This window comes from Mycobacterium sp. (assembly GCF_029961025.1).
Classification (GTDB): Bacteria; Actinomycetota; Actinomycetes; order Mycobacteriales; family Mycobacteriaceae; genus Mycobacterium.
The window spans coordinates 172165-228991 of record NZ_JASBVP010000005.1 but is presented as its reverse complement, the minus strand read 5'-3'; the positions used below and the strand labels follow the sequence as shown (position 1 = coordinate 228991).

Genomic DNA, 56827 nt, shown 5'->3' with positions numbered 1-56827 from the left:
AGCAGCCGGCCCACCAGCGGCGCGTGGCCGCGCCGCGGCAACACCACCGTCACCTTGGTGTCCGGATTGTCATTGCGCGCCCGCACCACCAGCTCTTGTGCGGCCCGGCTCAGGTTGCGATCCGCGCAATCCACCAGCCGTAGCGGGGTGTCGGGATCAAAGCGTTGCCAGCGCTGCTGCAGCCGCGCGGCATGATCCGCGTCCACCACCAAGTGCACCGCGGTCAGCTCATCGCCGCGCAATTCCTTGGCGTAGCGCAGCGCCTGCCGCTCAGCAAGATCAATCGAATCCACCAATACCAACACCCGATGCCACGCGAAACCGAGCGACTCGGTACGCTCGCGCACCTCGCGCGACATCTTGAGAACCGCTGCCTCCGCCCGATACTGGCGGTTGAGTCGCATCAACGTGAACACCAGCGCGGGAAAGATGACGACGATCAGCCAGGCGCCTTCGGTGAACTTCGCCACCGCGAAGATCCCCACCACCAGTGTCGACAAAATCCCCGCCGACAAGTTGATCACCAGTTTGTGCCGCCAGCCTGGCTGCCGGTGCCTCAGATGGTGTTTGGTCATGCCGTAGCCGGCCATCGCGAATGCGCTGAACACACCCATCGCAAACAGCGGGATCAAGGCGTTGACCGAGCCGTGCGTCACCAGCAGCAGTGCCACCGCCAGCACGGTCAACGTGATGATGGCCGTCGAGAACACCAGCCGGTGACCGCGTTTCATCAACGGACGTGGTAGAAAACGGTCCTCGGCAACGAAATTGGCCAGCGCCGGAAAGCCATTGAAACTGGTATTCGCCCCGTTGTACAGGATCGCCGCACTTGAGGCCTGCAGCGAGAAATACAGGATGTTCCCGATGACCCCACCGCCGAAAACCGCCCGGCCGATCTCCGAGAGCATCGACGGGTATCCGGCGACAAACGGGGTGGCCCGGGTAACATAGGCCAGCCAGGCAACCCCCGCCAACAATAGACCGAGGATCCAGGCCATGACAGTGAGCACGCGGCGGGCATTGGGTCCTTGCGGATCACGAAAGACATTGACCGTGTTAGAGATTGCCTCAACACCGGTCAGCGACGAGCCGCCGTTGGCGAACGCCCGCAGTATCACCAGGATGGTCGCACCCATCACCAGTCCGCTGCCCTGATGGACCGGAACCGCCCCGTCAAGGTGCTGCGGATCATATTTCGGTAAACTCCAAAAAATTTCGCGCATCAGACCGATCACGGTCATTAGCGTGAGCATCCCGACGAACCAATAGGTCGGCACCGCAAAAGTCCGGCCCGCCTCCCGCAATCCACGCAGATTGGCATAACAAAACAGCAGCACCGCACCCACGGTGATTTCCAGGCTGTAGGGGCCCAGTGGCGGTATCGCCGAGGCGACCGCCACCGTGCCGGCGGCGCACTGGATCGCCACCGTGACCACATAGTCGATCAACAATGCGGCGGCGGCGATCTGCGCCACCCGGGGCCCGAAATTCTCCCTCGCGACCACATAGGATCCGCCGGCTCGGGTGTAGGCCATGACGACCTGCCGATACGACGCGGCCACCAGCGCCAGAATCAGCAAGATGACCCCGGTGATCGGAAGCAACAACATGAACGCCGCCATCCCCGCTGCGGGCAACAATTCGATCATGATCTGCTCTGGGCCATATGCGGTCGATGAGATCGCATCTGGTGACAGTGCACCGAGGGCAACCGGATTCGACAATCGCTCCGTTTCCAGCCGCTCGCTAATCAGCGGCCTTCCCAGAAAAATGCGCTTGCACACGTCGGAAAAAGACAGCGGGGTGCTCAACCGGTGAGCCGATGATGTCACATCACTCCTTACCCGAAGCGCTGGCCGGAAACCGTCGAATGAATTTTTAGCGGTGCCGCAAACCAACGTGTTGCGGCATCGTTGCCAACATGTTTCGTCCTGTTTCCAGTTGACTCACCGGCCGAAGACAGGCGTCGAAAGATCGACGGAAAGACCCGGTGCAGGGATCGTTAGGGGTTTGCCGTATCGCCGGAATGTTCGATCACGGTATACGCCGGATCGGCCATCGACATGGGGCCGTTGCCGTGTTGACGGGCCTTCCCGGTGATGCGCAGCCGTTGGCCGGGACGGATGTCGGCGCCGTGCCCCGGTCGAAACGCGATGCGAATATCTCCGCTGTCATCGGCCAGGATTACCCGGCGGAACGTTCGCCGGCGTTTGGCGACGTCCTCGACCTGGCGAACACAGCCTTCGATGGTGGCCCGCTGTCCGGGAATCAGGCCCTGGATCGCAACGACGGGCGCCGGGTGCTCAGGGTGCTGAGCGTGCTCATACGCCTCAAAGTCCTGCCCTTGGCCCAAAAGAATTCGCGCCTCAACTTTCGCGAGTTTCCGCGCGATGCGCTGGCCGAAGAGGTCGGGAAACGCTTCCCTGATCCGGGACTTCACATCATAGGGCACGATCGTGGCGGCAGCGTCGGAGATCCCGCTGATCGCCCGGGAGATCTTGTCGGCGGTGCGGTCATGCAGCAACCGGCCCAGCAGCGGCGGGTAGGTGCGACGGGGCAGCAGCACGGTCACGTTGGTGTCGGGGTATTGGTCTCGCGCGGCGACGACGAGCTCTTGTGCAGCCCGGATGAGCTGCCGGTCCGGGCAGTCCACAATCCGCAGCGGGATGTCGAGGTTGAAACGATTCCAGCGTTCCCGTAGCCGCGCGGCATGAGCCGCGTCGACCATGAAATGCACGGCGGTCAGCTCGTCGGCGCGTAATCCCTTTCCATAGCGCAGCGCCTCGAGCACCGCCAGGTCCAGCGAGCTCACCAGGATGAAGACCCGGTGGCGGGCATACTTCACCACGTCGGGGCGGTCGGTGCGGGACGCCTCGAGAATCGCGGCCTCGGCCCGGTACTCCAGGTTGAGGCGGATCAGCGCGAACACCAGTAAGGGAAAGACAACGACTACCAGCCAGGCGCCCTCGGTGAACTTCGCTACCGCGAAGATCCCCACCACCAGTGTCGACAAAATCCCCGCCGACAGGTTGATCACCAGCTTGTGCCGCCAGCCGGGCTCCCGGTGCGTCAGATGGTGTTTGGTCATGCCATAACCGGCCATCGCGAATCCGCTGAACACACCCATCGCGAACAGCGGCACCAGGGCATTGACCGAGCCTCCGGTGACCACCAGCAGCACCACCGCGAGCGTCGTGAGAGTGATGATGCCGTTGGAGAACACCAGGCGGTAACCGCGTTTCATCAGCTGACGCGGCAGGAAACGGTCCTCCGCAACAAAACTGGCCAACGCGGGGAAACCGTTGAAGCTGGAGTTCGCGCCGGTGTACAAGATGGCCGCGCTTAATGCCTGGACGAGCAGATACAAGGTGTTCCCGATCACCCCGCTACCGAATACCGCCCGGGCGATCTCGGAAAGCATCGACGGATATTCCGAAACGTACGGGGTGGCGTGGGTGACGTGCACCAGATAGGCGACCCCGGCTAACAAAAACCCGAGGATACAAGCCATCGCGGTGAGGACCCGGCGCGCGTTAAGACCCTGCGGGCGACGGAAGATATTCACCGTGTTGGAGATCGCCTCCACCCCGGTCAGCGACGTGCCGCCATTGGCGAACGCGCGCAGCAACACCAGAATCGTCGCGCCCATCACCAACCCATTCCCCTGATGGACCGGCACCGCTCCGGGCAGGTGTTGCGGATCGTATACCGGTAAGCCCCAGACAATTTCGCGGACCACGCCGACGACGATCACCAGCGTGATCATGGTCACGAAAGAGTAGGTCGCCGCAGCGAACGGCCGGCCCGCTTCGCGCAATCCGCGCAGGTTGGCATAACAGATGAGCAATACGACCGCGATGGTGATCTCCAGGCTGTAGGGGCCCAATGGACGGATCGCCGAGGCCACCGCCACCGTGCCCGCAGCGCACTGGATCGCGACCGTGACCACATAGTCGATTAACAGGGCGGCGGCGGCGACTTGCGCTACCCGGGGGCCGAAATTATCCCGCGCCACGATGTAGGAGCCACCGGCATGGGTATAGGCCATGACAACCTGCCGATACGACGCGGCCACCAGCGCCAGGATCAGCAAGATCACTCCCGTGATGGGTAGCACCAACACGAATGCGGCCGGTCCGGCATGCGGCAGCAACTCGATCATGATTTGTTCGGGGCCATAGGCGGTCGATGAAATCGCGTCAGGGGAAAGCGCGCCGAGAGCAACGGGATTGGACAATCTTTCGGACTTAAGCTCCTCCCTGACCAAGGGTTTACCCAGGAGGAGCCGCTTGACGACGTCCGTGAACGCCAGCGGGACGCCGGGCCGGCCCGCCGATGCGGTCATGCGCCGTGTTCCTTCACCGGGGCTCCGAAAAGCGCGCCCTCGCGGGGTCGGTGTCTCTCCCGGGCGACCCGGTTGGCCGCAGCCGGGCAACGGCCGCGGCGATCCGCTCATCGGTGGCGGTCAGCGCCAGCCGCACGTGCCGGGTACCGCGCCGGCCGTAAAACTCCCCCGGGGCCACCAGGATGCCGCGCCGCGCCAGCCAGTCGACGCTCGCGCGGCATGGCTCGTCGCGGGTGGCCCACAGGTATAACCCCGCTTCGGAATGATCCACGGTGAAACCGGCCGATCGAAGAGCCGCCAACAGCGCAGTTCGCCGGCGCGCATAGCGGTCTCGCTGCTCGCGCTGGTGGGTGTCGTCATCGAGGGCGGCGACCATGGCCGCCTGCACCGGCGTCGGCACCATCATCCCGGTGTGTCTGCGCACCGCCAGCAGCTCGGCCACCACCGTGGGGTCGCCGGCAACGAAACCGGCCCGGTAGCCGGCCAGCGATGAGCTCTTCGACAACGAGTGCACCGCCAGCAGGCCGGTGTGATCCCCGTCGCACACCGCGGGATGCAGCACCGACAACGGCCGGGCATCCCAACCCAGGTTCAGGTAGCACTCGTCGGACACCACCAGCACGCCGCGCTCCCGCGCCCACCCGACGACCTCGCGCAGGTGGTCGCCGCCCAGCACCCGTCCGGTCGGGTTGCCCGGGGAGTTCAGGTACACCAGCGCCGGCGGTGGGTCCACCCCGGTCGGCGAGTCCGAGCGCAACACCCGGGCCCCGGCCAGCCGGGCGCCGACTTCATAGGTCGGATACGCCAGCTCGGGCGCCACCACCAGATCGCCGGCGCCCAGGCCCAGCAGCGTCGGCAACCACGCGATCAGCTCCTTGGTGCCGATCACCGGCAGCACGGCCGCCTCGGTCAGTCCGGTGACGCCGTAGCGGCGCGCCAGCGCGGCCACCATCGACCTGCGCAGTGTCGTGGTGCCGGCGGTCGCGGGATAGCCCGGTGCGGCGGCGGCCGCCACCAGCGCATCCCGGATCCGCGGCGCCACCGGGTCGACCGGCGTGCCGACGGACAAGTCGACGATGCCGTCCGGGTGGGCCCGGGCCAGCGCCCGTGCCTCGGCCAGCGTGTCCCAGGGAAACACCGGCAGGGACGCCGACACCCGCCGGCGACCCACGGACCCGTTCAGGCGCTCTCGCCCTGCGGCGGCAGATCCTTGACTAGCTGCGGATCGTTCTCGGTCATCCCCACCTTCGCCGCGCCGCCCGGCGACCCGAGTTCGGCGAAGAACTCGGCGTTGATCTGGGTGTAGTGACTCCACTGCTCGGGAACGTCGTCTTCATAGAAGATCGCCTCGACCGGACAGACGGGCTCGCAGGCTCCGCAGTCCACACATTCGTCGGGGTGGATGTAGAGCATCCGCGCGCCCTCGTAGATGCAGTCGACCGGGCACTCCTCGACGCACGCCTTGTCCTTGATGTCGACGCACGGTTCGGCGATCGTGTACGTCACGAAAGTCTCCTCCACATGCTGGTAGCTGACCCCTGCTTTCCGCCCCGCGAAGGACGCCCCGGGAAGGCGCTTACGGTATCCGATCCCGGTAGCCGAAGCCCTATCCCCAGTGTGCCCTAAAGCTTTCGCTTCGCGAAAATCGGCTGCGTGGTTACCGATACTAAACGTCGCAGACACCGCCCAATCAGGTGCCCCGGGCCGCACGAATCCGCTGTGTCCCCGCAAAGACCGCCGGTGCGATGCTGCCCGCGACGGGCGCGTAGGTGGTGGTGCGCTGTCGGGCGGGTCGGCCGATGCCGGCGGCGATGGCGATCAACTCCGGGACCGTCTTGGCCGACCCGTGTTCCGAGCCGGCCATGCGCGAGATGGTCTCCTCCATCAGCGTTCCGCCCAGATCATCGGCGCCACCGTTGAGCATCACCCGGCTGCCCTGCACACCGAGCTTGACCCAACTGGTCTGGATGTGAGAGATCCGCCCGTGCAACATGATCCGCGCGAGCGCGTGCACGGCCCGGTTGTCGCGGTGGCTGGGCCCGGGCCGGGACGCGCCGGCCAGATACAGTGGCGAATTCTGATGCACGAACGGCAACGGCACGAACTCGGTGAAGCCCCCGGTGCGGTCTTGGATGTCGCGCAGCACGTTCAGGTGAGCAACCCAGTGCCGGGGGCTGTCGACGTGCCCGTACATCATCGTCGAGCTCGACGGCAGGCCCACCTCGTGCGCCGTCGTGACGATCTCGATCCACAGCGACGTCGGCAATTTGCCTTTGGTTAGCACCCAGCGCACCTCGTCGTCGAGGATCTCGGCCGCGGTGCCGGGGATGGTGTCCAGCCCGGCCTCGCGCAGGCTGATCAGCCACTCCCGGATGCTCAGGCCGCTTTTGGTTACCCCGTTGGCGATCTCCATCGGTGAAAACGCGTGCACGTGCATCGACGGCACCCTCGCTTTCACCGCCCGCACCAGATCCGCGTAGCCGCCGACGGGCAACTCGGGGTCAATTCCGCCCTGCATGCACACCTCGGTGGCGCCCGCCACGTGGGCCTCCCAGGCACGCTCGGCCACCTCGGCGACCGACAGCGAGTAAGCGTCGGCGTCGCCCTTGCGCTGCGCGAATGCGCAGAACCGGCACCCGGTGTAACAGATGTTGGTGAAGTTGATGTTGCGGTTCACCACAAAGGTCACGTCGTCGCCGACAACGTCGCGGCGTATCGAATTCGCCAGAGCGGCAACAGCATCCAGTGCCGGCCCCTCGGCGGTGGCCAACGCCAGGTATTGCTTGTCGCTGCAGCCCGCGGGATCGCGCTCCGCCGAACGCAGCGCGCCCAAAACGTCCGTGTCGATGCGTTCGGGCGCACGGATCGCCAGCTCACGCACCCGGTCGCGGATGGTATCCCAATCCCCGAACGCGCTGTCCAGATCGCTGCGGGCCTCACCGCGGCGGCCCTCGGCATCGATGGCCGTATGCAGGTCCACCCGGCCGGAGGAGACCACCTCGTCGGGCTCCTGCCACGCCCTGCCCACCGGATTGACGTCGCGAGCCAGGCCGGTCGCCGGATCGGCCAGCGCCAGCACATGCCCACGCACCCGGGGGTCGATCCACGCCGCGCCCGCCCGCACGTACTTGGGGTGCACCGTGAGCCGCTGCACCAGCTCATAGCCCGCCTCCGCGGTGACCGCGGCCAGCTCATCTAAAGCGGGCCATGGACATTCGGGGTTGACATGATCCGGTGTCAGCGGTGAGACACCTCCCCAGTCGTCCACGCCGGCGCCGATCAGCGCCAGCCGCTCGCTGCGGGACACCAGGTTGGGCGGTGCCTGAATGCGCATCCCGGGGCCAAGCACCAGCCGCGCCACCGCCACCGTCGCCAGCAAATCGTCGATGCCGGCGTCGGGCATCGCGGCCATCGCGGTGTGTTCCTTGGCCCGGAAGTTCTGCACGATCACTTCCTGGATATGCCCGAACTCCTTGTGCAACTTGCGAATTGCGTGCAAGGTGTCGGCCCGTTCCTGCTGCGTCTCGCCGATGCCGACCAGCAGGCCGGTGGTAAACGGGATGGATAACCGGCCGGCGTCGGTTAAAACGCGCAATCGGACCGCGGGATCTTTGTCGGGGCTGCCGTAATGCGCGAGTCCCCTGGTCTCGAAGAGCCGCCGCGACGTCGTCTCCAGCATCATGCCCATTGACGGCGCCACCGGTTTCAGCCGCGACATCTCCGACCAGCTCATCACACCCGGATTCAGGTGCGGCAGCAGCCCGGTCTCCTCCAGCACCCGGATCGCCATCGCCCGCACATAGGACAACGTGGAGTCATATCCGCGTTGGGCGAGCCACTCCCGGGCCTCCGCCCAGCGATCCTCCGGCCGGTCGCCGAGGGTGAATAACGCTTCCTTGCAACCAAGTTCGGCGCCGCTACGGGCAATGTCGACGATCTCGCCGGGTTCCAGATACATGCCCGCCCCGTGGGCGCGCAGCCGGCCCGGAACCCGCACAAACGTGCAGTAGTGGCAAGAGTCACGGCACAACCGGGTGACCGGGATGAACACCTTGCGCGAATAGCTGATCTGCAGCCGCCCGCTCGGGCCGTGCCTGCCGGCCGATCGCAGGCCCGCGTCCCGCACCCGGGCCGCGCTGGCGCACAGGTCGGACAGGTCCTCCCCGCGCGCGGTCATGGCGATGGTCGCCTCGTCGACGTTCAGCGCCACCCCGTCTCGTGCCCGGCGCAACACCCGCCGCAACGCGGCAGACGACGCGATGCCGGCCATGCCCGCCACCTTAGACCCGGGCGACCCTGTTGGCGCCCGGACCCCGGCCGGAGCGGCCCAGCCGGCGACGGTGCCGCCACAACACCCATGCCGGAGGCAGAGAGCCCAGGGTGATCAGCAGCAGCGCACCGTAGGCCATCACGCCGCGACCAGCGAATATTCTGTCGTCGCCGGGACCGCCGAAGCTCATCGCGGCCACCGTCAACACCCAGGTCCACAGCGGCAACGCGGCCACCCGCATGGACTCGGTCCAGTACCGGGCCGCCCACACCACGGCCCCGTTGACCAGACCACTGCCCACCGCGCTGACGGGACACGGGACCGAGCCGATATAGGCGGGCAGCAGCAGAGCGCCGGCTATCGCCGATAGCACACCATCGACGGCCAGCACGGTCAGCACGGCGATGCGCACGGCCGGGCGGCTGTCCACCGGGCGGCTCATTCGCCAAGCCCCAGTCCGGCCAGCAGATCGGTTTCCCAGCCCCGCTTATCGCGGTGTCCGGTGCTGCCGGCGGCCAGGACGTAGTGCTCCCGGGCCAGGATGGGCAGCGCCACGTTATTCGACAGCGCACACGCCCGGCCGGTGGGGCCGACGGTGACCTGAGTCGCGTGCGCGGCGAGCGCCGCGACCTTGTTGGGCAATACGTCCGGGGCGTCGATGACGGTGTCGATCTGCTCGTCCGGGTACCCGAAGCCGCCGAAATCATGATCGGGCGACGGGACCACCCATTCGGGTCGCACATCGTCGGAACCCAGTTCCCGCCAGCCCGCCGCCAGCGCCGCCGTCGCCATCACCGTCCAGTACACCTTCGGCACCGCCCACGGCGCGCCCGGGAACCCGCTGGCGGCGGCCGCGGCCACCGCCGCCGTGGTGACGGCGTGGGCGCGCACGTGATCGGGATGCCCGTAGCCCCCCTTGGGGTCGTAGGTGACCACGACATGGGGGCGGTGTTCGCGGATGATCGACACCAGCGCGCCGACGGCCTCCCGGTCGTCGGAGTCGACGAACTTCTGCCGGCGCCGACGCGGGGTGCCGGGCATCCCGGAATCACGCCAGCGACCGGCCCCGCCGAGAAAGAGGGGTTCCTCGACGCCCAGCGCGCGCAATGCCGCGGTGAGCTCGCCAATGCGGTAGCCGCCGAGTTGGTCGGCGTGGTCGGCGGTGAGCTGGGCCCAGCGGTCGCCGATGACCTCGCCCTCCTCGCCGAGGGTGCAGGTGACGACGTGCACCCGCGCGCCTCGGGCGGTGTAGTGCGCGATGGTGGCTCCGGTGCTGATGGTCTCGTCGTCGGGATGTGCATGCACGAACAACAGCCGCGGCGTCTCCTGCATGGGCGCACCATACCGGCGCCGGGCCGGCTAACCGCCACGGGCACCTCCGGTCGCCCGCACGGCAGCGAGCTCCGATAAATAGGAACGCTAGCGGCTACTATCGTGAGGATGCCGCAGCAGCGCACCCAAACCCGGGCGGTTCGCAGTCGCCGTCGAGGCGCGGTCCTCGAGCGAGCGTTGTTCGAGGCCACATTAGCCGAACTGGCCGCTCTGGGCTACGGCGGGCTGACGATGGAGGGGATCGCGGCACGCGCCCGAACCGGCAAGGCCGCGTTGTATCGGCGCTGGGCCAGCAAGCACGACCTGGTGCGGGCCGCCTTGCGTTATGCGGTGCCGCCGCTGCCCGAGCCCCGTCCCGACCGGTCGGCGCGGGAAAATCTGCTGGCGGTGTTTGCCGCGCACTGCGACGTCCTGGCGGGTAAGACCGCGTTCCCCAGCCTGGCCATTATGGGCCAGCTGATTCACGAACCCGAACTGCGTGCCATCTTCGCCGACGCCGTGGTCGCCCCCCGGTTGCGGATCATCGAATCGATCCTGCGCGCCGGCGTGGACAGCGGCGAAATCGATGCCGCCACGCTGACCCCGCTGACCGCGCGGGTCGGGCCGGCGCTGATCAACCAGCATCTCCTGCTCACCGGGTCGCCGCCGAACCGCCGGCAACTCATCCGGATCGTGGATACCGTCATCGCGCACCGCGCCCCGAGAGAGCACCGACGACGAAGCGACGCACTCGATTAGCCGCGGCTCAATCCACCCGGGTGGCCACGACGGCCCACACCGGCAGGTGAACCCGATGGTTTTCCAGCAGCGGCGCGATAACCCGAATCCGCTCTTGTAACGGCTTAAACCGGGCCGCCTCGGCCCGCGGATCCATCGTCTTTTCCATGAACGCCAACGTCTCCGGCCCGAAGATACCCACATAGGTTGAGGTGCCCAGGTAGTCGACGCGCCATCCGGCCGGGCCGAGAACCCGCTCGAAGTTGTCGGCCGCCAAGCCGTCGATCTGCACGCCGTTGACGTTGTGGCGGCCGAATTCGAACATGAACAGCCGCGCGCCCGGTTTGGTGGCCCGATGCAGTGCCTGCGCGTACCGGGCCTGGGTCTGCTCATCATCGCTGAATACGTGATAGAACGCGCTGTCGACCACGGTGTCGAAGCGGCCGTCGAACCCTTGCAGCTTCGTCGCGTCGGCCACCTGGAAGTCCACCCGGACCCCGGCCCTCTCGGCGTTGCGCTTGGCCAGCTCAATCGCCGTCGGTGAGCCATCGATCCCGGTTGTCGGATAACCTTGTGACGCAAAGAAAATCGCGTGATGCCCCGGCCCGGTCCCCGGGTCGAGCACCTCGCCGCGGACCGCACCGTAGGCCACCAGCTGTTGGACCACCGGCTGCGGCCCCCCGATGTCCCAGGGCGCCAGCACTTCGCCGGCGCGCTCGGCACCGTACAACACTTCGAAATCCGGTCGGATGGTCTCGTCGGCCATCGTGTGCCCCCTATCGTCGTCAGCGGCCACGCTACCGCCTGATCTTTAGCCACTGACCGGCGTCGGCGACGATACCGACCGGCACCGCCCCGGACAGGCTGACGTTTTGCACGCTCGGGCCCGCGGCCACGATGGTGGTGTCTTGCAGAATCGGCAGCACCGTCGACATCTCCCAGAGCCGAGGTTCGACATCATCGATCACCTCGTTGATGTCCTTGGTGCCGTTGAGGGCCGCGTCGATATCCGGCTGGATGGCCCGATCGCAGATTCCGGTGATGTTCGACGGCGCCTGCACCAGCGCGCCGGGGTCAAGCGTCCGGGCGGGCGTTGTCGTCGGGGTCGCCGAGACGCTGGCGCGGTTCGCGGAGGACTTGGTGGGAGCCGCAGAGGTGGCGGCCGGCGGCCCGCCCGACGTCGACACCGGGGTGGCCTCCAGCGCCGGACAGCCGTACCGGGAGGCCAGCAGCGTGGCGAGATCCCCGCCGGCTTGGCGCCAGCCCACAATGGCGTCCACCCGGTTGTCGACCAGCGCCTCACGGTAGAGCACCACCGGGTCCAGCGCCAGCACCGTCGCGGCGATCCCGGCGTTGCGCAGCTGATCGGCGGCCGTGTTGGCCACCGCCACCGACGTCGGGTCGTTCGACGCGACACCGATGACCAGGGACAGCTGCTTGCCGTCTCGGGTGATGCGGCCGCGGGTGAATTCGGGCGGCCGGGTGGTTGCCGGGGCCGCGTCCCCGGCCGGGGGCTCCACCGTCGCGGAGGTGTCACTGTCGATTCGGTAGCCGGCCCCCTGCAACAGCTCCAGCGCCGCCGCCTTGGTCATCGCGGGTGGGGCGGTCGGCACGTAGCCGGGGTCGCTGGGCGAGCGGATCTGCGCCTGATCCAGGGTGACGGTGTTGTCGCTGCCGGCACCCACGGCGGCCAGCAGGTCGACGTCAAGCAGCCCGAAAATCGCCTTGCGGACCTGGGGGTCGGCCAGCTTGGGCAGGTTCGCGCGCAACGTGAGCTGCATGACCCGCGGTGACATGATTCGCCCCGTTCGCACCTCCGGAATGGCGGACAGCTGGGCGAACGCCGTAGACCCGCCGTGCACCTGGGCCACTTGGGTGTCGCCGTTGCGGATGGAATCGGCCAGCGCAGCCGGTGAACCGGCCCGGCGGAAGAGGATGAGATCGGGTTTGGCCGGCGGCCCCCAGTAACGGTCGTTGCGGGCGAGCAGGATCTCGTCTCGCTGCGGGTCGATGGTCTCCACCCGAAACTGGCCGCCGGTCACGGGCAGGGCGCGGGCCAGCCCGGCCGGGAAACCACCCGGCACGTCCTTGACGATGTGTGCCGGCAGGATGTTGCTGAACAACTCCCGCCAGGCGGGGTACTGCTGGGAGAAGGTGACGACCGCCTGTTTGCCGCCGTCGATCGACTGCACCCCGGTGATCAGGTCGTAACCGGCCGGGTCGACGACACCCGGCTGGCTGACCATCTGCCGCCACAGATACCAGAAGTCGTCGGCGGCGATCGGAGCGTTGTCGGTCCATTGCGCCTCGGGCCGGATCTTGTAGGTCACCGTGAACGGGTCTTCGCTGGTCACCTCGGCGGACACCAGCAGCGTCGAGTCGATCTCCCACCGCGACCCGGTCGGCGTGCTGGGGTCCGGCACCGGCCGAAACGCGCTGGGCAGCACGAGGGTGCTGATCGCGGCGTTTACCGCCGACAGATCCGACAGCAGATGCGGGTTGAAGCCCGCGCCGATCGAGTCGATGCCCACGATGATCTGCATGACCCGGGGCGGCGGGGGCGGCGCACTTTTCGAGGTCTCGGTGCTTTGCGGCGCCGGCGGCGGGTGGACGGTGCAACTCGGCAGCACTACCGCCAGAACCAGCGCGCCGAACGTGATAGCGGCGCGGCGGGCTCGTCTCGGCACGCTCATCAGGGTATCGGGGGCCTCGGCGACGGCCCCGCACCTGACACCACGACCACGATCCGGTGTCCGGGAGGGCCGCGCGGTCGAGCGTCCGGCCAGCAGGCGTCTCAACCGCGGGCCTTGGCCCGCGCCCGGCTGCGCAACCTGTCGCTCGCCCGCAGCTGCACCTTCCGGACCCGCACCGCCTCGGGGGTCACCTCGACACATTCGTCGGGGCCACACAATTCCATGGCGCGTTCCAGATCGAGTTCCAGTGGCTTGGCCGGTGTTTCGATGACATCCGCCGTCGACGAGCGGATGTTGGTGAGCTTTTTTTCCCGGGTGACGTTGATGTCGAGATCCTCCGGGCGCGGGTTGATCCCGACGACCATGCCCTCGTAGGTGTCCTGGCCGGGCTCGACGAAGAACTGGCCACGGTCGGCGAGCTGCAGCAACGCATAGGCCGTGATGGTGCCCGAGCGGTCCGAGACCAGCGACCCGGTGTGCCGGCCGCGGACCTCTCCGGCCCACGGGCGGTAACCGTGGAACAGCGCATGCGCATTGCCGGTGCCGCGGGTTTCGGTGAGAAACTCGGTGCGCCACCCGATCAGCCCACGGCTGGGCACCAGGAAATCCATCCGCACCCAGCCGGTGGCGTGGTTGGTCAGCTGCACCAGGCGCCCCTTGCGCGCGGCCATCAACCGGGTGACGCCCCCGATGTACTCCTCCGGGCAGTCGACGGTCAGCGCCTCGAACGGCTCGTGCAGCGTGCCGGCTATCGTCTTGGTCACCACTTGAGGCCTGCCGACCGTCAACTCGAATCCTTCTCGGCGCATCTGCTCCACCAGCACAGCCAGCGCCAGCTCACCCCGGCCCTGGACTTCCCAGGCGTCCGGGCGGCCGATATCTACAACGCGGAGGGAGACGTTGCCAACGAGTTCCGCGTCCAGCCGCGCCTTGACCATCCGCGCGGTCAGCAGGTGCCCGGGCACCTTGCCGGCCAGCGGCGAGGTGTTGATGCCGATCGTCACCGAGATCGCCGGCTCATCGACGGTGATGCGCGGCAGCGCCGCCGGATGCGCCGGGTCGGCCAGCGTATCGCCGATCATGATCTCGGGGATGTCGGCGACCGCGACGATATCGCCCGCGCGGGCTTCCCCGGTCGGCGAACGCTCGATCCCCTCGGTGGCCAGCAGCTCGGTGACCTTGGCTTGGGCGATGACCTGCTCACCGTCGACCGCACGCAGCCACGCCACCTGCTGGCCCCTGCGCAACCGGCCCTGATAGATGCGGACCAGCGCCAGCCGGCCCAGAAACGCCGATGCGTCGAGGTTCGTGACCAGCGCCTGAAGGGGCGCCTCCGGGTCGCCGGTCGGTGCCGGAATATGTTGCAGCAGAGCATCAAACAGCGGGTCGAGGTTCGTGCCGTCGGGAATCTGGCCATCCGGCGGGGCGGTCGTGCTGGCCACCCCGGCGCGACCGGACGCATACAGTGTGGGCAGGGCCAGGGCACGCTCGACCGCTTGCGCGGCGTCGTCGTCGAGGTCATCGGCCCCTTCCAACAGCACATCCAGCAGCAGGTCGTGGCTGGCCCGCACCACCTCGGCGATGCGGGCGTCGGGGCGGTCGGTTTTGTTGACCACGAGGATCACCGGCAACCGCGCGGCGAGCGCTTTACGCAGCACGAATCGCGTTTGCGGCAACGGGCCCTCGGAGGCGTCCACCAGCAGCAGCACCCCGTCGACCATCGACAGCCCGCGCTCTACCTCGCCGCCGAAGTCGGCGTGCCCCGGGGTGTCGATCACATTGATCACCGTCACGGTCCCGTCGCCGTGATGGCGGTGCACCGCGGTGTGCTTCGCCAGAATCGTGATGCCCTTTTCCCGCTCCAGGTCGCCGGTGTCGAGCACGCGCTCGGTCAGCTCACCGCGTTCCCGCAGCGCCCCGGACTGCCGCAACATGGCGTCAACCAGCGTGGTCTTGCCATGGTCGACGTGCGAAACGATCGCGATGTTGCGGAAATCCACGCGGGTGATTCTGACAGCCGGGCGGGATTTTCGCGAAAAGCCCGCCCAGGGGGCGTTCCGGTCGAGGCTGTCGGAGGCGGGCCGGCTACGGTGGCGCCTTGCTCTCGGCGGGGCGGGGCCGTCACCCGCAATCGCGCCGGCGTTCACTGCGCGGTCAACGCACGGCCCAGATCGGCCAGCCAGGCACGGTCGGCGGGCACCCAGTCGATATCGGGCAGTTCGGCCGCCGTCACCCAGCGCAGCGCGCGATGATCGCACGGCCGCGGCCGGCCCCGAACCAGACACACCCGGTAGGCCCGCAGCGTCGTCGTCGCGGTCAGCGCGATGTCCGTGCCGAGGCGTTCACCCACCGCTACATCGTGCGCATCAAGGCCGAGTTCCTCGGCCAATTCACGAGCCAAGGCGGCACGCTCGGTTTCTCCCACGCCGACCTTGCCCCCGGGCAGCTCCCACCGGCCGGCCAACTCCGGCGGCCTCCGCCGCTGCGCCACCAGCACCGTGGAGCCGCGGATGACGGCTCCGGCGACAATGACCCGGTTCGGCACACCGGGTGACGGTATACGGTCTGTGCTATGGCGGTGTTAACGGATGAGCAAGTGGATGCCGCGCTGCCCGAGCTGGCGGGCTGGAAGCGGGTGGAAGGCACCCTGCGTCGCTCGATAAAGTTTCCGTCGTTCATGGCCGGAATCGATGCGGTGCGTCGGGTGGCCGAGCACGCCGAAGCGAAAGATCACCATCCCGACATCGATATCCGTTGGCGGACGGTGACTTTCTCGCTGGTAACGCATTCTGCGGGCGGCATCACCGAGAACGACATAGCGATGGCGCGCGACATCAACGAGATCCTGGGGGTTTAGCCGGGACCCGGCCGAGGGTTGGCGCGCGCCGGGTTGCGCACCGGGCCGGTGATGCCGGCGGCCCGCGGCGGCGGCACATGGCCATGAGTCGTGCCGACCGTCTCCGCGGGCCGTGCCCGGGTGGTCGCGATCCAGGCCAGCGTGGCCAGCGCCGCAACAACGTAGATCAGCCCCGCCCACGCCAGATACCACGGCCGCTCCTGCTGCCAGATGGTGGGTTGCGCGAAGCTCAACAACCAGGGCACCCCGATGATCGTCAACGCGAGCCATCCCCAGCCCAGGGTCCGTGCGCCGCGGCACGCGGAGCGGGGTCCATGGAAAAGCCACATCATCAACGGCACCAGCCACACCCAGTGATGCGTCCAGGAAATCGGCGAAAGCAGCAGCCCGAACAACTCGACCACCAGCAGTCTGCCGAGCCGGTCAGGTTCGGTGTGGCCGGTTCTTCGGTCGGTATCGAGCGCCCGCCAGGCCGCGATCGCCACCACCGCGGTGACGGCGATCGCGGCCAAAACCAGCGGACCATAGCCGGCGTCGTGGCCGAGGATCCGGGAGATCCCGCCGCGCCAAGACTGATTGAACGACGTTGCGACCGGCCCGACGCGATGGACGTCACCCAGCAGCTGGGCGAAGTAGTAGCGAACCTGATCACCGGCGAACACGGCGGACGCGGCGACGCTGGCGAAAAAGACCAGTGCGGAGAACACCACCGTTCCCCAGCGCCGGACACCGACGAAATAGACCCCGGTGATCGCCGGGGTCAACTTCACTCCGGCCGCCAGGCCCACCAGCAGGCCCGATAACCACCACCGCGTGCTGTACACCGCCCACAGGCCCATCAACACCAGCACCACGTTGACCTGCCCGTAGTCGAAAGTTTCCCGCAGGGGCTCGATCCAGATGGTGATCGCCGTCCACAGCATCGCGGCGCGGCGGCCGTGGTCGGCCGGCACGCCGAGCAAGCGCTGGCTAAGGCGCACCACACCGTAGAGCGCGGCGATCGTGCCGACCTGCCAGAAAAACCCGATCAGGCCGAACGGCAGGACGTGCAGCGGGTAAAAGACGACCGCCGCGAACGGCGGATAGGTGAACGGCAGCGGGAAATCCGGGGTCTTCTCGGCGTAGACGTAGCTGTAGAGGCTGCCGGGGTGGTCGATGGCGGCCGCGCCCCCGAGATAGACGTGCAGATCGACGAAGTTCGCGCCGTTGGGCGCCAGATATGTCCAGGCCAGCCGTGCTGCGACGCTCAAAGCCAGCAGCAGCGGCGCGGCAGCGTCCAGCAAGACAGCCTGCCGGCCGGTAGTGGGTGCCGCCGGGGCGGCCACGGTGGTGCCTATCTGCTCGACTTTAGCGACCGCCACCGCTGGCGCTGGTAACACCGGCCGCGCAGAACCGGTGCGTTCGCCGGGGCGCGGTACCCGTCGGCCCGCCCCGGTCACCGCGACCGTTCGTCTGGGTAACGATCACATAACCGTCACACGTGTCACTTGAGTCACTTTGGCAGTGCGAGAACCATCGCGCCTGGACCTGTCGTCGAGAAGCAGGGAGAGTCATGTCACCGATCGGAACGTTATTGCGCACCGCCGCCGTCGTGGCGGGGTCGTCGGCCGCAGTGCTCGTGGCCGGCCCGTGGACTGCCGCCCACGCCGACCCCGCACCGCCGGCCCCGGTTCCCAACGTTGGGGAGCAACTGGTCAATACCGCGGCCAACGCTCCGCAGATGCTGCAAAGTCTGGCGACAGCCCTGGGCGCCACCCCGCCCGCGCCGCCGGCGCCGCCGCCTTTGGCCAGCGCCGCGATCAGAGTGCCGCAGCCACCGTCCGCCGGTGCGGCCTCGGCCGTTCCCGGTGCGGCCTCGGCGGTGCCGGGCATGCCCGGTGCGGCCGCCGCGGTACCGGGCATCATCTCGCCCGTTCCCGGAGCAAACACCGGCATTTCCGGTGTTACCGCCGTTCCGGGGGCAACGGTTCCCGCCCCCGCCGCCGGACCCGCGCAGTTGCTGCCGTCGGCGCAAGTCAACCTGCCCGCAATGCCCTTCCTCCCAACACCGCTGCCGCAACAGGTGTCGTTCCCGGGCGACTTGGCCGCTTTTCTGCCCGGTGCGACGCCTACGCCACCCGGCGCCACCCGGCCGGGCACGGTCGGCGTGCCAGCCGTAGGTGCGATGCCGGCCAGCACGCCAAACCCGTTATTGCTGCCGGTTTCCGCACTGCCCTGACCGGGGTGCCGGCCGGCTGATCGCTCGAGATCGAGAGAAGGCACCGTGCTTCGCAAGAGGAATCCGGGCAAGAGGAATCCGGGCAGCGGTTTCGCCGCTGCCGCCATCGCATCAGTGATCGCGCTAGCGCTGTGCCCCGGGGCGGCCGCAGACCCCGCGCCGCCCCAGCCCGTTGCCGCCCAACAGTTACCGGGCCTGCCGGCGATAACGCAGTTGAGCCCGATCATCCAGCAAGCCGCCGCCCACCCCGAGCAAGCATCGCAGCTGCTCATGGCCGCGGCGTCGGCGTTCACCCATAATCCGGCGGCGCCCGACGCGTCCAAGAGCGTTGCCTCCTCGGTGAACCAGTTCGCCCAGGGCTCCTTTGGTCCGGCCGCGACGCCCACCGACCCGGGCCTGCCGGCGACGAACCCCACCGGCACGTCCGAAACCCCTCCCGCGGCGCACCTGCCGGCGCCCGGGGCAGAACCGGGCGGGTGGGCGCACCTGCCAACGGGCATCGACCCGGCCCACGCCGCGGGCCCCGCGGCGGCCTCCACCCCCGCCCCGCCCGGCGCCGCCCCCGATCCCGCGCCTGTCCCGCCGGCCGGTGCGGCTCCCGGCGCGGCGCCCGCGGCGGCTTTCGGACCGGACACGCCACCCACGCAGGACTTCATGTACCCCTCGATCGGCATCGCCTGCCTGGCGGATGGCGGTAACGCGATCGCCACCGCGCTGTCGGTGGCCGGACCGGCGAAGATTCCCGCGCCCGGTCCGGGGCCGGGCCAGACCGCCTATGTGTTCACCGCGGTCGGCACGCCCGGGCCCGCGGATGTGCAGAAGCTGCCGCTCAACGTCACCTGGGTGAACCTGACCACCGGAAAATCCGGTACCGTCGCGCTGAAACCGCGCCCCGATATCAACCCCGACGGGCCGACCACGCTGACCGCGATTGCCGACACCGGGTCGGGAAGCATCATGTCGACGATCTTCGGACAGGTCACCACCCGGGAAAAGCAGTGTCAGTTCATGCCCACCATCGGCTCCACGGTGGTGCCCTGACCACCCGCCAGGGGGCTCGCCTCCGGGCGTTGCCTTAACGCCTGGGGGGCGGCCCGATCGTCGTTGTGTCGTCACCGTTCCTGGGCGTGGCGGGCCGCCTTCATTCGTTTCTTGTTGGAGCGCACCCGCTCCAGCGAATGCGCGTCGACGACGTCGGCGACCGACAGCTGCGTGCCGGGGGCGCCGTATTCCCCGGCCGCCTCCCGCCAGCCGGCGGGCCGAATACCGCACTGCTTGCCCAGCAACGCCAGGAAGATCCGCGCCTTTTGCTCCCCGAACCCGGGTAACTCCTTGAGCCGGCGCAGCACCTCGTGACCGTCGGGGTCACCGGCCGTCCACAGCGCGCCCGCGTCTCCGTCGTAACGGTCGACAATGAGCTGCGCCAGACTTTGGATCCGCTTGGCCATCGACCCTGGAAAGCGGTGAATGGCAGGGCTTTCCGAGCATAGTGCGGCGAACTTTTCCGGGTCGTAGTCGGCGATCTCGCGGGCATCGAAGCCGCCCATCCGCTCGGCGATCTTCTTCGGCCCGGCGAAGGCGGTTTCCATCGGCACCTGCTGGTCGAGCAGCATGCCGACAACCAACGCGAACGGGTTGGAATCCAGCAGCGCGTCGGCGTCCGGGTCTTGGGCCAGCCGCAGTTTCGCCACCCGCCCAGTGTAAAGCGGCCACGCCAAGTGAAGCGCATCCGCATGCACGAACGGCATCGCTTGCCGCAGTCCGCGATAGTGCGCGATAGTGCACCGCGGAACCGCGCGCTATCGCGGAACCGCCTCGCCGGGTCAACCGCTTTTGCGGCGAAATTCCCGGCGGTGCTCGACGGGCCCGTGCGCCCGAGGCTGTCTGCCCCCGCCGTCTTTGTGAGCCGATCCGCCCGATGCCTGCGCTTTCTTGCGGTCCAGGGCCTCCCGGAATCTGCGTTTGGTTTCGTCCTCCGACGTTGACTCCGGCGAGGAGTTCGATGCAGCCATAACCGCAGCGTAGCGCGGCGGCGCGGGTGCGGCGCGTGCGCGGCGGCGCGTGCGCCGCGGCCCCGGTCCGGCGGATCCCCGGTCACCGCACGCCCGGAGGCAGGCCATACACGTGGGTGATCGGCAGCGTCAGCAGCACCCGCCGGTCGGTGACCATCGCCCGGCGGTATTCCTCCCAGTCCGGGTGTTCACCGGCGATGTTGCGGTACAAGGTAATCAGCGCCTCTACGGTGTCATCGTCGGGTGCGGCTGCCGGCGGTGTCAGCTCCGCGGTGCCCTCGGCAACGGCATACGACCACCCGTCGTCGGCGCTGACCAAAATCGAGGCCCGCGGATCGCGACGCAGATTGCGTGTCTTGGCTCGCGGCTCGGTGATCGACACCTGCACGACCAGCTTTCGCGGGTCGAAGTAGTACTGCACGTTGGACAGCTGGGGACGCCCGTCACGCTTGATGGTGGCCAGCACCCCGATGGAGTTCCCGCTGATCACGGCCAGCAGTTTGTCGTCGAAAACGTGGCGTCCCATGCCGAAAGCCTACGTCGCGGCGCCCGCGGCGGGCCGCGATTCGGGCTCGGCGCTACCATCGCGCTGTGACGACGGTCGACGACAACTGCTTGGCCGGGGTCTCGGCTACTACACTGCGGACACGGCGCGCTCGCGCCGCCGAAGCCAAGCGTCCCTATGGTGTCGTCGATGATCCATGGGCGGTGCAGCTTTTCGGGCTTGTTGGGGCGGTCGACTACGACCGTGCGACGTTCGGCAAACCCCGCCGGTTCCATCCGCGACGGGCCCTGGCGCACGGCGTCGCCACCGCCGACCGCTTGGGGACACACCCCAAGGCCTCGGTGGTAGCCCCGGCCGGGGCTTGCAGACCAGTTTCCGGCGGCTAGAACGCCGACGTGCGCTGTCTGCCCGCTGACTGTGCCGCCCGGTTTCCCGGCGGTGCGATGATGTTCGATTCGATACCGCGTTGGGCCGGCCGGCGAACGCTTCAGGGCACCACACTGCTGGAGTTCGACCGGTGAACCGGTATGCGGCGTTTTTGCGGGGCGTCAATGTGGGCGGTGTCAACCTCAAGATGGCCGAGGTGTCGACGGCGCTGGCCGACGCCGGATTCGCCGAAGTACGCACCATCCTCGCCAGCGGCAACGTGGTTCTCGAGTCGGATGTGTCCGCCGCCGCGGTGCGAGCAAAGGCCGAGGCCGCCGTGCACGACGAGCTCGCCGCGTTGGCTGCCCGAGCCGGGCCCGACGAGAAGATCGGCAGCGGTGACGGCGTCATCTACTGGCAGGTGCCCAAGGGCGGCACCCTGGACAGCGCCGTCGGCAAGACGATGGGCAAGCAGCGCTACAAGTCCTCGACCACCACCCGCAACCTGCGCACGTTGGCCAAGGTATTGCGGTGACGGCGGGACAACGGGCGAAAGCCCCGCATTCACCTGGGTTTCCGCAACGGCTGCCCGACGTCCGCGCCGGGACAGCCCGGCTAAGCAGCGGTGCTCAGTGGTCGAACGCCTCCTCGAACGCCTCCTCGAGGTAGCGCAGCGCCGCGGCCTTACCGAGTCCCAGTGCGCGCGCCGTGTCGCGGTAGGCGCGGGCCGCGGCGGCCATCGCAGCGTCGGCCGGGTCGGTGCGCGCAACGAAAGTGCCGAAACGGCCGCGGGTTTCGACGATACCGGCGACCTCCAGCTCGCGGTAGGCACGGGCTACGGTGTTGACCGCCAACCCGAGGCGACCGGCCAGTTCACGCACGGTGGGCAGCCGGGTACCGGGTGGGAACCTGCCGGCGCGGATCCCGTCGATGATCCGGGTTCTGAGCTGGTCGAACAGCGGCGTACCCGCGTGCCCGTCGACGCGTAGCCACTCGACCCAGTCCGCCCGCCCAGTATCTCGCGCAACCGCTAAGTTGGTGGCATGCGAGTGGCGGTGCTGTCGGGTGCGGGGATTTCCGCGGAGAGCGGTGTACCGACCTTCCGCGACGACAAGGATGGGCTGTGGGCCCGCTTCGACCCATACGAGCTGGCCAGCGTCGACGGCTGGCTCAAGCACCCCCAACGGGTTTGGGGATGGTATCTGTGGCGGCACCATCTGGCGACCCAGGTCCAACCCAACGCGGGACACCGCGCTATCGCCGCCTGGCAAGACCATGCCGACGTCAGCGTCATCACTCAGAACGTCGATGACCTCCACGAGCGCGCCGGCAGCAATCCGGTGCACCACCTGCACGGTAGTATTTTTGAATTCCGTTGTGCACGTTGTGATTCGCCATACACCGAGGCGCTGCCCGAGATGGCTGAACCGGCGGTGGAGGTCGAGCCGCCGAGCTGTCGCTGTGGCGGCTTGATCCGGCCGGACATCGTGTGGTTCGGCGAGCCGCTGCCCGAGGAGCCGTGGCAGCGCGCGGTGGAAGCGACCGAGGCGGCCGACGTGATGATCGTGGTGGGAACGTCCGCGATCGTCTACCCGGCGGCCGGCCTGCCCGAATTGGCGCTTTCGCGCGGTGCGCGCGTCATCGAGGTCAATCCGGAGTCCACCCCACTGTCTGCGAGCGCCACGATCACCATCCGTGAGACCGCGAGCCGGGCGCTGCCGGGGTTGCTCCAGCGGCTGCCCGCGCTGCTCGGCTAGCGCGCGGCCGGCCTGCGTGCCCGGCCCAGCGCGAACTCCGACACCGGCAGCGGCACCCATGCCGGAAAGACGCGCTCCCGCTGCGCGTCGCCGATTTCGAATCCGGCTGCGCGAATCGACCACTCGGTGTCGCGATGGGTGTGACAGTTGCCCAGCAGCTTCGGCCAGAACGTCGCATCAGCGAAACGCTGCAACCGGCCCCGCACTCCGTCGCTGGCCACATGCTCGAAATAGCGCAGCTCCCCGCCCGGCCGAAGCTGCGAAAACAATTGCCGCAGCACCGCATCGGGGTCGGCGATCGAACACAGCACCAGCGAGCAGACCACCGCGTCGAACGGCTCGGCGGCGGTGAACTCCTCCACCGTCCCCTCAATCACGTGAACCGGAATACGAGCCTCGGCCGCCGCGTCACGAGCCCGGTCGGCCAACCGGGGTTCGGGCTCGATGGCGACCACCTGCTGCACGGAGTCGGGGTAAAAAGCGAAGTTCGTGCCGACACCCGCGCCGACCTCAAGGACTCGGCCGGACAGGCCGGCCAGGTTCTCCCGGCGCAGCGCCCGCACCTCCTCGGTTTCGTGCGCTGCGATCACGGGCCAAATCCTGGCGAAGAACGGGAAGTTACCCGTTGCTCCGCTAACAGCTGTCACGCACGCGACCCCTTCGGCTGTCGTTGCTGCGAACCGGTCTTCCGGCGGCTGCGGGTGATCCGTCTGCATCGTAGCGCGCCGGGAGCTGCCAGCTGAGCCGGCCACGGTGGTACCCGCCGCCGGTGGCGGCCCGACGCCGCGCCGACGGAGCCGGGCCGAACCCCCGGTTCCTCATCGATCCCCAGCCGCCGGTGAACCCGTGCCAGCGGCTGGGGCGCCCACCAGCTCCACCGGCCCAACACGTGCATGAACGCGGGGACCAGAACCATCCGCACCAGGGTGGCGTCCACCAGCACGGCCAGTGTCAAACCGAGGCCGAACATCCGCATGAATGACACCCGGGCAGCGATCAACGCTGCGAACGAGATCGACATCACCAGCGCGGCAGCGGTGATCACCCGTCCGGTGCGCGCCACCCCCAGCGCCACGCTCTCGTCGCCGGCTTGGCGAGTCCGCGGGGACGCCAGCCAGTACTCGCGGATCCGCGCGATCAGGAACACCTCGTAATCCATCGACAACCCGAACGCGATGCAAAACACCAGCACCGGCATGTTGGCCACCAGCGTCCCGCTGGGCGTCGTCCCCAACGCGCCGAGGTGACCGTCCTGGAAGATCCACACCAGCGCGCCGAAGGCCGCCGACAGCGACAGCACGGTCAGCGCCAGCGCCTTGACCGGCAGCACGACACTGCCGGTGAGCAGGAACAGCAGCACCCCGCTGATGGTGGCGATCAGCCCCAGCACCACCGGTAACCGTCGCAGGACGGCATCGACGCTGTCGCGGTTGATCTGCGCCAGCCCCGCCATCTGCACCGCCCGGCCGGCGGGCCCGGGCACGTCGTGCAAGCGGTCGAGCTGGACTTCGGAGGCCCGGGAGAACAGCGGCGCGGTGCTGGCGACGGTCAGGAATGCGCTGGCGCCGGCCAGCCCGGTGGCCCCGGACGGCGGCCCGACCTCGTTGCCGCCGACGAACGTCCCGGTCGGGGCGCTGACCGCCGACACGTCGGGCACCCGCGACAGGTCGGCCGCGTAGCGGTCAAGATCGGCCGGGCGCAGGCCGCGCGCGTCGGGAATGATGACGGGCACCGCCGTCGCCGAATCGTCGGGAAAATCGGCGCGCACCTGGTCACCGACCTGACGAGCCGACGCCCAGGGCGGCAGCACCCGGTCGTCCGGCATCCCCCAGCGCACCCCGAGGAACGGCACCCCGAGCAGCACCAGTCCCGTGACCGCGGCCAAACCGATCGGCGCCGCGGCCCGGACGACGGCCTTGGCCGACTGGTACCAGAACAGCCGATCGACCGGTTTGGGCACCGGATCCGGGCGGCGCAGCACCCGGCGGGCGAGCCGGCGCACGTCCAGCGCGTCCAGCCGCGGGCCGAGCAGCACGATCGCCGCCGGAGTCACCGTGACGGCCGCGACGGCGACAAATGCCACGGTGGCCACCCCGGCGTAGGCGAACGACTTCAAGAAGTACATCGGGAACAGCACCATCACCGCCATGGACAAGGCGACGGTGGTCGCCGAGAAGAGCACCGTGCGCCCGGCGGTGGTCATGCTGCGGATCAGCGCCCGGTCCCGGTCGGCGCCGCCGGCCACCTCGTCGCGAAAGCGGCTGATGATCAGCAGCGTGTAGTCGATGGCCAGGGCCAGCCCCATCGCGGTGCTCAGGTTGAGCGCAAAGATCGACACCGTGGTGCTGAAGGTGATCAGCCGCAACACCGCCATTGAGCCGGCACTGGCCAGCCCACCCAAGGCGATGGGCAACGCCGCCGCCAGCAACCCCCCGAATACCCACACCAACACCAGGAAGCTCAGCGGGATCGCCAGCGCCTCCATCGCCAGCAGGTCGCGCTCGTTTTGCTGATTGATCTGGGCATACACCATCGCGGCCCCGCCGACACGGACGCTGACACCGTCCCGGTGGTGTTCGACCTCGCCGGCCAGCGTCTTGGCATATTTCTGCGCGTTGTTTTCGCCCCCCTTGAGGTTGGCCACGATCAAGCCGGACTTGCCATCCCTGCTCACCAGGTCGGCGGCGATCTGCGGGGGCGAGGTCCATGCCGAGGACACAGTGAATACCCGCGGGGATCGCGTCAGACCCTTGACGATATCGGTCGCGGCCCGGCGGGCCCGGTCGCTGCGGACGCCGGCGGGTGCGGTCACCACGATCACCATCTGCTGATCGCTCTGCCCGAACTTATCCATCATCAACTTGATGGCCTTGGCGGATTCCGACCCCGGATCCTGAAAACCGCCCGAGGCCAGGCTCCCCCCGACCGGGATGCCGAAGATCGTGGCGCCCACCAGCACCAGGACGCCCATCGCGACGATGCGCCGCGGGGCGGCGATGGCAACGCGAGCAAGTGCCGCCAGCAGTTTCGTGTCCCTTCGCCGGGCCTTCGGCGACGGCTCGCCGACAAAAGTGGGCGCCGCCGAATCATACTATTGGCGGTTCGTCAGTAAGTTTCGTCACTAAGTACGGTTCGGACCGCGGAATCGTTCACGCGTGGTCACGGCGCGCCCATGCCGTCGGCTCAATGGCAAACTGGCCGACCCTACCGGGCGGTAATATTGCCATTGTTTTCCGAATCGTGACTCAAAGATTTCTTAATAGTTACCCATACTCTCGAGTACATGTGGATCGACGACACGAGTGCCGAGGTCATCAAGGCGGATGTCGACGCGCTCTACCACGGCGACATGCTGGTGGAGGGCGACACCTCAGAGCAGCTTGAGGACTGGCATCCGTTGCCCACCGCGGTCTGACCCCCCCGATCGGCGGGATTGGCGCGCTCCGTTGGCCGCGCGCCTGACGGGTTTTATGGGTGCCGCAAGATTTGGCCCACCCCACCATCGCTGCATTTTCGTCCGTTGTCCAGAATTCGTCCCGGTCTTTCACTTGCGGTTGCTTTTCCGGTCTGTTTTCCGGCGCGTTCCTGGTCCTGGTCTTGCCGACGCTGATGACCCCGGTAGCGCGAGGGGTGCGACACCGTCTTAACGCGGCGCCATCCGGATGGCGCCGTCCAGGCGGATCACCTCGCCGTTGAGCATCGGATTCTCGACGATGTGCGCGACCAGCGCCGCATACTCGTCGGGCTTTCCCAGCCGCGCCGGGTGCGGCACTTGCTTGCCGAGTGACTCCCTGGCGGGTTCGGGCAGGCCCGCGAGCAGCGGCGTATCGAACAGCCCGGGCGCGATCGTCATCACCCGAATGGCCCTGCCGGCCAGCTCCCGCGCAATCGGCAAGGTCATGGCGACCACGCCGCCCTTAGACGCTGAGTACGCCGCCTGCCCGATCTGCCCGTCGAACGCCGCCACCGACGCGGTGTTGATGATGACACCGCGCTCCTCGCCGATCAACTCGGCCTTCGCGATCCGCTCAGCAGCCAGGCGCAGCACGTTAAAGGTGCCGACCAGGTTGACGTCGACGACCTTGCGGAATGCCTCCAGCGGGAAGACCCCGTCTTTGCCCAGCACCCGGATGGCGTTGCCGATCCCCGCGCAGTTCACCAGGATCCGCAGGGGACCCAGCGACTCGGCGATATCGAGCGCGGACGTCACCGCTTCCTCATCGGTGACGTCGGCCGGTGCGAAACGCGCGCGGTCACCGAGTTCGCGAACTATCTCCTCTCCCTTGAGGTCCAACACCACCACGTGTGCGCCCCGGTCCAGAAAGCTCCGGGTGGTGGCCAGGCCGAGGCCGGAGGCCCCGCCGGTGACGAGTGCGACGGTGTTTTCGATCTCCACTCGGGTGGTCCTAATCGGTTAGTAGGGATGGGTGCTGGTCGTGTTGACCGGGGTCTGTTTCTGGCGGGGTCTGCCGCCGGGTTGATGCCTGGTGTCTCCCGGCGTTCGACGCCTTGTGAAAGAGCGGCGCGCCTGGCGGCAGGTCACGTGTGTGGGTGGTGGGATGCTGTTGCCCGAGCTTGCCGCGGGGTTGACTTCCTGATGGTTGTTCCCGAGCCTTGAGCTCTTCGATAGAACGAGGTCTCGCGGTGGGCTGGAGTCACGGACGGCTACTGAGATGACGGACCATCGAGTCCTGCGATTAGGGCGCCGCACAACTCCGCCGGGGACAACACAATCACCGAGTACCGGAGGGATGCCTTGGCACTGTTTTGTGGAATTGATTGGGCCACTGATCATCACGATGTCGCGGTCGTCGACGACGACGGGCGTGTGGTGGCGCGCGGACGGGTCAGCAATGACGCGGCCGGCTTCGCCCAGCTGTTGACGCTGTTGGCCGATGCCGGCGACACCGCCGATGATCCGATCCCGGTGGGGATCGAAACCGACCGCGGGCTGTGGGTCGCTGCGCTGCGCGAGACCGGTCGGGTGATCTATCCGATCAACCCGCTGGCGGCCTCCCGCTATCGGGCGCGGTATGCGCTGTCGGGGGCCAAATCCGATGCCACCGACGCGGTGCTGCTGGCCAACATGGTGCGCACCGACCCCGACGCGCACCGCCCGCTGCCTGCCGACACCGAGCTGGCCCAGGCCATTAGGGTGCTGGCCCGGGCTCAGCAAGACGCGGTGTGGGCGCGCCAGCAGATCGGCAACCAGATCCGTGACCTGCTCAAGGACTTCTACCCGGCCGCGATCATCGCCTTTGCCGGGCTGCCCAGCGGGGGTTTGGCCCGCGCCGATGCCCGCGCCATCCTGGCCGCCGCACCCACTCCCGCCGAGGCTGCCCGGTTGACCCCGGCGCGGCTGCGCCGACTGCTGATCAAAGCCGGCCGCCGCCGCGACCTCGACCGCGACGTCGAGCGGCTGCGCGCGGTGTTCACCGGCACCTACCTGCACCAGCCGCCCGCAGTCGAAAACGCCATGGGCATTCAGCTGACGGCGCTGCTGCGCCAGTTCCAGGCCGCCAGCGCCGCCGCTGATGAGTTGACTGAGGCGGCGACCGCCCATTTTGAGCGACACCCGGACGCCGAGATCATCACCAGCTTTCCCGGGCTGGGGAAGCTGGCCGGCGCCCGGGTGCTGGCCGAGATCGGCGACGACCGAACCCGCTTCGCCGACGCCCGCGGATTGAAGGCCTTCGCCGGATCCGCCCCCATCACCCGAGCCAGCGGCAAGAAAACCATAGTGACACACCGCCATATCAAGAACCGGCGCCTGGCAACTGTCGGGTCGATCTGGGCGCTGGCCGCGCTGCGCAGCTCCCCGGGAGCCCGCCGCCACTACGACGCCCGCCGCGCGGCCGGAGACTGGAACCGCCAAGCCCAACGGCACCTGTTCAACAAGTTCCTCGGCCAGCTTCACCACTGCCTGCAAACCGGCCAGCCCTACGACGAACACCGGGCGTTTCCACCTCCTCTCCCACTCACGGCTTGACTTTCAACTTCCTGAGATGTCTTTCGATTCGGCCGACGGCCAGACAGCGGAGCGAGCCGGCAGTCGGTCCGCACTATATCCAGTCGTCAAGAATGGCTTCGATGTCGCAGCCGGGTTCGCCCGGCGGGCGCGGCCGGTCCGGTGCGCTGCGCGAGAACCGCGGCGCCGGCAGCGGTAGCAGCCCCCCGTCCGCCTCGTAGAAGGTATTCCGCTCGGCGACGTGCGGCTCGCTGTGAACCTCACCGAATGCCAACACCGGAGTCACACAGGCGTCGGAATCGGCGAACACCTTAGCCCAGTGGTCGCGATCGCGACTGGCGAACACTTCCGCCAGCCGAGCCCGCAGCTCGGGCCAGTGGCCGCGGTCGTTCTGGCCCGGCAGGTCGGCGGCGTCCAACCCGAGGCCGGCCAGCAGCGCCGCATAAAACTGCGGCTCAATCGCACCGACCGCGACGTAGCGGCCGTCGGCGCACCGGTAGGTGTCGTAGTAGGGCGCCCCGCCGTCGAGCAGGTTGGTGCCGCGCTCATCGCTCCACATGCCCGCCGCGCGCATCGCCCACATCATGTGCGCCAGCACGGATGACCCGTCGATCATCGCGGCGTCGATAACCTGACCCTTGCCCGAGCTCTGCCGCTCCCAGAGCGCGGCCAGGATGCCCACCAGCAGGAACATTGAGCCGCCGCCGAAGTCGCCGACCAGGTTCAGTGGCGGCACCGGACGCTCGCCGCTCCGGCCGATGGCGTGCAGCACGCCGTTAAGCGAAATGTAGTTGATGTCGTGGCCGGCCTGGCACGCGCGAGGTCCGGTCTGGCCCCATCCCGTCATCCGTGCGTAAATCAGCCGCTCGTTGACCGCCGCGCAGTCGCCTGGGCCCAGGCCGAGCCGCTCGGTGACACCCGGGCGGTAGCCCTCGATCAGCACGTCGGCCTTGGCGACGAGCCGCAACACCAGCCGCCGGCCCTCGGTGGACTTCAAATCGACCGTCACCCGGCGCCGATTGCGCAGCATGGCGTCCCTGGGTGCATTTCCGCTGCTGGCGGGGCGTTCGACGCGCACGACGTCGGCGCCGAGATCGCCCAGGATCATCGCGGCATGGGGTCCTGGCCCGATACCGGCCAGCTCGACAACCCGCAGCCCTTTGAGTGGTCCCGCCATGATCCACCGGCCTTTCCTTTCGAGAACAACTTTCCTTTCGAGAACAACCCGCGGTTGCATCTTCGCAGCCGGCGTCGAAGGCGCTGCCCACCGGTCGCCGAAGCTAGCGCGGTTTTCGAGCGCGAATCGCAGGGCCTGGCGATTTTGCTGCGATCGCCCGAGTTCATCGAGGGTGCAACGACATTCCCGGAGGGCCGCACACGAAGTTCACGGAGTCGTTAGGTCGCGCTAGCCGCTGAAGAGCATCGGAAGCGTTAGCACCGTGAGCAGACTCCACATGACGTGAGTCAGTATCGGCGCCAGCACCCCACCGGTCACCCGGCGCTCGAACCCGCAGACGCTCCCGAGTACGGCTGCAGCAAAGCCCAGCATCGGGTTCCCGCCCACCATGGCGGTGACCACAGACAAGATCGTCGAAATGGTGACCGGATAGTGACGGCCCAGTGCGGTGTAGAGCGCGCCTCGGTAAAACATCTCCTCGGCGATAGCGTCGGCCACAGCGATCACCGCGACCAGCGGGAGCGATCCTTGTCGGGCGAATTGCAGCACCTGGGTGAGCAATTCGGCGAGGGGCGGAAGCTGTCTGGCGATGACGGCGCCGAGCAGGAACAGCCCGCCCAGCGCCAGGCCGACCGTGGTCCCGGTGATCACCGGGCGCTGGTTGCGGCCACGCCAGCAAATCCCACCCAGGTGCAGCGGTCCGGAGACAAGCGCACCGGCGGCCCAAACTGCCCCCAGCACCAACACCAGCCAGTAGAAACCCGGCTCCCCCGGCCGGCATCTCAACGAAAGACCCAACACCGCGGCGCCGATCGGCAGCGTAATGGCCACGACGATGCGTCGGCGCCGCACTACTGACGGTGGTTCATGGTGCGGCACAGCGACATTCGTGAGAGCACGACGGAGCTCATCGCGTACGGTGGCGCGGTAGGGAGTACTCATTCCCGGCGCACCCTCGGGGTCGGCGTGATCAGCATGTCACCACCTATTCCCCGAGCCGACCAGGGCGGCACGGGGGTCGCCGTCGTTACCCGTCACCAGAATCCGCACGGGTTCAACCTAGCCCGGCGACGATGCGTGCCAAAAGCCCGCCGAGGAGCCGGGCCATCACACCCAGCCCGGCGACGATGCGTGCCAAAAGCCCGCCGAGGAGCCTCCCGCAGCCGCGATGAATGTGCCCACGGGGTTCCATCGGCCTGATGTCGAGGTAATCAGCACCCTGGCAGTAATCAGATCATTGGCTAATTTAGTTCATTGTGCTTGTGTTGAACCACTGGATTAATTTCGGCGTAACCCTGATATGGATAGGATGAGAAAATGCGTCCGGTGACGCCCGAGGTGCCGATACCGAGCGCTATCCCGCCGGCTGCGCCACGGGTCGCGGCGGTGACCGTCGAGTTCCCGCCGCACCGCCACAGCCAAAACGAGGCCATCGCAGCCCTGGCCGACTGGGCCGGGCCGGAGTTTCGGCGATTCGCTGTCAGCAGCGGGGTCGAGAGCCGGCACCTCGCGCTGCCGATCTCGCGATACCCCGAGCTGAACGGCTTCACCGACGCCAACGACGCCTTTATCAACGTTGCCACCGAGTTGAGTGAACAAGCGCTGCTGTCGGCCCTGGATGTCGCCGGCATCGAGCCGGCAGATGTCGATATCGTTTTCTCCACGACGGTCACCGGACTCGCGGTGCCGACGTTGGAGGCACGACTGGCGACCCGCGTGGGTCTGCGACCCGATTTCAAGCGCGTTCCCCTGTTTGGCCTGGGCTGTGTCGCCGGGGTTGCCGGGGTGGCGCGGATGTATGACTACCTGCGGGCGTATCCCGATCAGGTCGCGGCGCTCATCGCCGTCGAACTATGCACGTTGACCGTGCAGCACGACGACCGTTCGATCGCCAACCTGATTGCGAGCTGTTTGTTCGGTGACGGCGCCGCCGCCGTCATCATGACCGGTGCCGAGCGTGCGCCGGTTGGGCCGAAAATTCTGGCCACTCGCAGCCGCTTTTACCCCGACACCCAAGACGTGATGGGCTGGGACATCGGCAGTTACGGGTTTCGGATCAAGTTGTCCGCCGAAGTCGCCACCGTCGCCGAGAAATATCTGGGCGAAGATGTCCGCGAGTTTCTCGCCGACCATGGCCTGACAACCGCCGACGTCACGACCTGGGTATGTCACCCCGGTGGCCCGAAAGTAATCGACGCTGTCGAGAACGCGCTCGAGCTGCCCGAAGATGCTCTCGATCTGTCCAGAAAATCCCTGCGCGACAACGGAAACCTGTCATCGGTGTCGGTACTCGATGTGCTGCGGGCAACCATGGCCGATCCACCGCCGGCGGGTTCCATCGGCCTGATGATCGCCATGGGGCCGGGTTTTTGCGCCGAGCTCGTGCTGCTCGGCTGGTAGGTCGTGTACTACTTGCTGATCCTGGCTGTCGGCATCGAGCGGCTAATGGAGCTGCTGCTGGCCAAACGCCACGCGCGATGGGCTTTTGCTCACGGTGGCAAGGAGTTCGGCCATAGTCACTATCCGGCGATGGTCGCTCTCCATGCTGCGTTGCTGCTCGGCTGCGTCATCGAAGTGTGGGGGCTGCGGCGCCCCTTCTTGCCCTGGCTCGGCTGGCCGATGACGGCGGTGGTAGCCCTCAGCCAAGGCCTGCGCTGGTGGTGCGTGACGACGCTGGGCCGCAGGTGGAACACCCTGGTGATCGTGATCCCGAATGCCCCACCGGTGCGTCGAGGTCCGTACCGGTGGCTGCGTCACCCGAATTATGTTGCCGTGGCGGCCGAAGGGCTGGCGTTGCCGCTGATCCACACCGCATGGCTCACCGCAATCGGTTTTACCCTGGCCAACGCAGCGCTGCTGAGAATCCGCATCCGGGTGGAAAACGCCGCGCTGGGTTACCGATGACGAGCTACGACACCGACGTGTTGATCGTCGGCGGGGGCCCCGCCGGGCTCGCCACCGCGTTGTATGCCCGCAAGCAAGGGCTTTCGGTGATTGTGGCCGAGCCCCGCCACGATCCCATCGACAAGGCCTGCGGTGAGGGAGTTATGCCCGGCGGTCTGGCCGAATTGACGTCACTTGGCGTCGACCCGACCGGTATGCCCGTTCGCGGGATCGCCTATGTGAATGAGCACCGCCGCGCCGAAGCCCGTTTCCCCGGCAGCTTCGGCCGCGGCGTGCGACGCACCACGTTGCATGCCGCACTGACCGCACGGGCCAAAGAACAAGACACCGAATGGATCCGGGTGCGAGTCAGACGCGTCGACCAAGACGCCCACGGTGTGACGGCCGCCCAGGTACGCGCGAAATGGTTGGTAGCGGCCGATGGGCTGCATTCCACGGTCCGGCGCGCCGTCGGAATCACGGCGGTGGGCGGCAGCCCCCGGCGCTACGGCGTGCGCCGACACTTCCGGGTGCCGGTGTGGTCGGACTTCGTCGAAGTTCACTGGTCACGCTGGGGCGAGGCGTATGTGACACCGGTGGAGCCGGATCTGGTCGGGGTGGCGATTCTGTCGTGTCACCGCCCCGATCTGGCCTGGTTTCCGCTGTTGACACGCCGGTTGGCGGGCGCCGACCCCGGCCCGGCACGGGGATGCGGCCCGCTGCGGCAGGTGGTCTCACGCCGAGTCGCTGGGCGGGTGCTTTTGGTGGGCGACGCCGCCGGATACGAGGACGCCCTCACCGGCGAGGGCATCAGCCTGGCCATCCGGCAAGCCGCCGCAGCGGTGCGCGCCATCGTCGATGACGCGCCGGCGTCCTACGAGCGCGCGTGGCGCCGGATCACCCGTGACTACCGGCTGATTACCCGCGGCTTGGTGCTGGCCACGGCGCCACCGGTCGCCCGGCGTGCCATTGTCCCCATGTGCGCACTGCTCCCCGGGGTTTTCGAGCACGCCGTGTACCGGCTGGCACGTTGATCCTCGGCTGTCAGCGCGCCTTCCAGACCGGTTGGCGTTTCTCCGCGAACGCCAGCGGCCCTTCCCTGGCGTCCTCGGATTTCAGCAACGCGGCGAATTCCCGGGCGGTGCGCGCCCAGTGCGGCTCCTCGTCGGGCACGACACCGTCATCCGCCCCGTAAGCGATCCGCTTGCTGGCCCGCACCGACAGCGGCGCATTGACGGTGATGCGGGCGGCCAGTGCCAGCGCGGCCGCCACTACCGTGCCGTCGGGCACAACCTGGTTGACCAGGCCCCACTTCAACGCCTCGGCGGCGCTGATCGGTTCACCGGTGAACAGCATTTCCAGTGCCACCCTGCGGGGCAACTGGTGCACGATCCGGAAAACCCCGCCGGCACCGGCGATGAGCCCGCGTTTGACCTCCGGCAGCCCGAACTGGGCACGCTCCTCGGCCACCACCAGGTCGCTGGCCAGGGCCACCTCGGTGCCGCCACCCAGTGCGGTGCCGTTGACCGCCGCAATGGTCGGCTTGTCGATGAAGTGGCGCACGTAACCGGCGAAGCCCCACTCGCCGTGGTCCGGGTGATAGAGATTCTCGCCGCGGGCGATTGCCTTGAGATCGGCTCCAGCGCAAAACGATTTGTCGCCCGCGCCGGTGATTACCAGGGCCCGCACGTCAGCGTCGTGCTGCGCCTCTTCCAGGGCGTTCCCCACCGCGGTGCTCACCGCTCCGTTCACGGCGTTACGCGCCTCGGGCCGGTTGATGGTGATGATCATGACGTTGTCCCGGCGCTCGACCAGCGCCGCAGGCTGGTTAGCCGCTGCGGTCATAGCAACTCCAGAATGGTCGCGTTGGCCTGTCCGCCCCCCTCGCACATGGTCTGCAGTCCGTAGTGAATCCCCTTGTCCCGCATGTGATACAGCAATGTGGTCATGATACGCGCGCCGGATCCGCCGAGGGGGTGGCCCAACGCGATCGCGCCGCCATTGGGGTTGAGCTTCTTCTCGTCGGCGCCGATGTCGGCCAGCCACGCCAGCGGAACAGGGGCGAATGCCTCATTGACCTCGAATACCCCGATATCCTCGAGCTTCAGACCGGAACGCTTGAGCGCCTTCTGGGTTGCCGGGATGGGAGCGGTCAGCATGATCAGCGGATCGGCGCCGGCCAGTGTGGCGGTATGCACCTTGGCGATCGGCTTGAGTCCCAACCACTTCGCTTTGTCCGCCGACATGAGCAGCAGCGCGGCAGCGCCGTCGGAAATCTGACTGGAATTGCCGGCGTGGATGACGCCGTCCGCTTTGAAAGCCGGTTTGAGCCCGGCCATCTTCTCGATCGTGGTGTCGCGGCGGATGCCTTCGTCCTTGAGCACCACCGGCCTTTCTGGGTCATCCGCCACCTTAATAGCGACGATCTGGTCATCGAAAGCGCCGGAGTCCTGAGCGGCAGCCGCTTTGTGGTGTGATCCCAGGGAGAACTCGTCGAGCATGGTGCGATCGAAACCCCAGCGCTCGGCTACCATCTCGGCACCGATGCCTTGGTTGGGGATGGCGCCGTGGTAGCGCTGCAGAAAAGCGTCCGGATACGGCCTGCCGCCGTTAGCCAGCGATGAACCCATTGGCACCCGCGACATCGACTCGACCCCACCGGCGACAACGACATCGTAATGACCGGCCACCACGCCTGCCGCGGCGAAGTGCACCGACTGCTGACTCGATCCGCACTGGCGATCAACCGTCACACCCGGCACGCTCTCCGGCCAGCCCGCAGCCAGCAGGGCGGTCCGGGCCACGTCGAGCGCCTGCTCACCGGCTTGCATGACACAGCCCCAGATCACGTCCTCGACGATCTCGGGGTCGATGCCCGCCCTCTCGACGAGGGCGTTGAGGACCTGCGCGGACAAATCAGCCGGATGCACACCGGAGAGCACACCGTTGCGCTTGCCGATCGGTGAACGCACCGCCTCGATGACGACGGCTTCGGCCATGATGGATATCTCCTTGGGTTCACGTGTCGTGCTTCGATTCTTGACCAATGCCGCCGGCGGGCCGCTGCTGGGTCAGAGGGTCGCCGGATGCTCCCTGCGGGCCCGGTCCGCGGTAACCTCGATTCTGTCGACATCCGCACCGCGACTGCAGCGGCTGCGGGTCCGCCGGCGGTGACCACCCCGTTGCAGATCACGCACACCGGAGGACGAACTCGTGACCGCTCAGCCGTTTACCGCCACCATCCCCGGCTCCCCGCGCATCGGTCCGCACCGCGAACTCAAACGCGCGACGGAGGGATACTGGGCGGGCCGGGTCAGCCGGGCGGAGCTGGCGGCCGTCGCCGCCACATTGCGCCGTGATACCTGGTCGGCCCTGGTGGCGGCCGGTTTGGACTCGGTGCCGGTGAACACCTTCTCCTACTACGACCACATGCTCGACACCGCGGTCATGCTCGGTGCATTGCCGGCACGGGCGGCGGTGATCAACGACGAGCTGGACCGGTACTTCGCGGTAGCGCGGGGAACCGATGACGTCGCGCCGCTGGAGATGACCAAGTGGTTCGACACCAACTACCACTACCTGGTCACCGAGATCGGCCCGGACACGCGGTTCGCGCTGAACCCGACGAAAGTGCTTGGCGAACTGAAAGAGGCGCTGGAGCAAGGGGTTCCCGCACGTCCGGTGGTCATCGGCCCGATCACCTTTCTGCTGCTCAGCAAGGCGGTGACGGGCGCGGGTGCCCCGATCGAGCGGCTGGACGAGCTGGTGCCGGTCTACGCCGAACTGCTGACGCTGCTCGCCGAGGCCGGTGCGGCCTGGGTGCAGCTCGACGAACCGGTCCTGGTGACCGACCTGCATCCCGACGCGCCCGCGCTAGCCGAGCGGGTCTACCAGGCGCTGGGCTCGGTGACGAGACGGCCGGGGATCCATGTCGCCACCTATTTCGGCGACCCCGGCGCTGCGCTGCCCGCGCTGGCCCGCACTCCCGTGGAAGCGATTGGGGTCGATCTGGTTGCGGGTGCCGGCACCGCGGTGGCCTCGGTGCCGGAGCTGGCGCACAAGACGCTGGTGGCCGGCATCGTCGACGGGCGCAACGTGTGGCGCACCGATCTTGAGTCGGCCCTGAGCCGGCTGGCTACGCTGCTCGGTTCGGTGGGCGCCCTGGCGGTCTCGACGTCGTGCTCGACGCTGCACGTGCCGTACTCGCTGGCCCTCGAGGCCTCCGGCGCGAGCGGTCTGGACGATAAGCTGCGCAGCTGGCTGGCCTTCGGCGCCGAAAAGGTGCACGAAGTGGTGACGCTGGCTCGCGCATTGCGCGACGGACGTGACGCGGTGGCCGACGAGATCGCGGCCTCTGCGGCCGCCGTGGCATCTCGCCGCTCGGATCCGCGGCTACACAATGAGCAGGTCCGGGCCCGGATCGACACGATCATGGCCTCCGGGGTAAAGCGCGGCGCCGCGGCGGACCGTCGGGCCAGCCAGGACGCGCGGCTGCACCTGCCTTTGCTGCCGACCACCACGATCGGTTCCTTCCCGCAAACCCCCACGATCCGCCGCACCCGGGCCGCATTGCGGGCGGGTGAGATCGACGAGGCCGAGTACGTGCGGCGGATGAAGGCGGAAATCGCCGCGGTGATCGCGCTGCAGGAACGCCTCGATCTGGACGTGCTGGTGCACGGCGAGCCGGAACGCAGCGATATGGTGCAGTACTTCGCCGAGCAGCTCGACGGTTTCGTCACCACCGAAAACGGCTGGGTGCAATCCTACGGCACCCGCTGCGTGCGCCCACCGATCCTTTACGGGGACGTCGCGCGACCGCATCCGATGACGGTCGACTGGATCAGCTACGCGCAGTCGCTCACCGACAAACCGGTCAAGGGTATCCTGACCGGGCCCGTCACCATCCTGGCCTGGTCGTTCGTCCGGGATGACCAGCCACTGGCCGACACCGCCTACCAGATCGCGTTGGCCATTCGCGACGAGACCGTGGATCTGCAGGCCGCGGGCATCGCAATCATTCAGGTCGATGAACCCGCGCTGCGGGAAAAACTGCCACTGCGCAACGCCGGTAAAAACGCCTACCTGCAGTGGGCGGTCGGGGCCTTCCGGTTGGCGACCTCCGGCGTCGCCGACTCGACGCAGATCCACACCCATCTGTGCTACTCGGAGTTCGGTGAGGTGATCGGCGCCATCGCCGAGCTGGACGCCGACGTCACCTCCCTCGAGGCCGCCCGCTCGCACATGGAGATCCTCGACGACCTAAACGCCGTCGGCTTCGCCAACAGCGTGGGGCCGGGTGTGTACGACGTGCACTCACCGCGGGTGCCGAGCACCGACGAGATCGTGACGCTGCTGCGTGCGGCGCTGAAAGCCATTCCGGCGCAACGGCTGTGGGTCAATCCCGACTGCGGGCTGAAAACCCGAACGATCGACGAGGCGACCGCGTCGTTGCAGAACATGGTGGCCGCGGCGAAAGAGGTTCGCGCGAGCGCAGGCTAGTGGACGCGGACTTCGTCGCACTATCGTTCAGCCGAAGCCGGCAGCCGGCTCAGCCGCATCCGGCCCGCTCGGCGGTCACGACATCGTCGCTAGCGGCGGCATGCCGATCGGGCTAGAGGTGACGCGCGGCGAAGTCCGCGCCTTGGCCCGCCATGCCGTTCACCGCATACATCACGTGCGCGATGGTGGGCTGCACATCGGGAGCGCCATTGCAGATGTTGTCATCGGGAGCGCACAACTCGATGGTTTTGGGGGCGTACAGCGGGCCGATTGTGACCGGCAGCGCACCATTTTCGCGCATCCACAGATCTGAGGGTTTTCCGAACAGGACCACCGCAGCGACGTGGTTGGCCACCTCCGGCGGCATCGGCTTGGGCAGGTACGAGACGTACTTTGCGGGCACTTCCTTCGGTAGGACTGGCGACGTGACGAAACCGGTCAGGGCGGCGCCCTGCGAATATCCACCCAGCACCTGCCTGGTGTCGGGGCAGTTCGCCGCCATGGATTCGACATGGGCGCCCTCGTCCCTGAGCCCGTCGACGAAGGTCTTGGCGAACGCAACGCGGTCAGCAAAATCGCTGCTGGCAGGCAATGCGGCCGCGTAGTTGACCGGATACACCCCGAGCGATCTCGAGCCGAGTTGCGGGCGCAGCGCGTCGATGAATGCCTGTCCGACCACGCCAACACCGGGTGGCTCGGTGGAGCCGCGGGCGAACACCACCTCGACGTCGGGGCACGGCTGGGCGGACGCGGATGGGACTGGTGCGCCCAGCAACGCCACGCAAGTGGTCGCCACCACGGACCTAAGGAAACGACCGCTTCGGCATGCGCTCCCTCTGCGCACCAGCCGGGGCGCCCAGGTATCTTCGATCACGTTGGTGACGTCCATGTGTGCACCCACCAGTTGCGGGCATCCCGATCCTTGCCTGCGCTCGATGCTAATCCGCGCACCACCCCGGGGGCCAGCCGGCGGCATCGTCGGCATCTCCCCCGGGTCAGTCACCCGTTTCGTCGTCGCGCCGGCGAAGCGGGCCGCGCCGGCCGGTAGCGCAGCGACCCCTCACACATACCTTCTGACCCGCTTGCAGTACTCCGCGTATTGCTGGCCGTAGTGCCTGCGCATAAATTCTTCCTCGCGCAACACCTGACGGTGGATAAGCCAGCTCGCGGCCACAAGATAGACCAGCGGAATCCAATTCGGAAACACTAAGAACTGGCCAATCAACACCAAGACAAAGCCGACATAGATCGGATTGCGGCTGACCGCGAATATACCGGTCGTCACCAGCTCGTCCGGGTTGTCGACGTCGATCCCGACACGGAAACTCTTGCCGAAAGAGACGAGACTGATCAGCACCACCAGCAGGCCGCCGAAGCACAGCGCGACGCCGATCCAGGCAACAAGATCGGATTCGATAAACTTCTGAGTGCTCACCAACGGCCAGTCGAAGGCGGCGGCGAAAATTGTATAAAAGTAGAACAGCATAAAGGGCGGAAGCAAAAAGTCGGTCTTGTCGATTTTGCCGAAATGCATCGCTTTTATTCCCGCTTTTCGCAGCAGGTAGACCCTCGTCAATACCATGCCAAGCAGGAGCACAATCGTCAGAGCGGCTAAATATCCTGCCATCGAAGATCCTCTCAAGCCCGTGGCATTGCGGTTGATTTGCCGGGTCCGGGGCTGGCCGAGCGTACCGCCGATGCCGATTACAGCCGACCCGGCCTGGGCAGCTGGCTCGCGTCGGCGAGTGACGCGTTAGCTCCTCGACCGCTTTCACCTTGTGGTGCACGACATCGGCGATCCACCCGGCTTTCGTTTTGCCGATGCGGCTTCTGGGTGTGAGTCGGCAGGTCTTCGCAGCCGAAATCTCCTGCTACGTCACACTGCTGCTCGGCGATGACGGGGTCGCGCCTTTTTGAATATCATGCGTGGCTTCAAGCTCACCGCCGACAAACAACGCCGCTACCTATCGGCGGTGCGCAACCCACCGTATCCGGTCCAGATCGTCTGGGGTGTGCGGGATTCCGCGTTGTCGTCGTGACGCTGCGGTATACAGGCCGAACTGGCCAGGCGTTAGTCACCCAATCCTGTTACCCGGCAAGCACTTCCTGCAGGAGGACTACCCAACGGAAATCGCCGAGGCAGTCCTGCAGCTAACCCAGCAGACGGGGCCTCGGGAGTCAGGCAGCCGGAGGAGTCGCCGGCGGGCCGTTGTCGGCGATCTGCGGATTCGTGTGCCGAACCGACCGCGGGTATCGACGTCCGGTCCTGCTGCAAGCCTTCATGTCGCCCCAAACACGGCTTGTGAATTGAGGTGCATACTGAGTGCAATGGTCGAGCAGCCCCAGACGCGCTACGCGAACGGCCCCGAGGGCAACATCGCCTATCAGGTCGTCGGCGACGGTGTGCTGGACTTGGTGATCGTTCCCGGCTGGATCTCGCACGTCGACATGATGTGGAGCGATCCGGGCTGGGCGACGTTCGTCGGGGAACTGGCCTCGTTCGCACGGGTGGTTCTGTACGACAAGCGCGGTACCGGTTTATCCGACCCCGTCGAAGGAGTGCCTACCCTGGAAAACCGCGCCGACGACTTACGTTCGGTAATGGACGCCGCCGGCTGCGAGCGGGTGGCGTTGCTCGGGTTTTCCGAAGGTGGGCCGATCAGCATGCTGTTCGCCGCGACCTATCCGCAGCGAGTCCGCGCGCTAGTCCTGCTCGGGACGTTCGCCAGTGGGGTGCTCGACTACGACGGTTCACCGGGCCGGGCGAAATGGATCGAGCTCATGACTCGGGTCCGGGCGACCATTGACCACTGGGGTGAGGGACAGACCATCGATTGGGCGGCGCCAAGCCTGCGTGACCGCCCGGTCTCCCGAAGGGCCGTCGGTGCGCTGGAACGGGCCGGCATGAGCCCCAAGATGGCCCGGCTGACCTTTGAAGCGATCCTCACCCAAGTCGATGTGCGCGACATCCTCGGCAGCGTCCATGTTCCAACACTTGTTCTGCACCGCAAAAACGACGCAATCCCAGTGGAATTCGCGCGCGAACTCGCCGCGAACATCCCCTCGGCGCAGCTCGTCGAACTCAACGGCGTCGATCATTGGCCATCGGCCGGCGACATCATATCCATCACCGGCGAGGTTGAGGAGTTCCTTACCGGCCAGCGCCACGAGCACGTTCCCGACCGAGTTCTGGCCACGGTGCTCTTCACCGACATCGTCGACTCCACACGCCGCGCCGCAGAACTCGGCGATGCAAGCTGGCGTGAACTCCTCGAGCGCCACGACGAGACCACCTGCACCGAGATCGCCCGGTTTAGCGGCCACGTCGTCAAACACACCGGCGACGGGGTCCTGGCCACCTTCGACGGGCCCACCCGCGCGCTCCGCTGCGCCACTACCCTCGCCGAGCGCATGCCCGAATTGGGTGTCAACATTCGATGCGGTCTGCACACCGGCGAGTGCGAGATCCGCGGTGATGACATCGGGGGAATCGCCGTGCACATCGGGGCCCGCATCGCTGCTCTGGCCCAGGCCGGAGAAATCCTCGTGTCGGGCACCGTCAAGGACCTTGTGACCGGCTCCGGGATTGCGTTCCAGGAGCGTGGCACGCACGTGCTCAAGGGCGTACCGGGAGAGTGGCGGCTTTTCGCCACGGTAGGCCAAAACACTCTCACGGAGCGGCCGTCACCGATGATGCGGTCAGCGGCAGCGGACCGGCTCGACTCACCGACTACCCGGTCTGGGTGACCGACGGCCGGTAGAAGATCAGCAACTGGCCGACGGCACCGGCCAGACCCAGAAACACCGAGAGCAGCAGGCCCGCCCAGCCGTCGAGCCAATTGTGTCCGAAGATCAGCCAATCGAGGCTGAGCCGGCCGGCGCCCAGCGTCGCGACCGCAACAGCGCTGCCGGCCAGCACCATGACGTACTCCCAGCCCTCATTGAAGATGAAGAAGCCGTGGGGCCGGTGCACGGTCCAGGCGGCGACCAGCATCAGGGAGACGAAGCCGGCCGCCGGTATCGGTGTGAGCAGGCCGGCGGCCAGCCCCAGCCCGGCGCTGATCTCGGTGGTCGCGGCGACGGTGGCGTGGAACGTTCCGGGTTTCATTCCGATGCTCTCGAACCAGCGTGCCGTGCCGGCCAGCCGGCCACCGCCGAAAAATTTGTTGTAGCCGTGCGCGGCGAGAGTCAGGCCCAGCACCAGGCGCAGCATCAGCAACCCGACATCATAGGCGCTCATGGCTTCCAACCTAGATCAGCGCGAGCGCCCGTGCCGGTCTGGTTCATCGAGGCGTCGTCGTGGGCTGCCGGTGCCTCCGGCCACACGCCCTAGACTCGTGCCATGCCCGATACCGGTGCCGCCGAAAGCACGTCGAGCGCGCATTCAGCGACGTCCGTCAAGCCGGCGACCACGGTGCTGCTGCTCGACGGCACCGCGGGCCGGTCCCGTGCGATCCTGGGCACCAAGGGCCGCGGTGTGGACGTGATGCGCCGCTGCGGTTTGCCGGTGCCGCCCGCGTTCTGCATCACCACCGCGGCCGGTGCGCGCTATCTCGCCGAGCCCGAGGCGACGATGACTGCGATCTGGGACGACGTACGTGCGGGGATAGGTTGGTTGGAGGCGGAAACATCCCGGACTTTCGGGCGCGGGCCGCATCCGCTGCTGGTGAGCGTGCGTTCGGGCGCGGCCCACTCGATGCCCGGGATGATGGACACGGTGCTGAATCTGGGGATGACCGATGCCGCTCAGCACGCCCTGGCCGGGCTAGCCGGCGGCTCATTCGCCCGCGACACTCGCCGGCGGTTCATCCGGGGATATCGCCGGGTGGTGATCGGGGCGAGCGGATCGGCCGGCAATTTCAGTGCAGCATCACCGCCCCCGGATCCGTTCGAACAACTACGGGAGGCGATTCGGGCGGTGTTCGCCTCCTGGAATTCACCGCGGGCGATCGCCTACCGCGCGCATCACGGCCTCGATGACCGCGGTGGCACCGCGGTCGTGGTGCAGGCGATGGTGTTCGGCAACCGCGGCTCCCGTTCCGGATCCGGGGTGGTGTTTTCCCGCAATCCGATAACCGGGACCAACGAACCCTTCGGGGACTGGCTGCCCGGCGGGCAGGGTGACGATGTGGTGTCTGGTGCCGTCGACGTGCAACCGATCAGCGCCCTGGGCGATCAACAACCGGCGGTTTACCACGAGCTGATGGCCGCCGCCCGCAGCCTGGAGCGGCTGGAGTCCGATGTGCAGCAAATTGAGTTCACCGTGGAGGACGGCAAGCTCTGGCTGCTGCAGACACGGGCGGCCGAGCGGTCGGCACAGGCCGCCGTGCGGTTGGCCCTGGCGCTGCGGCGGGAAGAGCTCATCGACGACACCGCCACCCTGTGCCGAGTGACTCCCGCCCATGTCGAAGCCCTGTTACTGCCGTCGCTACAACCGGAAACACGGATGGCCGCACCACTTTTGGCCAAAGGCCTGCCGGCCTGCCCGGGTGTGGCGTCGGGGAGAGCGTGCGTCAGCGTCGACGACGCGCTGGCCGCGTCCGATCGGGGTGAGCCGGTCATCCTGGTACACCATCACACCCGTCCCGAAGACCTTCCCGCCATGCTGGCCGCGCGTGGCGTTGTCACCGAGGTCGGCGGAGCCTCCAGCCATGCGGCGGTGGTCAGCCGTGAGCTCGGCCGGGTTGCCGTGGTCGGTTGCGGCCACGGGGTGGCTGCAATGCTGGCGGGTAAGCAGATCACCGTCGACGGCACCGCGGGCGAAGTCCGTGCCGGCGAGCTGAAGCTGTCGGCCTGGTCGGAAACCGATACACCCGAGTTGCGCGAGTTAGCCGACATCGCGCTGCGGATCAGCCCGCTGCGGGCGCACACCCGCGGGCGCTATCCGAAGCTCAACGACGGTTCCGAGACCGCGGTGCGCGCCGCCCTGGCCGCCGGGCACACCGACGTACGGTCGGCCACCCCGCTGATCACCATGCTGGCCGCGCTGCGACTGGCCGGCCGCTGCGGCCCCGCGACACCGGAATCCCGCTCATTGCCACAGTATTCGCGACCCGATGAGTGAATTGGCCGTGTTGCAGGCCCTCCGGCTGAAGGGTCGGGTGACGCTGACAGATCTGGCCGCGACCTTGGGTGAAAATCCCGCGAGCATCGCCCAGGCCGTCGACGCGCTGAGCGCATCGGGCCTGCTACTCAAGGGCGATACGTTACGGCTCAGCGACCACGGCCGTGCCAGGCTGAGCGAGATGCTCGCCGAGGAGCGCAGCGCAGCTGACGCGGCTGCGCTGGCGGCGGCCTACAGCCAATTCCGTCCGATCAACGCCGATTTCAAGGCTCTGGTGAAAGACTGGCAGCTCAAAGAGGGTAAGCCCAACACCCACGACGACATTGGCTATGACGCGGCGATACTGGCCCGCCTCGACGACGTGCACCAGCGCGTGCTGCCGATCATCGCGGCGGCCGCGGCGCAGTTGCCGCGGCTAGGGGGCTACACGGCGAAGCTGACACGCGCCCTGGACCACGTCAAGGCCGGACGGACGGCCTGGTTGGCCCACCCCATGATCGACTCCTATCACACCGTGTGGTTCGAGCTGCATGAGGAGCTCATCCTCGCCGTGGGCCTGACCCGCGAGGGCGAGGCGAGCGCCGGCCACGCACAGTAGGCCACGACGTGGCGCGCGGGCGTTGAGGTCAGCCGCCGATACGCCGGCTTCCGCCGCCCGATTGGCGACACGCGCGGACGCCGTCGCGGCTTGTGTCATCACCGGCCCGCGGGATGGCGGCCCGCTGGCGGACTGCCGCGATCGCCGTCCGGAGCCCGCGGTGGCGCCCCGTTGCGGGGTCGGTTCCCGCGAAATCAGGATCTAATCGGGCGAACATGCGCTCACTACGGGTCTCCGGGGCGTCGTCGGCGGTGTCCCGCAAATAGCGGTTCGGCAGCGACAGTTTGGCGATGGTGCGCCATGCCTTGCCGTACTGCAGTAGGAAAGAGCCCGTAGTGTATGGGAGATCGTACTTCTCGCACACCTTCCTGACCCGCACCGCGATCTCATGTAGTCGGTTGCTGGGCAGATCGGGGTAAAGGTGGTGTTCGATCTGGTAGCACAGGTTGCCGCTCAGGAACCGCATCACCGGCCCGGCGTGGAAGTTGGCACTGCCCAGCATCTGCCGCAGATACCAGTGGCCCCGGGTTTCGCCGATCATGTCGGTTTTCGTGAATTTCTCTGCACCATCAGGAAAATGCCCACAAAAAATGACCGCGTTGGCCCAGACGTTGCGGATTACGTTGGCCGCGATGGTGGCTTTCAGCGTCGATTTGTAGGTCGCCGCAGGCGACAGCGAGGTCAGCGCTGGGAACGCCAGGTAATCCTTGACCACCTGCCGTGCGGCCTTGGCGGTAAACTCACGCACCTGCCGCAGGGTGGTTTCACGGTCCGAGCCACCCTTGAGGATCTTGCTGAAGTCGATGGTCTGCAAGCCAATTCCCCACTCGAACCCGAGCGCAAGGATGGCATTGAACAACAGGTTTCCGACGTTGTAGCGCTTCCAGGGCTGGTCACGGGTGACCCGCAGCGTGCTGTATCCCACGTCATCGTCCATGCCGAGGATGTTGGTGTACTTGTGGTGCCGAAAGTTGTGACTGTAACGCCAGTGCTGTGATGTCCCACTTATGTCCCACTCCCATGTCGCGGAGTGAATCTCCGGGTCGTTCATCCAGTCCCACTGGCCGTGCATGACATTGTGGCCGATCTCCATGTTCTCGATGATCTTGGCCAGACCAAGCGTCAGCGTCCCGGCCCAGCGGGCCGTACGATTCGCGCTACCCGCCAGCAGGAGCCGACCCGCTAACTCGAGGGCACGCTGTGCGGCAATGGTGCGGTGGATGTAGCGCGCGTCTCGCTCGCCGCGAGAATCCTCGATGTCCAGCCGGATCGCGTCCAGCGCGACGGCCAGATCCTCGATGTCGGCGTCGGCCAGGTGAGCAAAGGCCGCAATGTCAGTAATCGCCATCGTTGCCTCCGTTCGCCGGCGTGCAATATTTCGTGCGCCCACAATTTCGCGTCGAGCGGGCAAACACGGCCATCATTAATCGGGGTGGCGGCCTACTCGGGCCCGCCGTTTTGGCGCAAAAATTGCGACACAATCTCGCCTCCTGAACACCGTTGAGCCTCCGGGGGCCTCGAACTCCAGGCCGTTGACTCTCCTCGGTCCCGGCGGAAATCCATTGAATCCCGGGATAATTCATGCCCGGTAAACAAATGTCCTTTTGCGACGTCGTCAGGCCTGAGAGATTGGAAGTCCGTCTGACTGTTGAACCATTGACGGTTCCCGGTGTCGTACTAACTCTTAGCTCCTTCGTATGGATGTAATTGAAATACATCCAAACTTGACTCTAGCACAAGATCGCTCCACGACTGATTGCCGCCCTGCGGCAGCCGACCACCCGAGGAAGCAAGGATCGATCGCGTGCGGAGCCGGACTGGCTCGTGTCATAGTGGTTCATAGTGGTTGGTCTCGTTACGGCTCCTCACGCTGCGACCTTAAAGCTGATCGAACCCGGAGATCAGCCAGCGCCCGCCGACCTTGTCAAGCGTCACCCGGACGCTGGAAGCGGTGCCCGCTGGCGGGGAGGTCCCCACAACGACGGTCTGATCGACGAACACCAGGACCACCGCGTGGTTCCCGGACACCGATACCGACGCCGCCCCGGGAACCCGGGCGACCGCGGAGATCTGCCTTTCTTTGGTGTTGGGAATCAGCACGTCGCGAGTCACCTGTGTGTAGGTTTCACGAAAGTCACCGGTCAACCGATGACGCACGGCCTGGACATCCTGCTCGATGGTGTCGGGCCGGAAAGATAGTAACGCAATGGTGATTTCCTTTGCGGCCGTCACCGATTCAATGCGGTCGATGTCGACATCGCGGATCGAGGAATCCTGCCACCTCAAGAAGCCCGTCGCCACCGCGAGCAGCAGCGCCGCCGCGGGAAGCACGCCGCAACCCAGCACCCGCGACCAGGAGGCGCGCCGGGCGGACCCGGCGGGTCTCGCCGCCGCGTCGGGCTCACCGAGCCGCGGCCCGGTCACTGCACGAAGACGACGTTGGACACCTTCGCCCCGTCGCCGGTCTTCTGCACCGTGATCCGCAGCCGCCAGTCCTGCGGCTGCTCCTCCCCCGGCTCCGGGCTCAATGCCTTCACCCGCACCGCCACCAATACTCGGGCGTGGCCACCCGTTTCGGGCTCAAGTCCGGCCTCGGTCACCGTGCCCACCGACTTCGACCGCGCTTGCCGGACGGTGTCCACGTAGGCCTTCGACTGGCGGGAGAAAGTGTCATAAAACCTGCCGGTCGCCAAGTCGAGAATGCGCTGCACATCGGTGTCGGCATGTTCGTAGTCCACGGTGCTGAGGTTCACCGCACATTGGCGCGCCACCTGCAGGAATAGGTTGCGCTCAGCCTCGGCGGCCCGGGCCTGGTACCCGCGGACGCCGAGCCAGGCGGCCAACCCCGCCAACACTGTCACCGCTATCAGCCCGGCGGCCAGCATCCACCGCTCGGCGGGGAGCGGTTGCCCGCCGCGGGCCGCGGTGATCGGGTCGCCCTCAGGACCGTCGGGGGACGGTGCCGTCGACCCGCTGGTGTTCGGGTCACGGGTGCCAGCGTCATCTGCCATGTCTGCTCCTGTTCGACGGCGCCCGGCCGGTGCGTACCCACGCCCTACGGTGCAACGCTACGTGCCGAGCGCCCGTCATCGGTAGCGTTAGACGGTATGGGGGCCAGGGCTTCCACTCACATGTGAACGTGGGTTGCCTGCAGGAAACGGGTGCTGACCGGTAGAGCCACACGGTGCGGGAGGCACCGTGAAGGTTCAGCGTTGGCGCTGGTCGCTGGCCCGCCAACCCAGAGGGTCTTCGGCCAACGGATGCCAACGAACTCTTGCCATCCTCATATCAGGGGTGTGGCGTGCCGGCGCATCATCAGACATCGGTCGACGGCCGCGCAACCCTCACCTCCCGGAAACCGTTAACGCCACAAAGGTGTTCGGCGACGTCAGTCAGCGGGTTTCTCATCGTGGCCGCCGAACTGTTTACGCATCGCCGAAAGCGCCTTGTCGGCGAATTCGTCGAGACGCCGCGAGGCGAAACGGGAATACAGCGCCGAGGTGAGCACCGGCGCAGGCACACCCTCGTCGATGGCCGCGATCGCGGTCCAGCGGCCCTCGCCGGAGTCGGAGACCCGTCCCGTGAAGTCGGCGAGCTCAGGCGATTGGCGCAGCGCGATTGCCGTCAAATCCAGAAGCCAGGAAGCGATCACGCTGCCGCGCCGCCACAGCTCGGCTACTTCGGGGATGTCGAAGGTGTATCGGTAGAACTCGCGATCGGTCAGCGGTGCGGTCTCTGCGTCGCCCCCGCCCTTGTTGACGCGCATGCCGATGTCGGCATTACGCAGGATATTTAAGCCCTCGGCAAGCGAAGCCATCATCCCGTACTCGATACCGTTGTGCACCATCTTGACAAAATGCCCGGCCCCGTTGGGCCCACAATGCAGGTAGCCCTTCTCCGATTGCGCGACCTCGCCGTCTCGGCCCGGCGTTCGCGGTGCGGCAGCAACCCCGGGTGCAACCGCGGCGAAGATCGGCTCGGCATGTGCAAACGCGTCCGCGTCCCCACCGATCATCAGGCAGTAGCCGCGCTCCCGGCCCCAAACCCCACCGCTGGTGCCGCAGTCAAGGAGGCGAATCCCCCTTTCGGAAAGGATCTTTGCGTGCCGGATGTCGTCGCGATAGTAGGAGTTGCCACCGTCGATGACGATGTCCCCGGGTGCCAATGTTTCGGCCAGCTCTTTGATCACCCCGGTCGTGATTTCCCCCGCAGGCACCATCACCCAGACGACCCTCGGGGCGCTGAGCTTTTCGGCCAGCTCCTGGAGCGATGACACCGCGGTGGTGTGGTCTTCACCCGCCATCGCCTCAACGGCGGCCGGGTTGTGGTCATAGACCACGCATTCATGACCGCCTTTGACCAGACGACGGACGATGTTTGCGCCCATCCGTCCCAAACCGACCATTGCTAGCTGCATTTTCCACCGTTCTCCTTACCTCTCGGCGCGTGCCCTTGGGCGGCCCCGCTCAACCCTAGGCAAGGTCGGTGGGCACGACAACCGATTTGCCGCGAAAGTGCGATCCCCGACGCTTCTACTCAGGAAATACGTCGGCAGTTGCACTTTCGCGGCCAGTGCGTGGCGCTCACGCACTCGACGGTCAAATCGCGCTCCAGCAACGCCCACTTTTTGATGGTCTCCCACCTGTTCAGCCCGGCGTTAAGCCTGCCGACATGTTCCGCAACCAACTCGCGCACCGGCGCGGCCCTGACCAGCTCCTCGTAGGACGTGGCGGTCACACCCCGGGCCGCGGTGTCTCGCCACGTCATCGAGACCCACCGCGCGTCGTCGGGGTAGCGAAACGCTTCCTTGTCCGGCGTGGCCGCGACCCGGCTACGGAAAAGCGCCGCCAAGTTCGAGGCGTGGGCAGCTTCGGTGGCGGAGTAAGCGAAGGTCACCGGGCACTCCGTTAGCTCCCGAGACGATGCGCACACTTCCCATTGTGTTCTTCGCCGGTCGCGGCCAGGCGCGGAATCGCGAGAAAGTTGGCCCCGACGAATGTGCCGCCCGGCCGATGGCCCGCCAGGGACTTCCGCCCGCCCGGCAAGGGGCCTTTCGGCTCCTGAGTTATCGGCCTATATGTGGATAGGGTTTGACCATCCACCCAACCGGGTGCGCGGCGACCACACGACATAAGAGAGGGCAAAGAGGGCGAGATGCAAACGGCACGCTTCCGGCCCCTGGCACGTGCGCACGGGCCTTTCGCATCGGTATTTTTCGATGACTCACACGACTCCCTGGATGCCGTCGAGCGGCGCGAAGCCGAGTGGCGCGACATCCGCATGCGCCTCGAGGAGCAGGGAGCGAACGTGAAAGTCGTTGGCAGGCTGGAAAATGCTGTCTTACACCACCGACCGCCGGTTGGCCGGCGCGGCCGCGCGCTGATCGCGGCCGACGATCAGGTGCTCGTCGACGAATACCTGCTCATCCCGCCGCCGGCCACGGTGGTGCGGGTATCGGATTACCCCTACATCGTGCCGTTGATCGATCAAGAGATGCGCTGGCCAACGTACCTATTCGCCTCGGTGGACCACACCGGTGCCGATGTCACGCTCCACCACGACGAGACCACCAGGACCGAGACCGTCGACGGCGGCGGCTATCCGGTGCATAAACCGGTCACCGCAGGGTGGACCGGCTACGGCGACTATCAGCACACGACCGAGGAAGCCCGCCGTATGAACATCCGCGCGGTCGCCGACCATCTCACGCGACTGGTCGACGAAGCCGACCCCGAAGTGGTGTTCGTGTGCGGGGAGATACGGTCGCGCACGGATCTGCTTTCAGAACTGCCCGAGCGCGTTGCCGCGCGAGTAGCGCAGTTGCCTCACGGGGCGCGCGACGGACGTACCACCGAGGATGAGGTCCGGGACCTGATCCAGGCGGAGTTCACCCGGCGGCGGCGAGCTGCGGCCGCCGATGTTGCGAAGCGATTCCAAGCCGAACTAGGACGCCGGTCGGGGCTGGCGGCCGAAGGGTTGGCGCCGGTGTGCGCGGCCCTGCGCAGCGGCGACGTCGACACCCTGATCGTCGGCGATCTCGGCGATGCCACCGTGGTCACCGGCAACGCGCGCACCACGGTCGCCACCGATCCCGACACGCTGTCCGAACTCGGGGAACCGGTGCAACGGGTGGCGCGGGCCGACGAGGCCTTGCCGTTCGCCGCTATCGCCGTCGACGCCTCGTTAGTCAGGGCCGACCGCCGGATAGCACCAGCCGACGGAATCGGGGCATTGCTGCGATATGCTGCGGCTGACGGGCTTACCGGCCCGCGACGAGCGGTTACCGAGGACCGGCCCTAGCTCCAGACCCCGGACGCCGACAGCGCCTTCTCGGCAGTCGGGATTATTGCCGGCGCGCCACGATCCCGGAGTCCGCGCGGCGTGCGTGATGAACCAACCCGGTGCTCACCGAGCCGAGCAGGGTGCGGTGTAACGCGCTCTTGCCGCGGCACCCGACCACTATCAGTTGAGCTTCCTTGGAAAGGTCCACGAGTGCGGGAACGGGCGGTGAATACACCAATTCGGTGTCGGTCTGGGGGGTCACCGCCTGATCCACGCTGTCCTCGACAACCCTGGCCGCATCGGCGATTGTCTTGCGGGCCTCGTCCTCTTGTCGTGGCCACAGCTCGGCGGGAATGGGTGCCGCGGGCTGCCACCCTGATCTGGACGAACTCACCGCCGTCGCGGCAAGGGCGTGAACGAGGGTGAGGGGAACGTGGCGCATCACCGCCTCGCGTGCGGCCCAACGTACGGCGTTGCGTGCAGACGCGGATCCGTCGACACCGACCACAACTCCCGGATGCGTACTGCGACCGGACATTTCGCTACTCTTCCTCCCGGCATCGGATGCGGCGAGCATTATGCCGATCAGGGTAGATGACCGGGCATGCCCGGGTCAGAGGCATTGATCCCCGACGGGGTGGTCCTACGGCCCTTTCGGCCAGACGAGGTATCCGTCCGTGTGAGCGTTGTCCGACGAACGCGTGGGACACCGCGGTCCCGGCCGCGGCATGCCGAGCTGACCACCGTCCCGCATGATGGGACTTCGGTCCCTATCGCGGCGCTTCGGCCAATGGTCCGATACCGGTAAGGATCTTGAACGGCAAGAGCCCAAGGGAGGTAAGGCCATGAGCCCTTCGCAACAGTCGCAGACCACGACGCGGATGTTCGCCCGTGTACTCGGCCCCTTCCTCATCATCGTCGATGTCATGGCTGTGGTGCGTACCGGGGACATGCGCTCGGTGGTGGCGGAGTTCGCGGCGAGTTCGCTGTGGTCCTGGGTGGCAGGTGCCTTTGTACTGCTGTTCGGGCTCGTCATCATCGCGTTGCACCAATATTGGCGAGGTACCGCTGCGATCATCGTGTCCCTGCTCGGCTGGCTCGTCGGACTGCGGGGGCTACTCCTGCTCGCCTTTCCAAAGACCTTTGTTTCGGTAGCCAACAGCATGCTTGACGCGAAGGCCTGGTGGGTGACGATCTGCATCGCTTTGGCCCTGGTAGGTGTGTACCTGACCTACGTCGGTTGGGCACCCGCCCCAGGCCGGCCGACGTCAGAGGCGGCAGGCTCGCCGCCGGGTCTGCCCCGCGCAGCGTAACGACGCAGAGCCCGGTAACCCGACACGATTACGCGTCGACACAATTACGTGTTGTGCGCGCCTGCCGCATCACCCGGCAGGGCTGATAAGCCCGTAGTGCCCGTCGTAGCGGTGATACAGGACGCCGGCGCGACCTTCCGCCGCATCGATGAAGAACAAGAACGGCAGCCCCAGCAAGGACAGCCGCTCGACGGCCTCCTGCACCGTGATCCGCGGGGGTGGCTGCGAGCTGACGGTTACCGGCAACTCGTGCGGCGCCAGCTCTTGCGGCGACGGCTTTACCTGCGCGAGACGGTACCCGGTTGACCCCGCCCGGTACAGCACGCTGGCCTGCCGCGTGCCCTTCTCGGTGAACAAGTGAAAGTCGTAGTCCAGCAGCTCCATCTCCTCGGCGGCCTCATCGACCGAGAGGGTGCCCAGGGTGAACGACTTGTGCCGGATGATCTGGCGTTGCTCCGGCGGCCTGGGAAAATAGCTCGGCCGGTGCGCGGGCTCGGCCTGGTGGCGCCACTCATGCGGTTGTCCGGACGGCATCTTGCCCCGACGGGCCTCCCAGTGTTCGGCCACGTGTTCCAGCTGATGGCGCAGCCGCGCCTCGAGTCGGTCGATCGCCTCGCGCGTGGTCGCGCCCTCCACCTGGGCGCGCACCAGCCTGCCGTTGACGTCGAGGTTCGCCTGGGCGATCACCCTGCGGGGCACCGCCGGATCGGCGTGCCGACCCAGTTTGACATGAGCGTGAAGTACGGGTTGATGCGTAAAGCGGCCCAGCGCACCGATTTTTCGCCGTGCATAGTCCACCCCGTCGGACAGCTGTCCGTGGGTTGTCACCTCGACGTCGAGAACTGCCGGTGAATCAGGTTTGTGTCGCACACCTTCGTTGTTACGCCGTCGCGAGTGCCCGTCGTAGGGCCGAAGGTCACCGCGAGCATGGTCGACGGTCGACCAACCCACCCGCGCTGTCACGCGCTGTCAAAGGTCTGTGGGCGGGAGGGCCTAACGGCCCTAGGAAGCGCACCGACCCCGTAATACCGTGAGACCGCAACCGAAACACCCCCTCGGGTCAGCGATGAGGAGAACGCCATGACCACCGCCCGCGACATCATGCATGCCGGAGCCGCCTGCATCGGTGAGCACGAAACTCTGGGCGCCGCAGCTCGACAGATGCGTGAGCTGGGCGTAGGCGCTTTACCGATCTGCGGTGACGACGATCGGCTGCACGGAATGATCACCGACCGCGATATCGTCATCAAGTGTCTGGCCGAGGGCCACGATCCCCAGCTGATGACCGTTGGCGAGCTCGCCCAGGGAACCCCCTATTACGTCGATGTCGACGCCAGCGTTGAAGAACTGCTCACCGTTATGGAAGAGCACCAGGTTCGCAGGTTGCCGGTGATCGAAAACCACCGTCTGGTGGGTATTGTCAGCGAAGCCGACATCGCGCGGCATCTTCCTGAGCACGCTATCGTCGAGTTTGTCAAGGCGATTTCCGCCCAGCCGGCGATTCCCGGCCGGTAATCCGTGTACGGTTGTGTCTCCACCGCGGGGTGGCGCGTGCCGAATGGCTATTCTTAGCGTCACCTTGAAAGGACTGGGGCGGGTTATCGCGGACAGCGGGGTGGGTAGTGATAGATGGTGACCGTGCCTCGCGGGTCTGGATGACGATCGTGCTGCGCGCCCGCCGCGAGGCGGCGCCGGTATCACCGGGGCATGCGTGCCACGCATGTGTGGACGCGGTCGCCGTCAGCGGCGCGGGTCTGGTGCTCACCACTGACATGAGAACCTTAGAACCCGTGTACACCACTGACGGGCGTGCCGCCGAGGTGGAGGAGCTGCAGGCGACGGTGGGCCAGGGCCCGGCGATCGACGCGCTGGACTCGGGCATGCCGATCATCGGTGATGATTTAGCCTCTCCGACGAGCATCCGGCGATGGCCGACGTTTGCCCCCGAGATGACCCGGATCGGCGTGCGCGCCCTGTATAGCCTTCCGCTCGCGCTGGGTGCCATCCGGGTGGGGGTGCTCGATCTCTACCATGACACCCCACGCGAACTCACCCACGACCAACTCCTGGACGCTTTGATCTATGCCGACACCGCGCTGCTGCTGGTGCTGGATTCCCGCAGCGGCATCGCCACCCCGATGGATGCCGGCACCGCAACCACGGACGGGCCGACGCTATGGCACGCCGAGGTTCACCAGGCCGCCGGGATGGTGTCAGAACAACTCGGCATATCGGTGCTCGACGCGCTGGTGCGACTGCGCGCCCACGCCTACGGTCACGGTCAGCAGCTCACCGCTGTCGCCCGCTCCGTGGTGGAACGACGGCTGCGATTCCACCCCGATGACCCCGCGACCGGCCACGATCGGAAAGGATACCCATGACGGGCGCGCAGCCAACTGTCGCAACAACATTCGTCGAACTCGTCGACACCCTTGTCGCCGACTTCGACCTGATCGACTTTCTGCACCTGGTGACCGTGCGCAGTCAGCGGGCCCTTGGGGTGGAGGCGGTCGCGCTACTGCTGGCCGACAATCACGGTGGCCTCAACCTCATCGCGGCGTCCAACGAGCGGGCCCGGATGCTTGAGCTGCTTCAGGCACAGACCGCCGAGGGTCCGTGCCTGGACTGCTATCGCAGCGGTCACCCCGTGAGCTGCCCCGATCTGTCGATCGACTCCGGTCGGTGGCCGCGGTTTGGTCCCTTCGCCCTCGATGCCGGCTGCGCCGGGGCGTATGCGTTTCCGATGAGGCTGCGCGATAAGGTCATTGGGGCCATGAACCTGTTCACCGCGACACCCGGTGGTCTCAACGACGAACTTCTTGCCGTCGCCCAGGCCTTATCCGACGTGGCCGCTATCGGGCTGCTGCACGAACGCGCCATGCGCCAGCGCGAGCTGCTCACCGAACAACTCCAGACCGCGCTGCATAACAGGCTGGCCGTCGAACAAGCAAAAGGGATCCTGGCCCAACGCGCCGGCGTCACCGTCAGCGAGGCGTTTGACCTGCTGCGCACCCACGCCCATACCCGCAACCAGAAACTGACCGATCTGGCCGATGCCATCGTGCGCCGCGACCCCGCCATCGCCGACCTGGTTGCCGGCCCGGACGCCGGCCCGGCCGATTAGCTGCCGCCTGCCCGGGCGACCAAACTCGGCCCATCGAAGTGCGAGGCTGAAAGTGCGAAGCTGAAAGGTGCAAGGCTGAAGGGACGACCGGTGAAAACCGCGCAGCACACGGCGGCGTGGCCGACCAAGGTTCGGCGCCGGGACGGGCGCGTGGTGGCGTTTGATCTCTCGCGCATCGAGGCCGCGGTGACGCGCGCCGCGCGCGAAGCGGGACGCGCCGATCCCGGGTTGGCGCCCACCGTGGCCAAAGCCGTCGCCGACACCCTGGCCCGCCGGCCGCAGGGACCGCCGATCACCGTCGAGGACATCCAGGATCTGGTCGAGCAGCAGCTCAACTCGGCCGGGTACGGCGATGTCGCGCGCGCCTACATCATCTACCGGCAACGGCGCGCGGAACTGCGGGCCACCAAGGCGCTACTGGAGGTGCGCGACGAGCTCAAGCTGAGCCTCGCCGCGGTGACCGTGCTGCGGGAACGCTATCTGCGGCGGGACGAAAACGGCAAGCCGGTGGAGTCGACCGGTGAAATGATGGACCGCGCAGCGTTTTTCGTTGCCTCAGCCGAGGATGGCTACCGGCGGGGATCCTCGGCGCGGTGGGCGGAGCGCTTCTCGGCGCTGCTGCGCAGCCTGGATTTTCTCCCGAATTCACCAACCCTGATGAACGCCGGCACGCCATTGGGTCTGCTGTCGGCCTGCGTCGTACTGCCCGTAGCGGACTCACTGCGGTCGATCTTCGCGACCCTGGGGCAGGCGGCGGAAATACATCAGGCTGGCGGGGGCACCGGGTACAGCTTTTCGCATCTGCGTCCCGCGGGGGACCCGGTGGCCGGCACCGGCGGCAGGGCCA

The 56827-nt window shown here is 67.1% G+C and carries 56 protein-coding genes (2 of these 56 running past the window's edge); 22 read left to right on the top strand and 34 right to left on the bottom strand.

Annotation, left to right across the window (positions count from 1 at the left end; all coding sequences use genetic code 11):
- The 7 genes from QJR12_RS07565 to mshB form a co-directional block, all read right to left on the bottom strand.
- Positions 1–1832, bottom strand: the 5' portion of a protein-coding gene (locus QJR12_RS07565) for an amino acid permease (RefSeq protein WP_300580287.1). The gene continues 490 nt to the left of window position 1, outside the view; the window shows 1832 of its 2322 coding nt (coding positions 1–1832); its start codon is at positions 1830–1832; its stop codon lies beyond the left edge, outside the window.
- A 170-nt stretch (positions 1833–2002) separates the two neighbouring features.
- Positions 2003–4345 (bottom strand): amino acid permease, encoded by a 2343-nt coding sequence (locus tag QJR12_RS07560; RefSeq protein WP_300580285.1) that lies wholly within the window; start codon positions 4343–4345, stop codon positions 2003–2005.
- Between the two features lie 13 nt (positions 4346–4358).
- Positions 4359–5501, bottom strand: a complete 1143-nt coding sequence (dapC, locus tag QJR12_RS07555; RefSeq protein ID WP_300580284.1) for a succinyldiaminopimelate transaminase — start codon at positions 5499–5501, stop codon at positions 4359–4361.
- Between the two features lie 23 nt (positions 5502–5524).
- Complete coding sequence (gene fdxA / locus QJR12_RS07550; RefSeq protein WP_300580283.1) at positions 5525–5851, bottom strand: ferredoxin; 327 nt, start codon at positions 5849–5851, stop codon at positions 5525–5527.
- A gap of 184 nt (positions 5852–6035) precedes the next feature.
- Entirely contained in the window at positions 6036–8615 is a 2580-nt protein-coding gene (locus tag QJR12_RS07545) for a bifunctional FO biosynthesis protein CofGH (protein ID WP_300580281.1), read from the bottom strand.
- Positions 8616–8625: 10 nt separating this feature from the next.
- The gene (locus QJR12_RS07540; protein ID WP_300580280.1) at positions 8626–9057 is read right to left on the bottom strand and encodes a hypothetical protein; all 432 of its coding nucleotides are present in this window, start codon (positions 9055–9057) and stop codon (positions 8626–8628) included.
- Positions 9054–9947 carry an N-acetyl-1-D-myo-inositol-2-amino-2-deoxy-alpha-D-glucopyranoside deacetylase gene (gene mshB / locus QJR12_RS07535; RefSeq protein ID WP_300580278.1) on the bottom strand — a complete coding sequence of 298 codons (894 nt, stop codon included), beginning with the start codon at positions 9945–9947 and terminating at the stop codon, positions 9054–9056. Before mshB ends, QJR12_RS07540 begins: the two co-directional genes overlap by 4 nt.
- A gap of 108 nt (positions 9948–10055) precedes the next feature.
- On the opposite strand from mshB, the gene QJR12_RS07530 reads away from it, so the two are divergent.
- On the top strand, positions 10056–10685 hold the full coding sequence (locus QJR12_RS07530; RefSeq protein WP_300580277.1) for a TetR/AcrR family transcriptional regulator: 630 nt from the start codon (positions 10056–10058) through the stop codon (positions 10683–10685).
- Between the two features lie 7 nt (positions 10686–10692).
- On the opposite strand, the gene QJR12_RS07525 is transcribed toward QJR12_RS07530, so the two are convergent.
- The 4 genes from QJR12_RS07525 to QJR12_RS07510 form a co-directional block, all read right to left on the bottom strand.
- Positions 10693–11430 (bottom strand): class I SAM-dependent methyltransferase, encoded by a 738-nt coding sequence (locus tag QJR12_RS07525; protein ID WP_300580275.1) that lies wholly within the window; start codon positions 11428–11430, stop codon positions 10693–10695.
- 31 nt (positions 11431–11461) lie between these two features.
- Positions 11462–13357 carry an ABC transporter family substrate-binding protein gene (locus tag QJR12_RS07520; protein WP_300580273.1) on the bottom strand — a complete coding sequence of 632 codons (1896 nt, stop codon included), beginning with the start codon at positions 13355–13357 and terminating at the stop codon, positions 11462–11464.
- Between the two features lie 101 nt (positions 13358–13458).
- Complete coding sequence (gene typA / locus QJR12_RS07515; protein ID WP_300580272.1) at positions 13459–15357, bottom strand: translational GTPase TypA; 1899 nt, start codon at positions 15355–15357, stop codon at positions 13459–13461.
- Positions 15358–15500: 143 nt separating this feature from the next.
- A complete protein-coding gene (locus QJR12_RS07510) occupies positions 15501–15902 on the bottom strand; it encodes an NUDIX domain-containing protein (protein ID WP_300580270.1) in 402 nt (133 codons plus the stop codon).
- A gap of 27 nt (positions 15903–15929) precedes the next feature.
- Between QJR12_RS07510 and QJR12_RS07505 the strand changes: the two genes are divergently transcribed.
- On the top strand, positions 15930–16214 hold the full coding sequence (locus tag QJR12_RS07505) for a 4a-hydroxytetrahydrobiopterin dehydratase (protein WP_300580269.1): 285 nt from the start codon (positions 15930–15932) through the stop codon (positions 16212–16214).
- Here the strand turns inward: QJR12_RS07505 and QJR12_RS07500 are convergent.
- A complete protein-coding gene (locus QJR12_RS07500) occupies positions 16211–17575 on the bottom strand; it encodes a mannosyltransferase (RefSeq protein WP_300580267.1) in 1365 nt (454 codons plus the stop codon). The two genes, QJR12_RS07505 and QJR12_RS07500, sit on opposite strands and share 4 nt — an antisense overlap.
- A 191-nt stretch (positions 17576–17766) precedes the next feature.
- Between QJR12_RS07500 and QJR12_RS07495 the strand changes: the two genes are divergently transcribed.
- Positions 17767–18432, top strand: coding sequence for a hypothetical protein (locus QJR12_RS07495; protein WP_300580265.1), 666 nt, complete (start codon positions 17767–17769; stop codon positions 18430–18432).
- A 105-nt stretch (positions 18433–18537) separates the two neighbouring features.
- Complete coding sequence (locus QJR12_RS07490; protein ID WP_300580495.1) at positions 18538–19473, top strand: hypothetical protein; 936 nt, start codon at positions 18538–18540, stop codon at positions 19471–19473.
- Between the two features lie 71 nt (positions 19474–19544).
- Here the strand turns inward: QJR12_RS07490 and QJR12_RS07485 are convergent, their stop codons facing one another.
- The 3 genes from QJR12_RS07485 to QJR12_RS07475 form a co-directional block, all read right to left on the bottom strand.
- A complete protein-coding gene (locus QJR12_RS07485; RefSeq protein WP_300580264.1) occupies positions 19545–20123 on the bottom strand; it encodes an HhH-GPD-type base excision DNA repair protein in 579 nt (192 codons plus the stop codon).
- Positions 20124–20255: 132 nt separating this feature from the next.
- On the bottom strand, positions 20256–20444 hold the full coding sequence (locus tag QJR12_RS07480) for a DUF5302 domain-containing protein (protein WP_300580262.1): 189 nt from the start codon (positions 20442–20444) through the stop codon (positions 20256–20258).
- Between the two features lie 82 nt (positions 20445–20526).
- The gene (locus QJR12_RS07475) at positions 20527–20970 is read right to left on the bottom strand and encodes a PPOX class F420-dependent oxidoreductase (RefSeq protein ID WP_300580261.1); all 444 of its coding nucleotides are present in this window, start codon (positions 20968–20970) and stop codon (positions 20527–20529) included.
- Positions 20971–21035: 65 nt separating this feature from the next.
- Between QJR12_RS07475 and QJR12_RS07470 the strand changes: the two genes are divergently transcribed.
- The gene (locus tag QJR12_RS07470; RefSeq protein WP_300580259.1) at positions 21036–21335 is read left to right on the top strand and encodes a hypothetical protein; all 300 of its coding nucleotides are present in this window, start codon (positions 21036–21038) and stop codon (positions 21333–21335) included.
- 131 nt (positions 21336–21466) lie between these two features.
- Positions 21467–21850: a DUF1697 domain-containing protein gene (locus tag QJR12_RS07465; RefSeq protein ID WP_300580258.1), complete on the top strand. Its 384-nt coding sequence runs from the start codon at positions 21467–21469 to the stop codon at positions 21848–21850.
- A gap of 94 nt (positions 21851–21944) precedes the next feature.
- Here the strand turns inward: QJR12_RS07465 and QJR12_RS07460 are convergent, their stop codons facing one another.
- Complete coding sequence (locus QJR12_RS07460; RefSeq protein WP_300580493.1) at positions 21945–22274, bottom strand: GntR family transcriptional regulator; 330 nt, start codon at positions 22272–22274, stop codon at positions 21945–21947.
- An 84-nt stretch (positions 22275–22358) separates the two neighbouring features.
- Here QJR12_RS07460 and QJR12_RS07455 point away from each other — a divergent pair, with 84 nt between their 5' ends.
- Positions 22359–23072, top strand: coding sequence for an NAD-dependent deacylase (locus QJR12_RS07455; protein ID WP_300580257.1), 714 nt, complete (start codon positions 22359–22361; stop codon positions 23070–23072).
- Here the strand turns inward: QJR12_RS07455 and QJR12_RS07450 are convergent.
- Together QJR12_RS07450 and QJR12_RS07445 are read right to left on the bottom strand one after the other, a co-directional pair.
- Positions 23069–23719, bottom strand: coding sequence for a class I SAM-dependent methyltransferase (locus tag QJR12_RS07450; RefSeq protein WP_300580256.1), 651 nt, complete (start codon positions 23717–23719; stop codon positions 23069–23071). The two genes, QJR12_RS07455 and QJR12_RS07450, sit on opposite strands and share 4 nt — an antisense overlap.
- Positions 23716–26097: an MMPL family transporter gene (locus tag QJR12_RS07445; protein WP_300580491.1), complete on the bottom strand. Its 2382-nt coding sequence runs from the start codon at positions 26095–26097 to the stop codon at positions 23716–23718. Before QJR12_RS07445 ends, QJR12_RS07450 begins: the two co-directional genes overlap by 4 nt.
- Positions 26098–26355: 258 nt before the next feature.
- Here QJR12_RS07445 and QJR12_RS07440 point away from each other — a divergent pair, with 258 nt between their 5' ends.
- Positions 26356–26487 carry a hypothetical protein gene (locus QJR12_RS07440; protein WP_300580255.1) on the top strand — a complete coding sequence of 44 codons (132 nt, stop codon included), beginning with the start codon at positions 26356–26358 and terminating at the stop codon, positions 26485–26487.
- A 228-nt stretch (positions 26488–26715) separates the two neighbouring features.
- Here the strand turns inward: QJR12_RS07440 and QJR12_RS07435 are convergent, their stop codons facing one another.
- Entirely contained in the window at positions 26716–27468 is a 753-nt protein-coding gene (locus tag QJR12_RS07435) for a 3-hydroxyacyl-CoA dehydrogenase (RefSeq protein WP_300580254.1), read from the bottom strand.
- A gap of 366 nt (positions 27469–27834) precedes the next feature.
- On the opposite strand from QJR12_RS07435, the gene QJR12_RS07430 reads away from it, so the two are divergent.
- Complete coding sequence (locus QJR12_RS07430; RefSeq protein WP_300576469.1) at positions 27835–29061, top strand: IS110 family transposase; 1227 nt, start codon at positions 27835–27837, stop codon at positions 29059–29061.
- Positions 29062–29134: 73 nt separating this feature from the next.
- Here QJR12_RS07430 and QJR12_RS07425 read toward each other — a convergent pair whose 3' ends face one another.
- The 3 genes from QJR12_RS07425 to QJR12_RS07415 form a co-directional block, all read right to left on the bottom strand.
- Positions 29135–30217 (bottom strand): CaiB/BaiF CoA-transferase family protein, encoded by a 1083-nt coding sequence (locus QJR12_RS07425; RefSeq protein WP_300580252.1) that lies wholly within the window; start codon positions 30215–30217, stop codon positions 29135–29137.
- A 228-nt stretch (positions 30218–30445) separates the two neighbouring features.
- Positions 30446–31159, bottom strand: coding sequence for a CPBP family intramembrane glutamic endopeptidase (locus tag QJR12_RS07420; RefSeq protein WP_300580250.1), 714 nt, complete (start codon positions 31157–31159; stop codon positions 30446–30448).
- A gap of 112 nt (positions 31160–31271) precedes the next feature.
- Positions 31272–31409 (bottom strand): hypothetical protein, encoded by a 138-nt coding sequence (locus QJR12_RS07415; RefSeq protein WP_300580249.1) that lies wholly within the window; start codon positions 31407–31409, stop codon positions 31272–31274.
- A gap of 125 nt (positions 31410–31534) precedes the next feature.
- Between QJR12_RS07415 and QJR12_RS07410 the strand changes: the two genes are divergently transcribed.
- The 3 genes from QJR12_RS07410 to QJR12_RS07400 are packed head-to-tail and all read left to right on the top strand — an operon-like array spanning position 31535 to position 34134.
- Positions 31535–32617 (top strand): type III polyketide synthase, encoded by a 1083-nt coding sequence (locus tag QJR12_RS07410; protein ID WP_300580247.1) that lies wholly within the window; start codon positions 31535–31537, stop codon positions 32615–32617.
- A 3-nt stretch (positions 32618–32620) separates the two neighbouring features.
- Positions 32621–33121, top strand: coding sequence for an isoprenylcysteine carboxyl methyltransferase family protein (locus tag QJR12_RS07405; RefSeq protein ID WP_300580245.1), 501 nt, complete (start codon positions 32621–32623; stop codon positions 33119–33121).
- Positions 33118–34134, top strand: coding sequence for an NAD(P)/FAD-dependent oxidoreductase (locus QJR12_RS07400; RefSeq protein WP_300580243.1), 1017 nt, complete (start codon positions 33118–33120; stop codon positions 34132–34134). The genes QJR12_RS07405 and QJR12_RS07400 overlap by 4 nt, the downstream gene beginning before the upstream one ends.
- A 10-nt stretch (positions 34135–34144) precedes the next feature.
- Here QJR12_RS07400 and QJR12_RS07395 read toward each other — a convergent pair whose 3' ends face one another.
- Both QJR12_RS07395 and QJR12_RS07390 read right to left on the bottom strand, forming a co-directional pair.
- Positions 34145–34945: a crotonase/enoyl-CoA hydratase family protein gene (locus QJR12_RS07395; protein WP_300580242.1), complete on the bottom strand. Its 801-nt coding sequence runs from the start codon at positions 34943–34945 to the stop codon at positions 34145–34147.
- On the bottom strand, positions 34942–36099 hold the full coding sequence (locus QJR12_RS07390) for a thiolase family protein (RefSeq protein ID WP_300580240.1): 1158 nt from the start codon (positions 36097–36099) through the stop codon (positions 34942–34944). Before QJR12_RS07390 ends, QJR12_RS07395 begins: the two co-directional genes overlap by 4 nt.
- Positions 36100–36313: 214 nt before the next feature.
- On the opposite strand from QJR12_RS07390, the gene metE reads away from it, so the two are divergent.
- The gene (gene metE, locus QJR12_RS07385; RefSeq protein ID WP_300580239.1) at positions 36314–38599 is read left to right on the top strand and encodes a 5-methyltetrahydropteroyltriglutamate--homocysteine S-methyltransferase; all 2286 of its coding nucleotides are present in this window, start codon (positions 36314–36316) and stop codon (positions 38597–38599) included.
- 112 nt (positions 38600–38711) lie between these two features.
- On the opposite strand, the gene QJR12_RS07380 is transcribed toward metE, so the two are convergent.
- Both QJR12_RS07380 and QJR12_RS07375 read right to left on the bottom strand, forming a co-directional pair.
- A complete protein-coding gene (locus QJR12_RS07380) occupies positions 38712–39395 on the bottom strand; it encodes a cutinase family protein (protein ID WP_300580237.1) in 684 nt (227 codons plus the stop codon).
- Positions 39396–39659: 264 nt separating this feature from the next.
- A complete protein-coding gene (locus QJR12_RS07375; protein WP_300580235.1) occupies positions 39660–40226 on the bottom strand; it encodes an isoprenylcysteine carboxylmethyltransferase family protein in 567 nt (188 codons plus the stop codon).
- Between the two features lie 701 nt (positions 40227–40927).
- On the opposite strand from QJR12_RS07375, the gene QJR12_RS07370 reads away from it, so the two are divergent.
- Complete coding sequence (locus tag QJR12_RS07370; RefSeq protein WP_300580234.1) at positions 40928–42346, top strand: adenylate/guanylate cyclase domain-containing protein; 1419 nt, start codon at positions 40928–40930, stop codon at positions 42344–42346.
- Here the strand turns inward: QJR12_RS07370 and QJR12_RS07365 are convergent.
- Positions 42330–42839 (bottom strand): DoxX family protein, encoded by a 510-nt coding sequence (locus QJR12_RS07365; RefSeq protein ID WP_300580232.1) that lies wholly within the window; start codon positions 42837–42839, stop codon positions 42330–42332. The genes QJR12_RS07370 and QJR12_RS07365 overlap by 17 nt on opposite strands.
- 174 nt (positions 42840–43013) lie before the next feature.
- Here QJR12_RS07365 and QJR12_RS07360 point away from each other — a divergent pair, with 174 nt between their 5' ends.
- A complete protein-coding gene (locus QJR12_RS07360; protein ID WP_300580488.1) occupies positions 43014–44663 on the top strand; it encodes a pyruvate, phosphate dikinase in 1650 nt (549 codons plus the stop codon).
- Complete coding sequence (locus tag QJR12_RS07355) at positions 44656–45261, top strand: MarR family transcriptional regulator (RefSeq protein ID WP_300580230.1); 606 nt, start codon at positions 44656–44658, stop codon at positions 45259–45261. The genes QJR12_RS07360 and QJR12_RS07355 overlap by 8 nt, the downstream gene beginning before the upstream one ends.
- 28 nt (positions 45262–45289) lie before the next feature.
- Here QJR12_RS07355 and QJR12_RS07350 read toward each other — a convergent pair whose 3' ends face one another.
- The 5 genes from QJR12_RS07350 to QJR12_RS07330 all read right to left on the bottom strand — a co-directional run bounded on the left by QJR12_RS07350 (position 45290) and on the right by QJR12_RS07330 (position 50157).
- Positions 45290–46609: a fatty acid desaturase gene (locus QJR12_RS07350; protein ID WP_300580228.1), complete on the bottom strand. Its 1320-nt coding sequence runs from the start codon at positions 46607–46609 to the stop codon at positions 45290–45292.
- Between the two features lie 530 nt (positions 46610–47139).
- Positions 47140–47685: a hypothetical protein gene (locus tag QJR12_RS07345; RefSeq protein WP_300580226.1), complete on the bottom strand. Its 546-nt coding sequence runs from the start codon at positions 47683–47685 to the stop codon at positions 47140–47142.
- The gene (locus QJR12_RS07340) at positions 47682–48272 is read right to left on the bottom strand and encodes a mammalian cell entry protein (RefSeq protein ID WP_300580224.1); all 591 of its coding nucleotides are present in this window, start codon (positions 48270–48272) and stop codon (positions 47682–47684) included. Before QJR12_RS07340 ends, QJR12_RS07345 begins: the two co-directional genes overlap by 4 nt.
- 377 nt (positions 48273–48649) lie before the next feature.
- On the bottom strand, positions 48650–49678 hold the full coding sequence (gene gnd, locus QJR12_RS07335) for a phosphogluconate dehydrogenase (NAD(+)-dependent, decarboxylating) (RefSeq protein WP_300580223.1): 1029 nt from the start codon (positions 49676–49678) through the stop codon (positions 48650–48652).
- Positions 49679–49797: 119 nt separating this feature from the next.
- Entirely contained in the window at positions 49798–50157 is a 360-nt protein-coding gene (locus tag QJR12_RS07330) for a hypothetical protein (RefSeq protein ID WP_300580221.1), read from the bottom strand.
- A 258-nt stretch (positions 50158–50415) separates the two neighbouring features.
- Between QJR12_RS07330 and QJR12_RS07325 the strand changes: the two genes are divergently transcribed.
- Entirely contained in the window at positions 50416–51561 is a 1146-nt protein-coding gene (locus QJR12_RS07325) for a hypothetical protein (RefSeq protein ID WP_300580219.1), read from the top strand.
- Between the two features lie 43 nt (positions 51562–51604).
- On the opposite strand, the gene QJR12_RS07320 is transcribed toward QJR12_RS07325, so the two are convergent.
- Positions 51605–52081 carry a universal stress protein gene (locus QJR12_RS07320; RefSeq protein ID WP_300580217.1) on the bottom strand — a complete coding sequence of 159 codons (477 nt, stop codon included), beginning with the start codon at positions 52079–52081 and terminating at the stop codon, positions 51605–51607.
- A gap of 307 nt (positions 52082–52388) precedes the next feature.
- Between QJR12_RS07320 and QJR12_RS07315 the strand changes: the two genes are divergently transcribed.
- On the top strand, positions 52389–52856 hold the full coding sequence (locus QJR12_RS07315) for a hypothetical protein (protein WP_300580215.1): 468 nt from the start codon (positions 52389–52391) through the stop codon (positions 52854–52856).
- 69 nt (positions 52857–52925) lie between these two features.
- Here the strand turns inward: QJR12_RS07315 and QJR12_RS07310 are convergent, their stop codons facing one another.
- The gene (locus tag QJR12_RS07310) at positions 52926–53726 is read right to left on the bottom strand and encodes an HPF/RaiA family ribosome-associated protein (RefSeq protein WP_300580213.1); all 801 of its coding nucleotides are present in this window, start codon (positions 53724–53726) and stop codon (positions 52926–52928) included.
- Between the two features lie 210 nt (positions 53727–53936).
- Here QJR12_RS07310 and QJR12_RS07305 point away from each other — a divergent pair, with 210 nt between their 5' ends.
- From QJR12_RS07305 to QJR12_RS07290, 4 genes are all read left to right on the top strand, one after another.
- Positions 53937–54371 carry a CBS domain-containing protein gene (locus tag QJR12_RS07305; protein WP_300580212.1) on the top strand — a complete coding sequence of 145 codons (435 nt, stop codon included), beginning with the start codon at positions 53937–53939 and terminating at the stop codon, positions 54369–54371.
- Positions 54372–54511: 140 nt separating this feature from the next.
- A complete protein-coding gene (locus QJR12_RS07300) occupies positions 54512–55237 on the top strand; it encodes a GAF and ANTAR domain-containing protein (RefSeq protein WP_300580210.1) in 726 nt (241 codons plus the stop codon).
- Positions 55234–55980, top strand: coding sequence for a GAF and ANTAR domain-containing protein (locus QJR12_RS07295; RefSeq protein WP_300580208.1), 747 nt, complete (start codon positions 55234–55236; stop codon positions 55978–55980). The genes QJR12_RS07300 and QJR12_RS07295 overlap by 4 nt, the downstream gene beginning before the upstream one ends.
- A 90-nt stretch (positions 55981–56070) precedes the next feature.
- Positions 56071–56827: the start of an adenosylcobalamin-dependent ribonucleoside-diphosphate reductase gene (locus QJR12_RS07290; protein WP_300580206.1), read on the top strand. It continues 1349 nt past the right edge of the window; 757 of the gene's 2106 nt are visible here — the first part of the coding sequence; the start codon lies at positions 56071–56073; its stop codon lies beyond the right edge, outside the window.

Coding starts and splice junctions, on each gene's coding strand:
- QJR12_RS07295 (WP_300580208.1), top strand. CDS start 55,234: ATGACGGGCGCGCAGCCAACTGTCGCAACAACATTCGTCGAACTCGTC.
- QJR12_RS07340 (WP_300580224.1), bottom strand. CDS start 48,272: ATGGCAGATGACGCTGGCACCCGTGACCCGAACACCAGCGGGTCGACG.
- QJR12_RS07455 (WP_300580257.1), top strand. CDS start 22,359: ATGCGAGTGGCGGTGCTGTCGGGTGCGGGGATTTCCGCGGAGAGCGGT.
- QJR12_RS07320 (WP_300580217.1), bottom strand. CDS start 52,081: ATGTCCGGTCGCAGTACGCATCCGGGAGTTGTGGTCGGTGTCGACGGA.
- QJR12_RS07305 (WP_300580212.1), top strand. CDS start 53,937: ATGACCACCGCCCGCGACATCATGCATGCCGGAGCCGCCTGCATCGGT.
- QJR12_RS07495 (WP_300580265.1), top strand. CDS start 17,767: ATGTCACCGATCGGAACGTTATTGCGCACCGCCGCCGTCGTGGCGGGG.
- QJR12_RS07300 (WP_300580210.1), top strand. CDS start 54,512: ATGACGATCGTGCTGCGCGCCCGCCGCGAGGCGGCGCCGGTATCACCG.
- QJR12_RS07505 (WP_300580269.1), top strand. CDS start 15,930: ATGGCGGTGTTAACGGATGAGCAAGTGGATGCCGCGCTGCCCGAGCTG.
- QJR12_RS07355 (WP_300580230.1), top strand. CDS start 44,656: ATGAGTGAATTGGCCGTGTTGCAGGCCCTCCGGCTGAAGGGTCGGGTG.
- QJR12_RS07530 (WP_300580277.1), top strand. CDS start 10,056: ATGCCGCAGCAGCGCACCCAAACCCGGGCGGTTCGCAGTCGCCGTCGA.
- QJR12_RS07425 (WP_300580252.1), bottom strand. CDS start 30,217: ATGGCGGGACCACTCAAAGGGCTGCGGGTTGTCGAGCTGGCCGGTATC.
- QJR12_RS07400 (WP_300580243.1), top strand. CDS start 33,118: ATGACGAGCTACGACACCGACGTGTTGATCGTCGGCGGGGGCCCCGCC.
- QJR12_RS07325 (WP_300580219.1), top strand. CDS start 50,416: ATGCAAACGGCACGCTTCCGGCCCCTGGCACGTGCGCACGGGCCTTTC.
- QJR12_RS07420 (WP_300580250.1), bottom strand. CDS start 31,159: ATGAGTACTCCCTACCGCGCCACCGTACGCGATGAGCTCCGTCGTGCT.
- QJR12_RS07350 (WP_300580228.1), bottom strand. CDS start 46,609: ATGGCGATTACTGACATTGCGGCCTTTGCTCACCTGGCCGACGCCGAC.
- QJR12_RS07440 (WP_300580255.1), top strand. CDS start 26,356: ATGTGGATCGACGACACGAGTGCCGAGGTCATCAAGGCGGATGTCGAC.
- QJR12_RS07540 (WP_300580280.1), bottom strand. CDS start 9,057: ATGAGCCGCCCGGTGGACAGCCGCCCGGCCGTGCGCATCGCCGTGCTG.
- QJR12_RS07545 (WP_300580281.1), bottom strand. CDS start 8,615: ATGGCCGGCATCGCGTCGTCTGCCGCGTTGCGGCGGGTGTTGCGCCGG.
- gnd (WP_300580223.1), bottom strand. CDS start 49,678: ATGCAGCTAGCAATGGTCGGTTTGGGACGGATGGGCGCAAACATCGTC.
- QJR12_RS07410 (WP_300580247.1), top strand. CDS start 31,535: ATGCGTCCGGTGACGCCCGAGGTGCCGATACCGAGCGCTATCCCGCCG.
- mshB (WP_300580278.1), bottom strand. CDS start 9,947: ATGCAGGAGACGCCGCGGCTGTTGTTCGTGCATGCACATCCCGACGAC.
- QJR12_RS07395 (WP_300580242.1), bottom strand. CDS start 34,945: ATGACCGCAGCGGCTAACCAGCCTGCGGCGCTGGTCGAGCGCCGGGAC.
- QJR12_RS07375 (WP_300580235.1), bottom strand. CDS start 40,226: ATGGCAGGATATTTAGCCGCTCTGACGATTGTGCTCCTGCTTGGCATG.
- QJR12_RS07315 (WP_300580215.1), top strand. CDS start 52,389: ATGAGCCCTTCGCAACAGTCGCAGACCACGACGCGGATGTTCGCCCGT.
- QJR12_RS07560 (WP_300580285.1), bottom strand. CDS start 4,345: ATGACCGCATCGGCGGGCCGGCCCGGCGTCCCGCTGGCGTTCACGGAC.
- QJR12_RS07475 (WP_300580261.1), bottom strand. CDS start 20,970: ATGGGACGCCACGTTTTCGACGACAAACTGCTGGCCGTGATCAGCGGG.
- QJR12_RS07390 (WP_300580240.1), bottom strand. CDS start 36,099: ATGGCCGAAGCCGTCGTCATCGAGGCGGTGCGTTCACCGATCGGCAAG.
- QJR12_RS07480 (WP_300580262.1), bottom strand. CDS start 20,444: ATGGCTGCATCGAACTCCTCGCCGGAGTCAACGTCGGAGGACGAAACC.
- QJR12_RS07370 (WP_300580234.1), top strand. CDS start 40,928: ATGGTCGAGCAGCCCCAGACGCGCTACGCGAACGGCCCCGAGGGCAAC.
- QJR12_RS07365 (WP_300580232.1), bottom strand. CDS start 42,839: ATGAGCGCCTATGATGTCGGGTTGCTGATGCTGCGCCTGGTGCTGGGC.
- QJR12_RS07525 (WP_300580275.1), bottom strand. CDS start 11,430: ATGGCCGACGAGACCATCCGACCGGATTTCGAAGTGTTGTACGGTGCC.
- QJR12_RS07415 (WP_300580249.1), bottom strand. CDS start 31,409: ATGGAACCCCGTGGGCACATTCATCGCGGCTGCGGGAGGCTCCTCGGC.
- QJR12_RS07520 (WP_300580273.1), bottom strand. CDS start 13,357: ATGAGCGTGCCGAGACGAGCCCGCCGCGCCGCTATCACGTTCGGCGCG.